This is a genomic window from Paenibacillus sp. P22 (assembly GCF_000469945.2).
GTDB classification, from domain to species: Bacteria; Bacillota; Bacilli; order Paenibacillales; family Paenibacillaceae; genus Paenibacillus_O; species Paenibacillus_O humicus.
On record NZ_CBRA020000009.1, the window covers coordinates 115,344 to 155,959 of the forward strand.

Below are 40,616 nucleotides of genomic sequence, written 5' to 3' on the forward strand. Positions count from 1 at the left end.
CAGTCCCATTACATCCGTCCGCAACTGGTTTTACGGCTCGATCGCGGCGCTCGTGCTGATCGGATTCGTCTCGGCGCTGCTGCTCTACCGCAACGTGCAGATTCCGCTGCAGAAGATGATTCGGGGCGTGCGCCGGATGAGCAGCGGGGACTTCTCCTCGAGGATCGAGTACAAGGCGGGGAGCGAGTTCGACGATCTGATCGGGCATTACAACGAAATGGCGGGCAAAATCCAGGTGCTGGTCGAGGATGTGTATACGGAGCGGCTTCGCTCCCGCGAGGCGACGCTCAAGCAGCTGCAGTCGCAGATCAATCCGCATTTCCTCTACAACTCGCTGTTCTTCATCGCCAACTCGGCCATGATGGAGGACCGGGATGCGGTCATTGCGATGGCGGAAAATCTCGCCGACTACTACCGCTACTCGACCCGCCTGGAAAACCAGCTCGTTCCCGTGCGGGAGGAGCTGGAGCTGGTCCGCAGCTACCTGACCATCCACAACCTGAGAATGGACCGGCTTCAATATGAGATCAACGTGCCGGAAGAGATGCAGGACGTTCTCATCCCGAGGCTGCTGCTGCAGCCGCTCGTGGAGAACTCCATCGTGCACGGCATCGAGCCGCGCCTCGAAGGCGGCTGCATCGTCATCGAAGGCCGGCAGGAAGGCGGCTGGTGCAGCCTGACCGTGAAGGACAACGGCGCCGGCTTGGACGCGGCAGGGCTGGACCGGTTCCGCGCCGGCGGATGCCAGCGCCCGACGTCTGCCGAGGACAGTCCGTCTGAAGCTTCGCCGTCCGGCGGCGAGGAAGCGGTGGATCCGGAGGACGCTTGATGGCATAATGGTGCACGGCTTGCTTGAACCTTTTCTTGATAGGGTAAGCATCTTTACCCGAGGCCGTTGATGGCCGGATACGGGACAATCAACGTTCAAAAGGAGAGTGGCCGGCATGGCGAACCAAATCAATGCAGGAAATCCCGATGAACGGGACAAGCAAAACCCGGAGAACAATTCTCCGGAGCAGACCCGCAAAATCGAGCAGGGGCAGAACATAGATCCTCAAGCGGAAGGCAGCAGCAAGCCTGTTTCGGCTGACAAGCAGTCCTGAGTCCTGAACGTGTCGGGAACATGAATGCCTTCATGAGGCTGAACCCGGGAGTTGACAAACCCGTTCCTGAAGAATACAATGAATCAATATGTATAACGGACTATGATGGAGAAGGTATCTGCGGCAGATCCGATCAGCGAGCCGGGGGCAGTGCAAGCCCGGCCGGACGACGCAGATGACAGGCGCTCCGGAGTGCGTGTTGTTCAGGAAAGAGGGCATTCGGACGGCGGCCTGCCGGAAGAAGCCAAGTAGGGTGGAACCGCGGGAGCAGACTCTCGTTCCTACGTCTGTGCGTCAGACGTAGGGACGAGAGTTTTTTGCGTGCATACAGCCCCTCTCCCTTCCATCTGACGGCATCCCCGGATTCATGGATCCGGGATTCCATCCCACTTGAAGGAGAGTGCATATGATGAATTTTCAAGGCATGATTCTGACGCTGCAGCAATTCTGGGCGGAACAGAACTGCATTCTGGTCCAGCCATACGACGTGGAAAAGGGCGCCGGAACGATGAATCCGATGACATTCATGCGCTCCATCGGCCCAGAGCCGTGGAACGTAGCCTATGTGGAGCCATCCCGGCGTCCTGCCGACGGCCGTTACGGCGAAAATCCGAACCGGCTGTATCAGCATCACCAGTTCCAGGTCATTCTCAAGCCTTCCCCGGACAATATTCAGGAGCTTTACCTGGAAAGCCTCAAGCGTCTGGGCATCGATCCGCTGCATCACGATATCCGCTTTGTCGAGGACAACTGGGAGAACCCGTCACTCGGCTGCGCGGGCCTTGGCTGGGAAGTATGGCTGAACGGCATGGAGATTACGCAGTTCACCTATTTCCAGCAGGTCGGCGGCATCGAGACAAGCCCGGTATCCGGCGAGATCACGTACGGGCTGGAGCGTCTGGCTTCCTACATTCAGGAGAAGGAAAATGTTTTCGACCTCGAATGGGTAGAAGGAGTCTCTTATGGCGATGTCTTCCTGCAGCCTGAGTACGAGCATTCCAAATATACGTTCGAAGTCAGCGACTCGGCGATGCTGTTCCAGCTGTTCTCCATGTACGAAGGCGAAGCCCGCCGAGCCATGGAGCAGAACCTCGTATTCCCGGCTTACGATTATGTGCTGAAATGCTCCCATGCGTTCAATCTGCTGGATGCGAGAGGCGCGATCAGCGTTACGGAACGGACGGGCTATATTACGCGTGTCCGCAACCTCGCCCGCACCTGCGCGGCCACTTACCTGGAGGAGCGGGAACGCCTCGGCTTCCCTTTGCTGAAGAAAGGAGCTGAGCAGAATGGCTAAGGATCTGCTGTTCGAGATCGGTCTTGAGGAAGTGCCTGCCCGCTTCGTGCGCGCAGCCGTGAACCAGCTGAAGGACCGGACGGCCAAATGGCTGGACGATTCCCGAATCGGCCATGGAGACATCCACGCTTACGCGACTCCGCGGCGTCTCGCCGTGCTTGTGGAAGGCGTGGAGGAAAAGCAGGCCGACGTGCATGAGGACGTGAAAGGGCCATCCCGTAAAATCGCCCAGGATGCCGAGGGGAACTGGAGCAAGGCGGCGGTCGGCTTCGCCCGCAGCCAGGGCGTGGAGCCCGAGGCTCTGTTCTTCAAGGAGCTTGCGGGAGTGGAATACGTCTATGCCAGCAAAAGCAGCATCGGCACCGACACGGCATCGGTGCTGCCGGAAGGCCTCGCCGGCATTCTGGCCGCGATGACCTTCCCCAAAAACATGCGCTGGGGCAGCTACGATCTCAAATTCGTTCGTCCGATCAAGTGGCTGATTGCGCTGCTGGGAAGCGAAGTCGTTCCTCTGGAAATTGCCGGCGTCCGCAGCGGCAACGTGACGCGCGGACATCGCTTCCTTGGAGGCGAGACGGCAGTGGAAGAGCCCGCCCGTTATATCGAAGCTCTCCGCTCCCAGCATGTCATCGCCGATATCGCGGAGCGCGAGAAGCTGATCGTGGAACAGATCGAAGCGCTTGCTGCAGAAAAAGGCTGGACGATCTCCATCAAGGACGATCTGCTGGAGGAAGTGCTGTTCCTCGTCGAAACGCCGACCGTGCTGTTCGGGACGTTCGACTCCGCCTTCCTGGAAATTCCGCAGGAGGTGCTGATCACCTCGATGCGGGAGCATCAGCGCTACTTCCCGGTGCTGGACGGCAGCGGCAAGCTGCTGCCCTACTTCGTGACGGTGCGCAACGGGAATTCCGTCTCGCTCGTGAACGTCGCCAAAGGCAACGAGAAGGTGCTCCGAGCCCGCTTGTCCGACGCGAAGTTCTTCTATGACGAAGACCAGAAGCTGCCGATCGCCGAAGCTCTCGGCAAGCTGGAAAATGTCGTCTATCACGAAGAGCTCGGCACGGTAGCGGACAAGGTCCGCCGGATCGTCAAGCTGTCCCGAAGCATCGCAGAAGCTCTGAAGGCGGATCCGCAGGCCGCTGGCGATGCCGTCCGCGCGGCTGAAATCTGCAAATTCGACCTCGTGACTCAGATGGTGTACGAGTTCCCCGAGCTGCAAGGCATCATGGGCGAAGACTATGCCCGCAAAGCCGGCGAGCGCGAAGAAGTGGCCCGGGCTGTCAATGAGCATTACCAGCCCCGCTTCTCCGGCGACCTGGCTCCGGCTTCCCTGGCGGGAGCCATCGTCAGCCTGGCGGACAAGATCGACACGATCGTCGGCTGCTTCTCGATCGGAATCATTCCGACAGGCTCGCAGGATCCTTACGCCCTGCGCCGTCAGGCAGCCGGCATCGTCCAGATCGTCCTGAGCCATCGGATGGCGGTCGGCCTTGGAGAGCTGTTCGGCTTCGCCCTTGATATTCATGCCGAGCGGGGCTTGAAACGAAGCGGGGATGAAATCCGTAAGGAGCTTTACGATTTCTTTGCCTTGCGCCTCAAGAACGTGCTTACGGAACAAGGCAACCGCTACGATGTGATCGATGCGGCGCTGGCGGCCGGATTCGACGATCTCAATATGGCCGTCAGCCGCGCCGGAGCGCTCATCGCGCTGGCGACCGGACCGGACAAGGACGACTTCAAGAGCGTCGTGGACGCCTTGACGCGCACCGCCAATCTTGCCGCCAAAGCGGAGGAGGGCGCAGCCGTCGACGCTTCCTTGCTGGAGGCGGAAGCCGAGCGCAGCCTGTTCGAGCATGCCAATGGCGTTCACGTCCGGTTCGCGGCTTCCATGGAAGCCGGCGACGCCCATGGCGCGCTGGCCCGTCTGTCGGAACTGCGCGGCCCGATTACGGCGTTCTTCGACAGCGTCATGGTCATGGCCGATGATGCAGCGGTACGCCGCAACCGCCTGGCGCTCCTGTCGCAGATCGCCCGCGATGCGGCGGCCTACGCAGATTTCTCCAAGCTGGTCTGGTCCTGATATTCTCTCGGCCCGCCTTAAGGCGCACCCCTTAAGGCGGATTATATTTGGATAGGGGGTATGACCGGCATGAATCAGCCGGCTCAGATTCGCGATGTGATCGTATATGTCGTATCCGATTCCGCCGGGGATACGGGCGAGCTCGTCGTCCGTGCCGCAGCGGCCCAGTTCCATCCCATCGTGCCCCAGATCCGGCGGGCTCCGTTCGTGGCGGACGAGCAGTCGCTGGCCAAGGTGGTCGAGCTTGCCAGGGGCAACGGAGCGATCATTCTGTATACGCTCGTCCTTCCCCATTTGCGGGAAGCGATGACCACTCTGGGAGCTGCAAGCGGAGTCGAGACGATCGATCTGCTCGGCCCGCTGGTCGCCAGCCTCGAGAAGAAGACTGGAATGCCGTCCAGGCAGGAGCCCGGCCTCAACCATGTGCTTGACGAGGATTACTTCCGCAAGGTCGAAGCGGTAGAATTCGCAGTCAAATATGATGACGCTAGGGATACAACCGGCGTCAAAAAAGCCGATATTGTTCTTGTAGGCGTATCACGGACGTCGAAAACCCCGTTGTCCATGTATCTCGCCCACAAGAAATACAAAGTCGCCAACGTCCCGCTCGTGCCGGAACTGAAGCCGCCGGACGAGCTGTTCACGGTTCCAAGGGAGCGGATTGTCGGCCTTACGATCGACGTCCATTATCTCAACGTCATCCGCAAGGAGCGGCTCAAGGCGCTCGGCCTGCCTGACAGCGCCTCCTATGCGACGGCGCAGCGCATCGAGAGGGAGCTCCTCTACGCCAAGGAGATCATGGACCGGATCGGCTGTTTTGTCATCGACGTGTCCCACAGGGCGGTCGAAGAAACGGCAAGCCTTATCATGGAGCATGTCCGGGGCAGCTGAAGCTCCGTCATGGAACACATCCGGAGCATTTGCAGCCTCGTGATGAAGCATGACCGGAGCGGCGGCTGCGCCCGAGGCAGGACGGGTTGACGGGAGGATCCTATTGAGAGAGCCGTTTGTGATCGTTGTTGACGCCGACGCTTGTCCGGTCAAGCGGGAAATCATCGATACGGCAGCCGCCGCATCCGTGCCGGTGGTGCTGGTCTCGTCCTATGACCATCGCTTGGAGAGAGAGCCCGGCACGGAAGTGGTCCATGTGGACCGAAGCAGCCAGTCGGCCGATCTTTATATCCTGAACCGGATCCGCCGCGGAGATATCGTCATTACCGGAGACTTTGGACTTGCCGCCATCGCGCTGGCCAAGGGAGCCGAAGTGATCGGGTTTCGCGGCCAGAGCTACACGGACGGGAACATCGACTTCCTGATGGCCCGCCGGCATGAGCAAAGCGTCATCCGCCGCAGCGGCGGAAGGACCAAAGGACCTAAGGCCATGACGTCGGAAGACCGGGCCTGCTTTCAACAAAAGCTGACAAAAGTTTTGAAGCACAGGCAGGAAAACGATAGGGTCTAGCGAATAGTATTACGTGTTATTAAGACGAAGGTGATGAACGAGTGGCATATGGCAAGATACCGGACAGCGTCATCGATGAAGTGCGCCGGCATCATGAAATTGTGGACACGGTAGGGAAGTACGTTCATCTAACCAAGAACGGCAAATACATGAAGGGGCTGTGCCCGTTCCATTCCGAACGGACTCCCTCCTTCACGGTCACGCCGGAGCTGCAGATTTTTCATTGCTACGGCTGCGGCAAAGGCGGCAACGTCATCCGGTTCATTGAAGAGATCGAGGGCTACACTTTCCCTGAAGCCGTCCGCCATTTGGCGAAAGAGGCGGGGATGCCCATTACATGGGACGCGTCCGACGATAGCTCTTCGCCTCGTGACCCCGAGCTCGAGCGCCATTATGAGGCGCATGAGCTTGCCGCCAAGTTCTACCATTATCTGCTCAACAATTCCGCCCAGGGCCAGGAAGCTCGCGCTTATCTGCTCTCCAGGGGGCTGAACAGCAAGCTGATCGACGAGTTCTCCATCGGTTTTGCGCCTGAAAGTTGGGACACGCTCTCCAGATTTCTGACCTCCAGGGGCTACGAGCCCGAGCTGCTGGAACGAGCGGGACTGCTTTCGGCCAAATCCGACGGCAGCGGCCACGTCGACCGTTTCCGAGGACGGGTCATGTTTCCGATCCGCGATCGGGACGGCAAAGTATGCGGCTTCGGCGGACGCATCATGGACAACTCCCAGCCCAAATACTTGAACTCCCCGGAGACGAGGCTGTTCGGCAAAAGCAAGCTGCTGTACAATCTGCACGCTGCGCGGCCGGTCATGCGCAAAAAGCGTTCCGGGGTGCTGTTCGAGGGGTATATGGATGTCATCAAGGCATGGAGCGCCGGAGTCAAAAACGGCGTGGCCACGATGGGAACCGCTTTGACCGAAGAGCAGGCGAAGCGGCTTTCAAGGGATTTGGAGGAAATCATCCTCTGTTACGACGGAGACGACGCCGGCCAAGCCGCCGTCATGAAGAACATCCCGATCCTGGAGAAGGCCGGGCTTCGCGTGCTCGTCGCCATGCTGCCCAAGGGCATGGATCCGGACGAATGCATTACCCGTTTCGGTGCGGAGACCTTCATGCGGGAGACGATGGACAATCCCGTGTCGGTCACGAAATTTAAACTACTATATTCACGCAGGAGTCATACACTCATAGGAGAAGAGGGCCGCAAAAATTATGTCATGGAAGCCGTTGGCATTGTAGCGGAACTGGATTCCCGAACGGAACAGGAAGTGTATCTGAAGGAATTGTCGCGAGAATTCGAAATTTCCCTGGAATCGCTGAAGCAGGATTGCCACAGGCTGTACAGCGAACGCCAGAAATCCAGGCCGGACAGGGATAAGAACGACAATTCGTGGAATAATGGTAGGAATGAAACGAGGCGTGCGCCTGCCGCGCCTGCACTGCTGCCCGCTTACCAGCGCGCGGAACGCAGGCTGCTCGGCGTGATGATACGGGATGCCGAAGTCGCACGGAGCATTTACGACCGGCTCGGAGATGCATTCAACGTGGAGGATCACGCGGCGCTTGCTGCTTATTTATACGCCTATTACGCGCAAGGGCATGAGCCGGATGCTAGCCGGTTCATCGCTTCGCTGCAGGATGACCGCCTGGAGAGGGCGGCGGCTTCCATTCTGATGCATGAGGATTCATCTCCTTTTGACGAGCATCTGCTTTCGGCCTACATTCATGAGATTCTGAAGGTGCCGCAGCTGAGGGAAATCGAGCTCAGGAGAGAAGAAGCCCTGCGGGCGGAGCGGAGCGGCGACGTGCTGAAGGCGGCCAAGATCCAAAGTGAGATTATCGCCCTAGAAAGACAGCTAATGAAACGGCAGGACGAACATTTCTAGGGAGGAGGGAGTCGGGAATATGGCGAATGACCAACATACTGAGCTGGACAACGAACAAAAAATGGAGCTGGTGAAAGACCAGCTCATTGAACAGGGCAAAAAGCGTTCTTCCCTGTCCTATAAAGAAATCATCGACAAGCTTGCTCCGTTCGACCAGGAGCCGGAGCAGATCGACGAATTTTTTGAGCAGCTGGACGATCTCGGCATCGAAGTGACCAACGAGACCGAGGACGGCCCGACCCCTATGGGCAGCGAAGACCAGGAACGCGAAAGCGACGATTTCAACTTCGACGACGATCTTTCGCTGCCGCCGGGCATCAAGATCAACGATCCTGTCCGCATGTATCTCAAGGAGATCGGACGCGTCCCGCTTCTGCTGGCCGATGACGAGATCGAGCTGGCCAAGCGTATCGAGAAAGGCGATGAAGAAGCGAAGCGCCGTCTTGCGGAAGCCAACCTTCGTCTCGTCGTCAGCATCGCGAAGCGTTATGTCGGACGCGGCATGCTGTTCCTGGATCTGATCCAGGAGGGCAACATGGGTCTCATCAAGGCTGTCGAGAAATTCGATCACCAAAAAGGCTTCAAGTTCAGCACGTACGCGACCTGGTGGATTCGTCAGGCGATTACCCGCGCCATCGCCGACCAAGCCCGGACCATCCGTATTCCTGTCCACATGGTGGAGACGATCAACAAGCTGATCCGCGTCTCGCGCCAGCTGCTGCAGGAGCTCGGACGCGAACCTACGCCGGAGGAAATTGCCGCCGAGATGGATCTCAGCACGGACAAGGTCCGCGAGATCATGAAGATTGCCCAGGAGCCTGTATCGCTGGAAACGCCGATCGGGGAAGAGGATGACTCGCATCTGGGGGATTTCATCGAGGATCAGGAAGCTCTCGCGCCGGCCGATGCCGCCGCTTACGAACTGCTGAAGGAGCAGCTTGAGGATGTGCTGGATACGCTGACGGAGCGGGAGGAGAACGTTCTCCGCCTGCGCTTCGGCCTCGATGACGGCCGGACAAGGACGCTCGAGGAAGTAGGCAAGGTATTCGGCGTCACGCGCGAGAGGATCCGCCAGATTGAAGCCAAGGCGCTTCGCAAGCTTCGCCATCCGAGCCGCAGCAAGCGGCTCAAGGATTTTCTGGAATAGACCTTCAAGGAATGACCTTCTGCCGCCGGCAGAGGGTCTTTTTTTAGTCATGGACAGGCGGGCAAATTGCTGTGGGACCATGGTCATCGGGGACCGAAGTCCCTTCAACATCCGAACCTTGTTGTCGATGACTACGGTATACCGTTCCGGCTGAGGCATATCTGCCTTGCCGGCCTGAACCTTTGCGTGAAAAGGAGCCGAATATGGAAGCTGACCGTCGCCGCATCATCGTGCAGGAAATCCAGCAGTGGAGAAAAGGGAAGCTGCTTCCCGATCATTACTGCGACTTCCTGCTCAACCTGTATGTCACCGAGAAGGAAGCGCAACCCGATGTTTCGAAGGAACCGGCTGCGGGCGGTTCCGGAAGATTTTCGGCCTGGAAATGGATATCTATTTTTGTTATCTTTTCCTTTTTCTGTTTGATTGTTCTTCATTTTAGCTCTTTTCATCCGGCATTGCAAATAGCTCTCTGCCTGTTGGCAACGGGGGGCATGCTTACGGCGGGGACGATCCTGAGGCCTCGCAACGAAACGGTCGGGCTGAGCTGGATCGGACTCGCTATGCTGTCATTGGCCGGCTTGTCGCTCTATCTTCTTCACCTGCACGGCTTGGATGCGTGGGGCTGGAAAGCTCTCGTTCTCGGACTTTGCGCTGCATTCTGGATTGCGTACGGCATTGCCGCGCGCATCCCGCTGCTTCATTTCAGCGGCTGGGCTTGCCTTGCCATCGTCTACTCCTTACTGCTCCGAAACCATTCGTACCCTTATTCGCTGTTTCAAGCCCAGCTGTACTGGCTGCCGCTTGCCGGCCTGTTCTCCTGGTCGGGATGGTTCGCACAGCGGTGGAGCAAGCGCGATTGCGCGGTGCTGCTCGGCTTCTCGGCGCTGCTTGTCCTGATGCCGGAAATCGCTCTCTTTGCAAATTCGGGCTCGGGAGTTTGGCTCCAGGCGCTGTTTGTTGGTAAACTGGTCATAGGCGGAGGGGCTCTTTTCCTTCTGCGAAAAAATTGGATAGCGTGGGTTGCCTGATATGTTGATTTCCAAACGACTTTCCGCCATAGCGGGGTTTGTGTCCAAAGGATCGCGAATCGCGGATATCGGATCGGATCATGCGCTGCTGCCCGTCTATCTCGTGCAGAGCGGCATCAGTCCGTCCGGCATTGCCGGAGAGCTTAACGAAGGACCGCTGGAAGCGGCTCGCCGAGGCATCGCAGCCGCCGGCTTGACGTCATTGATTCAGGCCCGCCGGGGCAACGGCCTGGAGGTGCTCCAGACAGGAGAAGCCGATGCCGTCACTATAGCCGGCATGGGCGGAGGCTTGATCCGGACGATTCTGGACGAGGGGGCTGCGGCCGGCAAGCTGGAGGGCGTCACCGAGCTCGTGCTGCAGCCGAATATAGGCGAGGAGCTTGTTCGGCAATGGCTGCGGGAGCAGGGCTGGTACTTGCAGGACGAGACGATTTTGGAGGAAGACGGCAAGTTCTATGAAGTTCTCCATGCGGTTCGGAACCCCGAGCATGCGACGCTGAATGACCGGCTCTATGGCTCGGGCACGACGCTTGAGGGGCTGTCGATTCAAGAGGAGTCGGATTTGCGGCTGAAAATGGGCCCTTGGCTTCTTCGCGGCCGAAACGAAACCGAAGCCTTCGCCCTCAAATGGCGCTCCGAGCTGAAGAAATTGGAGCGGATCGTCGGAGAACTGCAAAAATCCGGAACGGAAGAAGCGGCAGCCCGTGCCGAAGGTTTCAGGCGCGAGTGCCGGCTGATCGAGGAGGTGCTGTCATGTTCGCAAGCGGACAATTCGTCACAGGATTGATGGAGCAGCTGGCTCCCAAAAAATACGCGGTGGAAAACGACCGGATCGGTCTGCAGCTCGGCACGCTGCAGAAGGAGATCAGAAAAGTGCTTGTCGCGCTGGACGTCACGGAAGCCGTGGTGGAGGAAGCGATCGCCATGGGGGCCGATCTGATCATCGCCCATCATGCGATCATTTTCAGGCCGCTGGCCAAGATCGATACGTCGTCGCCGGCAGGCTCGCTCTATGAGCGTCTGATCAAGCATGATATCGCCGTATTCATTTCCCATACGAACCTCGACACGGCTGACGGCGGCATGAACGACTGGATGGCGGATGCGGTCGGCATCAAGCCGGAAGGAAGGGTCAGCCTGGAGAAGGTGCATGAGGACAAGCTGTTCAAGCTGTCGGTGTACGTCCCGGGTTCCCATCACGAGGCTGTCCGCGAAGCGTTGTGGGCAGCGGGCGCAGGCTCGATCGGCGCTTACGACCAGTGCAGCTTCAGCGTGGAGGGAAGGGGGACGTTCCGTCCCGGGCCGGGTACGGATCCCTATATCGGCTCTACAGGACGCCTTGAGACGGTCGACGAGATCAGGCTGGAGACCATCGTGCCGGAAAGCCTGCTGAAGCGTTCTGTCCAAGCGATGCAGAGCGCCCATCCATACGAAGAAGTCGCCTTCGACATCACGCTGCTCCAGCAGGAGGGCGTTGTCCGCGGGCTTGGCCGTTCCGGCAAGCTGGAAGAGCCCATCACGCTCGCAGGCATGGCCGAAAGGGTCAAAGCCGCCTTCGACGTTCCGTTCGTGCGGGTCACCGGCGATTTCTCCGCGACGATCCGCAAGGCAGCCGTGCTGGGCGGCTCCGGGGCCAAATACTGGCGGGCCGCGCAGTTCGCCGGGGCGCAGGTGCTCATTACCGGAGACATCGACTACCACTCGGCCCATGATGCGCTGGCGGCGGGCATGACGCTGATCGATCCCGGCCATAATGCGGAGAAGATCATGAAGGCCAAAACAGCCGACTGGCTGCGCGAGCGTCTGGCCGGATCCAAGTACAGCACGGAAGTGGCCGCCTCAACCATAAATACCGAGCCTTTCCGGCTTGCTTGATGAGGCTGCAGCAGGTATACTAGCTAAGGGTTTGGAAAGTCTGACAGACAATCGCTGGCGGCTAGTGCCGCGAGAGGAAAGTCCGGGCTCCGCAGGGCAGGATGCTGGATAACGTCCAGTCGGCGCGAGCCGAAGGATAGTGCCACAGAAATGGACCGCCGATGGCCCGCCGCTTGCGGCGCGGATCAGGCAAGGGTGGAACCGTGGTGTAAGAGACCACGAGCGGCGTTGGCGACAACGCGGCTGGTAAACCCCATCCGGAGCAAGACCTAAGAGAACGCGGCAGCTTCGCGCTGCAACCCTTGCCCGGGGAGCGTTCGGGTTGGTCGCTTGAGCCTGCCAGCAATGGCAGGCCTAGATAGATGATTGTCGCTTGCAGTGGGAGGGTCGTTCCCGTCTGGACCACGAAGAGCACAGAACCCGGCTTACGGCAGGCTTTCCGCAACGAATTCCCATCCCAATCACGACTAAACCAGCATAAACGGCCTCTTGCCGGCATACGGCCGGCGCATGAAGGCAAGCACAAAGAAGGAGCTCCCTGCCGGGGGCTCCTTCTTGCGTTTCTATCTGGCGCTGTTTTTGAATTTGTCCGTAATTCGCTGCAGCCGCCCTTTCACCTGTTCGGGAAATGCCTGGAGCGGCTGAGCCGTCTTGCCCGCTTCCCGCAGCGCCTTGTCGATGTCGATCTGCCCGTAGCCGAAATAAGAATCCTTACCTTTGGCGCCGAGATCGATCGCCGTACGGCGCATGATATCCATCACCTGGACGTTGGTCAGGTCGGGATTGCGCGAGCGGATCAGGGCCGCCAGAGCGGCCACATGGGGGCTCGCCATCGATGTTCCCGACAATGCCGCGTACTGGCTGCCGGGGTAAGTGCTTGCGATGCTGTCGCCTGGAGCGGCGACGTCGATGTAATCTCCAAAGTTGGAGAACGACGATTTCTGGCCCTTGGAGTCGGTCGAGGCGACCGCGAATACTTCCGGGTAGGCGGCGGGATAGCCCGGCCGGTCCGTATTGTCGTTGCCGCTGGCCGCAATGAGGACGACGTCCCTGTCGTAGGCATATTTGATCGCGTCATGCAGGAACTCGGCGGATGCATAGTTGCCCAGGCTCATATTGATGACCTTGGCGCCATGGTCCGTCGCCCAGATGAGCCCTTGGGCAACGGAATACGTGGAGCCGGCTCCGCTGCTGTCCAGCACCTTGACCGGCATGATCTTGTTGTACCACGTCAGCCCGGCTACGCCTTCCCCGTTGTTGACGGTGGCGGCGATGATGCCGGTGACATGGGTGCCATGACCGACATCGTCGTCGGGCTTCGATCCGCTCGTCACGATGTTGGTTCCCGGCTCCAGCTTGCCGGTCAAGTCGGGATGGTCGGCCTGGACGCCGGTATCCAGCACGGCGACCTTCACGGCATCGCTGCCCTTGGACAGGTTCCAGCCGAGCTCGGCTTCGATGGACGGCAGATTCCATTGATAGTCGGAATACAGCCTGTCGTTCGGAATGATCGGCTGGGCCGCCGTCTCGTCCACCAAGGCCCTCGCGCCGCTGCCGGCTTGATTTTCGAGGGGACGGTCGTTGGTTATATACAGGTAATGGGGCTCGACATAGACGGGATTCCATTTCTTGCGGAAATAGCCCATCATCTTCATGGCGTCCATGCTGCGGGATCGGAAGATGAACGTGCTGTTCATCTTGTTTTCGGACACGGCGCCGATGTCCCGCCGGATGCGCGCCAGCTCTCCCGGTCCGGGATGGCTGCGGAACCGAACGACGACTTCCTGCACATGATAATGGCTGGACGCGCCATTGTCCTCGCCCGTGCGGACGGTCATTTCACGGCCGGTTCCCGCATGGACCGATTCGACTCTGTAATGGCCTTCGGCTGGATAGGGCACGAGCCGCAGATTGCGCATTTGATGCCTCTGCACCTGGCCGACGATATCCTGCCGGATGATTCCGAGCACCCCTTCTCGGCCGCCGTAAGCCGGAATGCCAAGCACCATGTAGCGCTGGCCATCCGCTTCGACGATAGGGGACTGGTACCGGCTGCCGGCTTCGACTCCTTTTTTCGCCGCCTGAATCGAAGCCTTCAGCCTGGCTTCGGCGGACTTGGGCATGCTGCCCGCGGAGATGGACGCCTTGTCTTTCTGCATCCACTCGAGCCGCAGCATCTGCGGATGCATGGCGATCAGCTTTTTCATGCCGCGCTCCTTGTCGGCGGACGGACGGTCCGCAAGCGAGAACAGCTTGCCGATGTCCTTGGAGCATTGGGAGGCGCACAACTGCGAGGTGGCGTCCATATCGTGCTTGACGTCTGCTTCCTTGAGAAGATGTTCTTCCCGGGCCGAAAGGACTCGTGTTTTGGCCTGCTGCTGCTCATGATGCTTGCCGCCGGGAGATACGAACAACGGGCTGATCGGAATCAGAATGGCAAGGAAAGCGAGCGCCGCGAAGGCGCCGATCCATTTTTTTCGCATAGCTTCAGAAAACCTCCCGAAAGCATAAGTAACTGGACGAGCGTGCTCCTTTAGAGTTGGGAAGGAAGCCCGGAATTATGCGCTTCGGCTTCGGCTGCGGGTGCAGGACGATGCAGGAACATGTCCCAAATACCTACAAATCGCCGCTGTTCTGTGATAGGATAAACGTGACCATCAAAGTCTTGCTGGATCGATGAAAGGGGAACATCACAATGCCATCTGCCAACGTCAAAGCGTTAAGCGAATCCACGCGCGGCAAGCTCAAAGAAGCCGTATCCTTGCTGGAGCCATTCCTGAACCAGCATGCACTCCCGCAGCTGGAGGCGCCGGATGCAGGCGGCGAGGAGCAGACCTTCTACAAAGGGCTGCTGTCGGATCTGCGCCATCTTCTGGTCTATTCCGAAGTGGCTTACGAGAAGCTTGGCGTCACGCTGCGCCGCCCGACCTTTGACAATGACTATGCGGAGAGATTGCTGTATGAGGTTTACCATCATAGCGTGAACGCGTTCTTCTATCCGAAGAACGAAGGGTATTCCGAGGATGGAAGATATGCCTATACGGGCCAGGATGCGATCCGCTTCCGCCACAAGCCCGTGCGCGCGGCGCGCGACATCGTGCTCGGCGTATCCAAGATTTACGAAGAGCTGCGCGACGACCTTGCCTATTATGAAAATGACTACATGACCCAGCGCAGGATGCAAGGTCAGAAATAGGAAAGCATACGTCGGGCCCGCCGCGGGAATTCTTTGTAGCGGAGGTGATCGACTATGCCAAAAGGCGTAGCTTGCAGCGTATCGAACTGTGCGTTTTGGGGACAAGGCAACCAATGTGGCGCCGATGCCATCAACATCGAGATCGACCAGCATGCCCATGCGGATTTGACGGCCGAATTCGCCGATGAGGATCTTGGCGTCAACCACCAGGATTCAGCCAAGGAATCCTCCGCCACCTGCTGCCATACGTTCAAGCCGAAGGAAGGCTGAGGGCTTATGTCCGATCCATCGAGGCGCCGTCACGGAATTCGGAAGAAGCGGCATGAGGATTGGATCGCCCGCTCGCGCGAGCAATTCGGCGATGTGGAAACGGCTGCCGAAATCGCGCCGGCCCCGCATTCCGAATCCAGCGGCAGCCAAAGGCGCATCGAATCGCTGAAGCGCGAAGTCGTCTCGGCCGGCCGCTCGCTCGGCTGGACCGCACTCGTATTCGCCGTGCTATCCTGGCTGATCTGGCCGGCATTTATGGGAATTACGGCGGCCGTATTCGGTTATTTCGCCTTTTTCCAAGGCAGCCGGATGCTCGGCGGCATCGCGATGGCGATGGGCGGGCTGGCCGCCGCCGTTTATTTGATCTTACTGCCCTTATATTTGATGCTCGGCTGATTGCAGCCCGTCCTTTTTCCGAGGACGGGTTTTTTCGATCCGGCAGCGACCGAGACGCGACCGGTTGCGGCTAGCAGCTTAATCTTTGACCAGGCATTCATTTTGACTGGCGATAAACCGATATACATTTCATGACAATGGCTAGAGAGGAATGACATGATGTCCATCGACCCCCGCATCCTCACGACTTTGCTTAAACTGCAGCTGTCGCCGAGCCTGAGCCAGCTCACCGGCTCTTCCGCCTCCGGCACTTCGGCTGCCGGACAAACCTCGTTCGACCAGCTGCTGTCCCAGCTTTCGGCATCGGACCAGAGCGCATGGGCTGGCGAGGAAAACGACGATTCCTACGGCTATGGCATTCCGGCCCCGCTGCAGCTGCTGCAGACGGGCTTGCCCGGAGGCTTGGACTCGATGAGCGCGGCTGTCTCGGGATCAGCGGCGGACGGCTCCGCAGCGCCTTACGAAAGCATGATCCAATCTGCCGCAGCCCGCTACGGAGTATCCGAGTCGTTGATCAAGGCGGTGATCGGAGCGGAATCCTCCTTCAACCCGAGCGCCGAATCGTCCGCCGGGGCCAAAGGGCTCATGCAGCTGATGGACGGGACGGCAAGCGGGCTTGGCGTGACCGATCCGTTCGATCCGGCTCAAAATATCGACGGCGGCTCGAAATACTTGTCGTATCTGCTGCGCAAGTACGACGGCAGCGCGGCAACCGCGCTCGCAGCCTACAATGCAGGACCCGGAAAGCTTGACCGCCTCGGCATTTCCGATGAATCGTCCTTGAGCGCCCTTTTCTCCACCTTGCCGGCCGAAACCCAGCGTTATGTGGCCAAAGTGCTGGAGAAGGAAAGCTCGCTCCGCTTGTAACGCTACCTGTTTTGCGATACGATAGTGGGTGCCTGTTCAACATTCGGACATGTACCATGACCGCTGCTCCGAAGCTGTCCCGATCCGATCGGGGACAGCCGGCCAGGCGGTTTTTTTATTTTTTTGCCAAAAGGAGTCTTGGACTAAATGAACCCGGAAAAGGCTTGGCTTTACTTTGACCATTGCGCTTCGACGCCTCCTCATCCGGATGTCGTGCGGACGCTGGCAGAGGTCATGCAGCGGCATTACGGCAATCCGTCCTCTCTGCATCGCGCAGGCTTGGATGCGGACCGTCTCATCCGCCAGGCGAGAGAGCTGCTCGGCAAGCTGTTCGAGGTGGAAGCGGACGAGTGGATCTTCACTTCCGGAGGCACGGAGAGCAACCAGCTGGCCATCAAGGGCGCGGCGAGAGCGAATCGTTCCAAAGGCAGCCATTTGATCACCTCCGTCACGGAGCACGCCTCGGTGCTGGAGGCGTTCCGCCAGCTGGAGAGGGAAGGCTTCGAGGTCACCTATCTGCCCGTGGATTCCATAGGCCGGATCAGCGTGGAGCAGCTCCGCGATGCCATGAAGCCGGGCACGATTCTGGTCAGCCTGATGCAGGTCAACAACGAGACGGGAGCCGTGCAGCCGATTGCGGAAGCGGGGAGCCTGCTGCGGGGCTGTCCCGACACCCTGTTCCATGTCGACGGCGTCCAGAGCATCGGCAAGCTGCCCGTACGGCTGAGGGAGTGGGGGATCGATCTGTTCAGCGGTTCGGCCCATAAGCTTCGCGGTCCGAAGGGCAGCGGATTCCTGTACGTCCGTGGAGGCGTAAGGCTGGAGCCGCTGCTTGGAGGGGGCGAGCAGGAGAGCGGCTTCCGGCCCGGTACGCAGAACGTGCCGGGCATCGTTGCTTCCGCCAAGGCGGTCCGCCTGTCCATGGAATCCAGGGAAGAGCGCGCGCGCAAGCTGGGCGGACTGAGAAGCCGCCTATTGGACCGCATTGCCCTGCTGCCGGAGCTTGAAGTGAACGGGGATTCCGCACCGGATTCGCCTTATCAGGCGCCGCATGTGCTCAACTTCTCCTATGCCGGCATGAAGCCTGAAGTGCTCGTCCATGCACTGGAGGAGGCGGGCATGCTCGTCTCGACCAAGTCTGCCTGCTCCTCCAAGGACGACAAGCCGAGCGGCGTGCTGCTGGCGATGGGCTATCCAAGGCACAGGGCGGCAGCGGGAATCCGTGTGAGCTTCGGGGACGAGCACGGGCCGGAGGATATCGACCGGCTGGCGGACGCCCTGGCCGAAGCGGTCCGCCGGCTGAAGCCCCTTGAAAGGAATGGGAGATAAATGATTTATGACTTCATAACCGTCCGGTTCGGCGAGATTACGCTGAAGGGCCGCAATCGGGGAAGGTTCGAGCAGCAGCTGCTGCGGCATGTTCAAGATGCGCTCGGGCATATGCCCGAACTTGAGTTCAACAAAACGTACGGACGAATCTATATCAAGCTGAACGGGGCTTCGTACGAAGAAGCTGCCGCCGGACTGGGCAAGGTGTTCGGCATCCATTCCTTCAGCCCGGTGAAGAGGACCGAGTCGGATGCCGACTCGATCCGGGAGACGGCGCTGGAAGTATGGAAATCGCTGCCGAAGGAGCCTGCGACCTTCAAGGTGTCCACCAAAAGAGGATGGAAAGGCTTTCCGCATCCGTCCTATGACATGAACCATATCGTCGGCTCAGCCATACTGCGGGCTTACCCCGGCCTCGCCGTGGACGTGCATCGTCCCGAGACGGAGCTGCGGGTCGACATCCAGCCGGAAGGAACGTACCTTTATTGCGCGAGCGAGCCTGGCGCAGGAGGATTTCCGTACGGAACGAACGGGAAAGCGATGCTGCTGCTGTCGGGCGGAATCGACAGTCCCGTCGCCGCTTGGTCCGCCATGCGCAAAGGGCTGGAGCTGGAGGCGGTGCACTTCCACAGCTATCCGTTCACGAGCGAGCAGTCGACGGACAAGGTCATCGAGCTTGCGCGCCGGCTGTCGGTGTATGCCGGCAAGCCGCTGAAGCTCCATCTCGTTTCGTTCACGGATATCCAGACCCGCTTTACGCAGACGGGCCAGGAGCACTTGACCATTACGCTCATGAGACGCTCGATGCTCGCCATCGCGGAGCTGCTGGCGGAGAAGCATGGAGCGGGAGCCGTCGTGACAGGCGACAGCCTCGGACAAGTGGCGAGCCAGACGCTCGGAAGCATGAACGTCATCGGCCGCACGCTGTCGCTGCCGCTGCTGAGGCCGCTCGTCATGATGGACAAGCAGGAAATCATCGACAAGGCCGTACAGATCGGCACGTACGAGACTTCCATTCTTCCGTTCGAGGACTGCTGCACGCTGTTCGTGCCGAAATCCCCGAGCACGAATCCCAATCTGCGCGTGGTGGAGCGCACCGAGCAGTCGATCGAGGGGCTGGGGGACATGGTGAGGCTCGCTGCGGAGAATACGGAGACGATCGTCCTGAGCCGAGGCGAAATCATCAAGCGCAAATCTGCGGTCTTGCAGGAATCCGAGGACCGGGATTGGTTCTAGGACCGGCCTCAACTAAAAAAAGCCCGCCGGCATATTTCCGGCAGGCTCCGGGAGACTCTAATGGGTCTCCCTTTCTTTTTGCTGCGAATTCATTTTGTTCTTCCGCATCCAGTTGGTCAGCAAGCCTGCTCCAAGGATGAGGGCGATGACGATGAGGATGAACACCCATTCCGGCATCGGACGGCCGTCGAACAGGTGGGCGACCTTCGGCTCTCCGGCAATCATATGTCCGGCCGTATAGCCAAGAACGGCTGCGCCGACGTACAGAATCCAAGGGAGCTTCTCGATCAGCTTGATGAACACCGTGCTGCCCCATACGACGATCGGGATGCTGATAAGAAGGCCGACGATGACGAGCCAGATGTTGCCATGCGAAGCGCCTGCAACGGCGAGCACGTTGTCGATGCCCATGGCTGCGTCCGCGACGACGATTGTTCCGATCGCGGCGCCGAGCGTGCCCCCCGCCTTGATATTGTCATGGCTGCTGTCCTCTTGCACCAGCAGCTTATAAGCAATCCAGATCAGCAGGAGACCGCCGGCAAGATGGAGCCACGGAACATCAAGGAGATAAACGACGAGCACCGTCGCGACCATGCGGATGGCGATCGCGCCGAACGTTCCCCAGATGACCGCTTTTTTCTGCTGTTCCTTGGGCAGGTTGCGGGCCGCGAGGGCGATGACGATCGCGTTGTCTCCGGCAAGCATAAGATCGATGAAAATGATGGTCAGCAGAGGCCCTAACCAGTCCATACAAGCTCCTCCTTCAAGTTCTCTTCGTTAAACCTCATAAGTACCTACCCTTATACGGGGGCGTTCGGACAATGGATTCATTTTTTTTAGCAGTCAGAATTTATTTCGTGCCGATGGAATTCCGCATCTTCGCTTGCACCCCGGAATTCCGGCACCGCCGTTAGGAGCCAAAGAAGCAGGAATCGGAGCGGCGGGCGCGCGCAGCGGGAGGAAGGAAGGCCGCCTGCATATTTCCGCAAGCTTGGACATACCTCTGAAATAGAAAGGGGATGTACGGGTGGACAATCTCTGGATTTTTCTGCAAATCATCATGATCAACATTCTGCTCAGCGGGGACAATGCCGTCGTCATTGCGATGGCCAGCCGCCAGCTGCCCTCGCAGCAGCGCGAGCGCGCCGTATGGTGGGGATCCTTCGCCGCTGTCGGGCTGAGATGCCTGCTGACGCTCGCCGCCATCTCTCTGCTGCAGCTCCCTTACCTGCAGGCCGCAGGCTCCGTGCTGCTGGTATGGATCGCCGTCAAGCTGCTGCATGACGCCGAAGCGGGAAGGCGTCCCGGCACTTCCGGAGCGAGGCCGGCTGTCGCCGCAACCTTGGCCGGCGCCGTATGGACGATCGTCACGGCGGATTTCATCATGAGCCTCGACAATGTGCTTGCCGTTGCCGCCGTGGCGGACGGCGAACCCGTACTTATGATGCTCGGAATCGTCCTCAGCATACCGATGATCATCTGGGGCAGCCATGTGCTGGGCAAGCTTCTGGCCCGCTACCCGTCGCTCGTCTACGCAGGCTCCGGCCTGCTCGGATACGCAGCCGGCGAAATGCTCGTCTCCGATCCCGGCCTGCATGCCGTCTTCGCACGGATTCCGCTCGCCCATGCCGCTATCCCGGTGCTGTTCATTCCGCTCGTCATCGTGCTCGGCATCGCGACGATGAAGAAAAACCGGCCATGACTTTCCGCCGCTTGCGGCGACCCGAAGCCCGCTTCGGGTTTATTTCATTTCCCTGCTTGTTCCTGCTGGTATTTTTATTGCACTTCCTATAGAATAAGAAAGATATGAGCTGTCGTCTTCTGCCGTTGCTTCGGCAGGCGTTATGGGAAACGGGGGGATAGAAATTGATTCGCAATCAATATTCCGCCGGAATTGTTATCCTGCTGGCAGGGATTTTCATTCTTCTGGGCAGATTGGGAGTTTTCAGCTTTATCGGTTCGGTTTTTTGGCCGCTCTTCGTGCTGATTCCGGGCGTTCTGCTGCATGTGCTCTACTTTGGCCGGCTGATTCCTGCGGCAGCGCTGGTTCCGGGCGGTATGTTGTCCGTATATGCACTGGTGTTCCTGTTTAGCAACTGGTTCGGATGGGGGTACATGAAATTTCTGTGGCCTTTCTTCATTCTTGGACTGGCCGTCGGGCTGTATGAATACTACATGTTCGACTCTTCCCACCCAAAAAGCGCCTATTCGATCGCCTTGATCCTGGGCATCGTATGGGCGGCCTGCATGGCTTTCGTACTGCTTTGGAGCTGGGGTATTTACCTCATCGCCATCGTGCTTGTCGCTGTCGGCGGCTGGATGATGATGAGCAAGCGTGTCCGCTGGTAAGCTGGATGTCGGTCTATTTTTGAACACAAAGAGATGGAGTGGATTAGAAGTTATGCAAGCAAGAGAGAACATTCGCAATATCGCCATTATCGCGCACGTCGACCACGGCAAAACGACGCTTGTCGACAAGCTGCTGCAACAGTCCGGAACGTTCCGCGACCACGAAGTCGTCCATGAAAGGGCGATGGACTCCAACGATCTGGAGCGGGAGCGCGGCATTACGATTCTGGCGAAAAACACCGCGATCAACTATAAGAACTACCTCATCAACATCGTCGATACTCCCGGGCACGCCGACTTCGGCGGCGAAGTGGAGCGCATCATGAAGATGGTCGACGGCGTTCTGCTCGTCGTGGACGCTTTCGAAGGCTGCATGCCGCAGACGAAGTTCGTTCTGCGCAAAGCTCTCGAGCACAACCTGACCCCGATCGTCGTCCTGAACAAGATCGACCGTCCGAACGCGACTCCCGAGGCTGTCGTGGACGAGGTTCTCGACCTCTTCATCGAGCTTGGCGCCAATGACCAGCAGCTTGAATTTCCGGTCGTGTACGCTTCCGCTCTCATGGGCACATCCAGCATGACCCTGGATAAGCAGGACGAGAACATGGAAGCCATGTACGAAACGATCGTCCAGCATATCCCGCATCCGACCGAGAGCGTCACGGATCCGCTGCAATTCCTCGTCACGCTGCTTGACTATAACGAATACATGGGCCGCATCGCGATCGGCCGCGTCAACCGCGGCGTCATCCGCCAAGGCCAGACGGTCGCCGTCATGACCCGCGAAGGCGGAATCAAGCAAGCCCGGATCGAGAAGCTGTTCGGCTTCCAGGGACTGAAGCGCGTCGAGGTCGAGGAAGCGGCCGGCGGCGACATCGTCGCCATCGCAGGCATCAAGGACATCAACATCGGCGAGACGATCGCGGATCCCGCGAAGCCTGAAGCCCTGCCGGTGCTGGAGATCGACGAGCCGACGCTGCAGATGACGTTCCTCGTCAACAACAGCCCGTTCGCCGGACGCGAAGGCAAGTGGGTCACTTCCCGCAAGCTTCGCGAGCGCCTCTACAAAGAGCTCGAGACCGACGTCGCGCTGCGCGTCGAAGATACGGACAGCCCGGACGTCTTCATCGTATCGGGCCGGGGCGAGCTTCACCTCGGCATCCTGATCGAGAACATGCGCCGCGAAGGATACGAGCTGCAGGTTTCCAAGCCTGAGGTCATCGTCAAGGAAATCGACGGCGTGAAATCCGAGCCGTACGAGCGCCTGCTCATCGACGTTCCGGAAGAAAGCATGGGAGCCGTCATGGAGAGCCTTGGAACGCGCAAAGCGGAAATGGTCAACATGGTCAACAACGGCAACGGCCAGGTCCGCCTGGAATTCATCATTCCGGCACGCGGCCTGATCGGCTACCGGACCCATTTCCTGACGCTGACGCGCGGCTACGGCATCATGAACCATGCCTTCGACAGCTACGGTCCGATCGCCGGCTCCGGAGTCGGCGGACGCCACCAAGGCGTTCTGGTCGCAACCGAGAACGGCGTATCGACCTTCTACGGCATGATGGGCGTAGAAGACCGCGGCATTCTGTTCCTGGAGCCGGGCACGGAGATTTACGAAGGCATGATCGTCGGCGAGCATAACCGCGACCAGGACATCGTCGTCAACATCTGCAAGGAAAAGCAGCTGACGAACATCCGCTCCGCGACGAAGGACGATACGGTCCGGCTCAAAACGCCGCGCACGTACAGCCTCGAAGCTGCGCTGGAGTACCTCAACGACGACGAATACTGCGAAATCACGCCTAAATCCATCCGGATGCGCAAGAAGCTCCTGAACAAGAGCGAACGCGAGCGTGCCGAGAAGCAGCGCAAAACTTCAGCAAACGTATAATCGGTTCAAGCGGCTTGCCTGAATCATGAACGTAACAGCGGCGATTGGGGCCGGCCAGCCGGCCGGCATCCAAATTCGCCGCTTGTTCGTCTTTATGATATCGGGCCTGCCGGCATTGATATCCACTCAAGGAGGAGAACTGGGATGCAGCATTGGCTCAGCGAGCATGCGCTCGTATCGTATATCCTGATTCTGGCAGGGGTTATCTATATCTTCAACAAGGTATTCCGTCCGCAGCAGCGCTTGCCGATTCTCAAGGAAATTCTGGTCTACGTCATCATGGCTATCGGTTCGGCCATTCTGGTCGTCTTCCAGATCGACAAGCTTCCGATCATTCAATGCATGGCGGTTGCCGTCCTGCTGATGTTCATGCTGAGGATCCGGCAGTTCAACGACCGCCGGCAAGCCAAACGCCAAAATGCGCCTGGAGCCGGAGAAAGCTAGGCAGGCCCGAAATACGATGGAAGCAAGTGGCCTCCGCCCTTGACGGCGGGGGACATAGCGCTGTGAAGAAAGGAAATCCGAGGCAGGATGACGGTTCCTTTCGGACAGATGAAGGAGAATTTATGACTACTGGCAACGGATCTCCCCCGCGCCGGCCGGGCAGCAGCCCGCCGGCAGGACGAGGCGCCCGCAATGGCGCCGTCAAGAAACGCAAGCCCCGGTTTTGGATGCGAAGGTTCATGCTGTTCGCCGCTCTGCTTGTTTTCATTGCGGTCGGTTACGGCGTCTATCTGTTCATGGACGCGAACAAGGCCATCAAGGAGATGAGCTACGGCACGAGCTCCGAAGTCGGCTCGATCGGCAGCAGCCCGTTCGGCATGCTGGTCATGGGAGTCGATACGCGGGGAGAAGGGGGCTTGCTGAATACCGATGTCCTTATGGCGGCTGCGTTCAATCCCAAGACCAAAAGCGCGGTCGTCGTCTCCATTCCGCGCGATTCCCGAATAGAGGTCAAAGGCTACAAAACCCGCAAGGTCAACAGCTATTATTCCGCTTTTCTGCGCAATGCCAAGAGCGAAGGGAAGGGCATCTCCCAAGAGAGCGCGGAGCATGCCGCAGCCAAGGGGATGAAGGAGGCCATTGGCCGTTTTCTCGGCATTCCGATCGCCTATTCGGCGAACGTCAACTTCCAGGGCTTCGCCGACGTGGTGGATGCGCTCGGAGGCGTGAACGTCAACGTGGACATGGATATGGACTACGACGACCATGCCGGCCAGCCCGGCGGCACAAGCATCCATCTGCGCAAGGGCGAGCAGAAGCTCGGCGGCGAGGATGCGCTTGGATTTGTGCGCTACCGCAAATCCAACGACGGCAAGAACATGTCGAGCGACTTCGAGCGCAACGAGCGCCAGGAGCAGGTCGTCGGGGCGATTACGGACCGGATGATGTCGGTGCCGGGCCTGCTGCGCCTGGGCAATGTATTTGGAGCCGTCGGAGGCAATGTGAAGACGGATATGCCCGCATCGGATATTCGGGAAATGATGAGGGTATACTTCGGCATCTCCAAGGAGGATATTACGTTCATTCCTTTGACCGGAGAGTGGAGAAGCCCCTATGTGTATCTGGACGAGGCCGTCGTTGCGAAGGCGAGCAAGGCGCTCCAGTCCAAACTGGATGAATGACCGTCGTGGACGGCGCATACGTATGTTATACTACAACTACGAAGCCGACATCAGGATCCGATTCTAATTCCGGGAGGCAGGGCGAATGGCGGAGCTCCTTGCGCATGGCGGCATCATGATTTCCGTAGGCCGTGCATCGGCATCCGGCACGCGCCTTCATGGCAGAGGCCCGTCCTCTGCGGCTTGGCCATGGGAACTCGCCGTTCCTCCAAAGCCAAAAAAGCCTAGTGACCTGTCACTAGGCTTTTTGCGCTTTGGCGCCGCTCAGCGATGTGCAGCCGGCGCGGCGGCTTTGTGCATGCCGTCCATCGGAGCTGGCGATGCGGCATTCCGGTTTTCCGGAGCCGTATTGCGAGGCAGCTGCGGCACGATGCGGCCGACGATGTCGGCCATTTCCTCCGCGAAGCCTTGAATCGGGCGTCCGCGGCGGATGTCGGCGCCCAGCTCCGACAGCCGCTGGTTGACGTCCATGTCCGCCGTCACGATGGCTCGGACGCCGACCGGGTCATTGCGAAGCGCTTGGGCGACGGCATACTTGATCGTTCCGACACGGGAGCGGTCGACGCTGCCGTCGACATCGATGCCGACGACGGCTGTGTTGCCGGCCACGACCGCATGGGCTTTGCGCACGCCCTCCACCCGGGAGGCGAGTTCCTCCAGGTGCTTGGCCGCCTGGGCCGAGCCGACCGTTTTTTCCGGCTCTGGATCGGTTTGCTTCGTACGAATACGCTGGTCTTCAGCAGGGGAAGGAGAATCGCCCTTATGGGCGACCGTGCCGCAGCCGGTCGCCGTCAGGCATAGAATCAAAGCTGCCGACAGCCATTTTTTCATGTTAGGGACACCTGACCTTTCCGTCGATGCTTGATCGTAGAACCGAACCTAGTTTGTCCCTGTTCCGGTAGGGCTATGTAACCATCGCATGTGGACCGGAATTATAAGGCGCCAGGAGGGGTTGCTTCGTGACCAAAATCTTCGTACTGGATACAAATGTGCTGCTTCATGATCCGCAGGCTCTCTACGCTTTCGACGACAACGAAGTCATCATTCCGGCTGTCGTGCTGGAGGAGATCGATTCCAAAAAACGGCTGGCCGACGAGCTGGGGCGCAATGCGCGCCATGTGTCGCGGCTGCTTGACGGAATGAGGGAAGAGGGCAGGCTGCATGAAGGCATTCCGCTCCCGAGGGGCGGACTGCTCAAGGTGGAGCTGAACCACCGCAGCTATGTACGGGTGCAGGAAATGTTCGGGGAGATGTCCAATGACAACCGCATTCTGGCTGTCGCCCTGAATTACCATATGGAGGAAGAAGAGGATGGAGCGGGCCGCGACGTCGTGCTCGTCAGCAAGGATGTGCTGGTGCGGATCAAGGCCGATGTGCTCGGCCTGCAAGCCGAAGATTATTTGTCCGATCGGGCTGTGGAGCCGTCGGATGTGTACACGGGGACGGCGACCTTGTTCGTCCATCCGTCCATCATCGATGAGTTTTATTCCTACCGGTTCCTGAGCATCAAGAGCCTGCAGCTGTCCTCCAGGCTCCATCCCAACGAATTCATCATTCTGAGGGATGAGCTCGGCACTTCCAAGAGCGCCCTGCTGAAGGTAAGCCAGGATGGGGCGAGGCTGGAGCCGCTGTACCTGAGCAATGATCCCGTCTGGGGCATCACCGCCCGCAACGCCCAGCAGCGGATGGCGCTGGAGCTGCTCCTGAACGACGATATACCGCTCGTGACGCTGACCGGCAAGGCGGGTACAGGCAAGACGCTGCTTGCTCTCGCGGCCGGTCTGCTCAAGATCGAGGATGAGCATAAATACAAGAAGCTGCTGATCGCGCGTCCCGTCGTCCCGATGGGCAAGGATATCGGCTACCTCCCGGGAGAGAAGGACGAGAAGCTGCGCCCATGGATGCAGCCGATCTACGACAACCTGGAATTCCTCTTCGATACCAAGAAGTCCGGCGATATCGACAAGATTCTGATGGGACTCGGCAGCATTCAGGTCGAGGCGCTGACCTATATCCGCGGTCGCTCCATCCCGGGCCAGTTCATCATCATCGACGAGGCGCAGAATCTCAGCCGGCATGAGGTGAAGACCATTGTCTCCCGCGTCGGCGAGGGGAGCAAGATCGTGCTGATGGGCGATCCCGAGCAGATCGACCATCCGTATCTGGATTCCATGAGCAACGGTCTGACCCATATCGTCGAAAGCTTCAAGCAGGAAGGGCTGAGCGGGCATATCAACCTGGAAAAGGGAGAGCGCTCCAAGCTGGCTCAGCTTGCGGCCGACCTGCTTTAGAGATGAGGGAATACGCCTCCTGCATTGCGGGAGGCCTTTTTTGTCGTCTGACCGATGCCGGGCATTCGGCCAAAGCGGGAAATGAGGGAGCGGCCATGCCGCTGTCTGTCGTCGGCCTCCGCTGTCTTGCGCGGTGCTCGGCTGCCTGCATGCTGTTCCCGCCTGCACGCTGTTCCTCCTTTCAAGAGGCTTTTGAAGTCCTAGTCTCTCGGCCCCAACCTATGCGGAAGGGAATTGCTGCAAGGAGCATCCGGCCTATTTTTTTACCCGGCCGGGCAGACAGATACCGGAAACTTTGATAGGATGAAGGAAGACAGGTCCGAAAGGAGGGCGGCGTCGATGGCGCGAAAAAAATACCTGCTGCTGCCGGGAGCCGCTCTCGCCGCCGCTCTGCTGCTCGTTCAGCAGGAGCATCCCGCCGAGGATCCTCCGGGCGGCGCTCAGCCTTCCGCTGTCTGGGACGAGCCTCCTGCCGGCGGCGGTGAAAAAGCCGAGCAGCGCGAACGGCTGACTGTAAGCGTTTCCCTGGATGAACAGGAATACGCCGCTCTGTCGGAACGAAGCCGCCTGTGGTCGCAGAAGCATCCCGGCTGGGATATCCAGCTGGTGAATTCTCCCCCGGCAGAGACGGGAACAGGCGAGTGGAGGCGCCGGGCGCTGCTTGGAGAGGCGGGAGACATCGTGCTCCTGCCGAGCTCGGAGATCATCCCTCTAGCTGCAGCCGGCGTCCTTCTGCCGCTGGACAAGCTGATGGGGGGCAGCGCCGGCTTCGGAGGAAGCGGGGCATTCTGGGAGCCGCTTTACTGGAACGGCTACTTATGGGGAGTGCCCCGGGATGCGGACCCGGATGTGCTGGTATGGAAGGACAGCAAGCTGATGGAGGCAGCTCTGACGCGGCCTCCGTCGGCATGGGAAGAGTTGCAGCTGGCTGCCGGCGGCCATCCCGGCGTCGCCACCGTCCTGATCGGAAGAGACGATGCGGGAGCAGCCGCAGCATGGGTTGCCGGATGGAAGCCGGAAGCCGGGGCCGAGCAGCTGCCGGAGCGCCTCAAGCAGGCGCTGTCGGGCAGAGGGGATGGCGGCAGGATGCAGGCTTACTCCTCCTATGAGGAAGCGGAGGCGGCTCTGGCAGCGGGAAAAGCATTTTCCGCCATCCTTCCGTGGTCCGAATACAGGCGATGGAATCCTGGAGAAGGTTTTACGCCCGATTACCGCCTGGCACTCGATACCGCCTCGCTGCGAATGCGGAGTTATGGAATCATGGCCACGAGCGCAAATCCCGACGCCGCTGCGGCCTGGATCGCGGGAGTGACGGAGACGGCTGCCGGGAAGGAGTCTGCAGATGAGGCGTACAGGCTGCTGCCGAAGCAGAGCCTGTACGCCGGAGACTCATCCGGAGATGGCGGCTTTCCGGCAGACTGGCAGCCGCAGCTGTTCCAGGGCAAGGAGGGGCGGCTTCGGCTACACGGGGCCGACTTGCTGGCACCGCTCTGGAAATCTTATTGGAACGCCGGGGGCGGAATGTCGCCGGAGCAGCTGGCGTCTTCCTGGCTTCAAGCCATCGAAAAGCGGCCCTCCGTAAAATGAGGGCCGCCATTCGGCGATGCTTTATATTCACAATGAGAAGCCGAACCGGATGACAAGCTCATGCTCCTCGACCTGGACGGAGGTCACTTTGAGGAAGGAAATGAACTTGCCGGGATAAAAGCCGACGTCGAAAGTCCGCAATAACTCATCCATCGTCTCCCGGGGCAGCTTGTAGCCGTTGAAGACGAGCTCATCCATCCGGAACTTGATGCCGTTTTTGGGTGTATCCACGACTTCATAAATGCCGGAAGCCTCCACGCTCATGGACCCGTCGCTTCCTCCCGCCTGGACCTTGCCGTCCCCGAACCGGAACTGGAAGCCCTTGAGGCTGTCATCCTGCTCGGCGAGGAAGGAATTCAGCGCATCATCCGGCAGCCGGAGCGTGTAGCCGCCGCTTTCCAGCTTGACATAATCGGGATGGTTCTCGAGCCAGGCGGGCAGCTTGTTCATCGCCTTGGACATCAAGCGGAAGTAGGCCTGGACTTCGGCCCGTCCGCTGTTCTGCCATATTTCGCCCAGCTGGGCGATCTGCCGTTTCGCGGCTTCCGGATCGCTGCTGCCTCCGATGCCTTCCTGGAGCTGGCGATCCAGCTCCTCGGCGCGGGCTTTTTGCTGCAGCAGATTCTGCTCGGCTGCGTCAAGCTCTGCTTTTTGCCGCTGAAGCTCCGCTTGGCTTGACCTCAGCTCCTCGGATTCGGCCCGGTATTCCGCGATCGCCTTCCTGTCCCCGTCCATCAGCAAATCCATCATGTCCACGATACGGAACAAATCCCCGAGATTGCGGATTTGAAACAAAGCGTTCCATAGCATGTCCTTGCGGCCGGTGTAATAGCGGCTCAGCGCTTCTCCCGCTCTTTGCTTGCGTTCGCGAAGCTGCTCCTCCTGCTGCTTCAGCTGGAGGGTGGAAGCGTCGAGCCGCTTTTGCAGCGCGTCCTTGCGGCTGGCGATCCGCTCCAAATCCCGGTCCAGCTCCAGGACGGCGAGGCTTTTCTCCATCAGCTGGCGGTCATCGTCCGAGGAAGGGACGGGTACGGCTTGCGCATAGGCCTGGTCCGCGCCGATCGGTCCGGAGAAGGGGAACGCCCCAGGCAGCGGGCTGAGAAGGAGGACTGCCAGCAGGGAGAGAAGGATCCGGCCAGGGAGTCTTGTTTTCATGGCGTCTTCGGAAGATCCCCTCCTTCTTGTCCGAGGCCATTGAAAAAGTTGTCGCTGCGTTCACGGATCATTCTTCCGATCGCTGTTGTCCCCGTATTTCTCTGATTCCTGCCGTTTTTGCGGTCGAAATCCGGTGACAAACGTTTCTCCAGAACGATTCCGCGACTTTCGCTTGTTTTTCATCGGCCTTCTTGTCCATCGGGTTCCTTCTTACCTTATGCCGTCTTGAGCCCTCAGATGCAAAGAACCGCCCGGACAGAAGTCCGGGCGGTTCTTGTGCGTGAAGGCCTTGGGGCTGAATCAGAACGGCAATCCCATCTTGAAGACGGTCCAATAGCTGAAGCCCAGGAAGGTGAGAATCATATAGGCCCAGAACATCAGTATGTAGGTGCGCTCCGTAAAGTTCAGGTAGCCCAAGAAGAAGAAGGCGATGGCTTGGAAGAAGAACAGAAGCGAAAACTCCGTCATATCTCCAGCGAAGGCCATGAGGGCGATCACAAGACACCAAAAGCCAAGTACGCGAAACATGCGCGCCATGAGGTAATCCCCCTCTCCATCTCGTGTTGCATGCTAAAGAACATTATAGCGTTTCAGGCAATCACTGTAAACCGCTTTCGCAGGTTCCTCGAAGCCTTTTTTGCTTGTCCGCCGCCTGCCGCTTCTAGGATTGCCCCCATAAAGGACGAATATGTATGAGCCTCTGCAAAATTGGAAATACAATTTAGTAACGATAGATTCTATGAACTCTACCAAGGGCATAGGGATAAAGAAAGTGCGTTTACGTTAGGAGGTTGTAGCGAGCATGACAGCAGTCAGGCAAGATGCATGGAGCCCGGACGACGATCTGATTCTCGCCGAGGTGACACTAAGACATATCCGCGATGGCGGTACCCAGCTCGGAGCATTCGAAGAGGTGGGGGAGAAGATTGCCAGAACGCCCGCGGCCTGCGGGTTCAGATGGAACAGCTGCGTACGCAAGCGGTATGAGGAAGCGATTCAGCTCGCCAAGCAGCAGCGGCAGAAACGGAATTATTTGAAGAAACAGGCGCCGGCTGCCTCCCATGTTTCCGCCTTGGCGGAACCGGCTGCCGAGCCTGCAGCCTTGCTCGATTCGGCATACGGCGACGATGCGATCGCGGTCGAAGCCGTCATCCGGTATTTGAAGCAATGGAAAACAACCTTCTCCGACCTGCAGCGGCATGTCAAGCGCCTGGAGAGAGAGCTGTCCAGCCGCAACGAGGAGCTGAGCAGCCTCAGGGAGATCAACGACCGTCTGTCCCGGGAAGCGAACCATGTCCAGCTGGACTATCAGTCCGTCAACGACGACTACAAGACCTTGCTTCAGATCATGGACCGCGCGAGGCGCCTCACGGTGCTGAACGAGGACGACGAGCTGAAGCCGCGATTCAAGATGGATGCCAACGGCAACCTGGAGCGCATTGAGTGATGCCATGCGAACGGTTCTTCCGATCAACCGGAAGGGCCGTTTTTTTTGCTGCCGCGGATGCTTGCGCCATCCGGGTCTGGTACAATCGCCGAAGGAGGAATGAAGCCATGAAAATAACGGTCATAGGAGCAGGCTCGATCGGACTTCTCTACGCGGCGCGCTTGTCGCTGGCGGGAGAGGATGTGCGCGCGCTCGTCCGCACGAGGCGGCATGCCGAGGCGCTGCGGGAGGACGGAATCACGCTCAAGACGCATGAAGGGGAATTCGCCGTCCCCATCGAAGCGGCAGCGCTGGAGGATGCCGGCAACGGCAGCGGCCGCGGAAATGCTATGGAGCCCCGCTGGTTCATCCTCAGCGTCAAGCAGACGGCGCTTGACGCGCCGCTGCTTGGCCGGTTGGCCCTGCTGGCCGGCCCGCAGGACGCCATGCTGTGCCTTCAGAACGGAATCGGACATATGGAGCGCCTGAATCAGTCTCTTCCCGATGTCGCTCTCTATGCGGGCGTGACGAGCGAAGGAGCGATGAGGGAAGACGCCCGGACGGTGATCCATACCGGTCTCGGGGAGCTCCATTACGGCGCGGCGAACGAAGCGGCGTCCGCCAGCCGCGCGGCGAAGCTGCGAGGGATGTGGCAGAAGGCCGCGGACAAGGCAGGAATCGCCGCTTTTTTGTCGAACGATATGGAAAACCGCATTTACCGCAAGCTGCTGCTCAATGCCGTGATCAATCCGCTTACCGCGCTGTACGGAATCCGCAACGGAGAGCTTCCGTCCCATCCGCAGGCCGGCAAGCTGATGGAAGCGCTGCATGAGGAGACGGCGGCCATTCTCGCCCGTGCCGGATTGGCGCTCGACGGCAGCGAGCGGGCACGCCTGCTGGAAGTATGCCGGCTGACCGCCGGCAACGTCTCTTCCATGCTGGCGGATATAAGGGCAGGCCGCAGAAGCGAGATCGACAGCATCAACGGGGCGGTTGCTTCTCTGGCCGGAACGCTCGGTGTGGACGCTCCGCTCAACCAAGCCGCCGCAGCGATGGTAAAGGCGCTGGAACCGTAGGAAAGGGCGATGTCCGTGTTCGTTTGGGAAAGCTTGAAAACAGCTTACGCACTGCTCGCGATGATACCTTTTATACCCTTTGCGCTTCATTTTTTTCACTGCCCGGGCTGTTACCGGGGACCGCAAGCGATCGCTGCGGCTGGCGATGGATATTACGACCGCTCTGCTGATCGGATGCGTCGCGGTGCTGTTCAACCGGATTTTCTCCAATTCGTTCGGCCTGTACGGCATTCTGCTCGTCATGCTCATCGGCGGCGGCCTGCTCGGCAACCTTCAATTCCGCAAGCGCGGGCAGGTCGATGTCCGCAAAATATTCCGCGCGATTTGGCGGCTCGGTTTTTTCGCCATGGGAATCATGTACATCGTTCTCATGGCGGCCGGCATCGCCCAGCATATGTTCCGGGTGTAGCAGAATCTGTACTAATTTCGGTTACGGTTTTGACGGGTACCCGCTCAAGGTGTACAATCGTAGCGAAAGCTTCGCATTTACAGCTGGGGGGTTGCAGGTTACCCGATGAATATGGAGACGATTTGCCTGCCTTTTGGCCAGCCGCTTGCCGATGATTACATCGGCCGCAAGCGCGAGGCGCTTGAGCCGCTGCTCGGCTATCATGCCGCAGATGAGGAACATTGGAAGACGCGGCTGCGCCGGCTCAGAAATCATGAAGGCTTGCGTGCCGACAGCCGAAGCGTGGCTGCCGCAGTGAAGAAGTACCAAGAGCCGTTCGGACTATCCGAACAGGTCCGCTCCAATCTGGAATTGCTGGAGCAAGGGTCGCCCGTCGTCGTCGGCGGCCAGCAGGCCGTACTGTGGACCGGTCCCTTGATGATCATACATAAGGCGGTGACGATCCTGCAGACCGCCGAATGGGCATCACGCCTGCTTGGCGAGACCGTCGTGCCGGTGTTTTGGATCGCCGGCGAGGATCACGACTGGGACGAGGCCAGCCAGACTTTCGTGCCCGATGCCGGAGGGACGGGTACCCGCAAGCTGTCCACGCCAAGACCGGGCAGCGGCCGCTCTTCCGTCAGCCGGACGCAGCTCGATCCCGGGATGCTTGGGGAGGCGCTCGCCCAGCTCGAAGCGGCTCTGCCCGACAGCCCGCATAAGCTTGCGCTGTGCGCCGAGCTGCGGCACGGCTCGGAGAGCTGCAGGACGCTGACGGAACTGTTCGCCTTGATGCTGAACGCCTTGTTCGGAGAGAAGGGACTGCTCCTCGTCGATGCCGACGATCCGGGACTGCGCAGCCTGGAGGGGCCGATGTTCTCCGAGCTCGTATCGCGCAACGCCCAGCTCGAGCAGGCATTCCTTGCGGGCACCGCCAGTGTGGAAGAGCTTGGATACAAGCCGCAGGCCGACCTTGCGGAAGGAGGCGCCAACCTGTTCCTCTTCCACCAAGATGGGGAAGCCGGCGCCGAAGAGAGGGTGCTTCTCCACCGCAGAGGCGACCGTTTCGAGGATCGCAAGGGACTCGTCTCGCTCAGTTCCCGAGAACTGGCGTCCATCGCCGAGCGGCAGCCTGAGCGGCTGAGCAACAATGTGTTCACGAGACCTCTCATGCAGGAGTTTCTGTTCCCTGTCCTCTCGACGGTGCTTGGTCCCGGAGAGATCGCCTATTGGGCTCAGACCGGGGCCGCATTCCGCGAACTGGGGATGGAGATGCCGATCCTGACGCCGCGGCTCTCCTTCACGCTGCTGGAACCGGCAGCGGCCAAAACGATGGAGGCGTACGGAATCTCCTTTGAAGACGCTCTCGGCGGAATCGAAGCCAAGAAGAAGCAGTGGCTCGCCGGCAGCGGACATTACGGCATCAGCGAGCGCTTCCAGGAAGCGCTGCTGCGCATGCGGGACGCCTACAGCCCTGCGCTGGCGATGGCCGCATCCGTGGAGAAGGGGTTGGCGGATCTTGGCGAGAACAACTGGAGCCGCATTGCCCGTGAAATCCAGTACATGGAAGACAAGACCAAAAAAGCGCTGGAGAGCAGGGAGCAGACCGCACTGGACCGGATGGATGCGCTCGGAACGGCAGTATGTCCGGAAGGCCGTCCGCAGGAGCGGGTTCTGGCATCCGTGTACTATTTGAACGTATATGGCCGCAGATGGCTGGACGTTTTGCTCGCGGCTCCTTTCGAGCCTTGCGCGGGACATAGGCTGGTACGCTTGTAAGCAGCGGCGGCCCGGCGCCGTCCGACATCAGAATGGAATCATGGAAGGTGTGAAAGCAGCTATGACAATCGACGCAAAAGAAGTCAGCATCGTGGCCGACAGGTCGCTGGCGGCGGAGGGCCGTCTCAAGATCGACTGGGTTCAGGCCCATATGCCCGTATTGAACGAGATCCGCGCCCAGTTCGAGAAGGAGCAGCCGTTCAAAGGGCTGAAGGTATCGATCTGCCTCCATCTGGAAGCCAAGACCGCCTATCTGGCGGAAGTGGTCCAGGCCGGCGGAGCCGAGGTGACCATAACGGGCAGCAATCCGCTGTCCACCCAGGATGATGTCTGCGCGGCGCTCGTGGAAGCGGGCATCACCGTGTTCGCCAAATACAATCCGGATCCTCGTGAGTTCAAGGACCTGATGGTCCGGGCGCTTGAGAGCAAGCCCGACCTCATCATCGACGACGGCGGCGACTTCGCTACGATTCTCCACTCCGAGCGTCCCGATCTGATGGTGAACATCCGCGGCGGGGCGGAAGAGACGACGACGGGCATCATCAAGCTGAAGGCGCTCCAGAAGGAAGGCGCGCTGAAGTTCCCGATGGTCGCGGTCAACGACGCCTACTGCAAGCATCTGTTCGACAACCGCTACGGAACGGGCCAATCCGCCTGGGACGGCCTGATCCGCACGACCAATCTGGTCGTGTCGGGCAAGACGGTCGTCGTCGTCGGCTACGGCTGGTGCGGCAAGGGCGTGGCGATGCGGGCCAAGGGACTAGGCGCCAATGTCATCGTGACGGAAGTCGACGCGATCAAGGCAGTCGAGGCCTACATGGACGGCTTCCAGGTCATGCCGATGATCGAGGCCGCCAAGCTGGGCGACATGTTCATCACCGTTACCGGCAACAAGGCCGTCATCAACGGCGAGCATTATCCCGTCATGAAAAACGGCGCCATTCTTGCGAACGCAGGCCACTTCGACGTCGAGTTCAGCAAGCCGGATCTGGCTGCGCTGGCTTCGGAGATCCGCACCGTACGCAAAAACATCGAGGAGTACAAGCTGGAGGACGGACGCAGCATTTATGTCCTTGCCGAAGGCCGCCTCGTCAATCTTGCCGCGGGCGACGGCCATCCGGCCGAAATCATGGATATGACCTTCGCGCTGCAGGCGGTCTCTCTCAAATACGTCAACGATTCCTACAAGGAGCTTGGGGCCAAGGTCATCAACGTTCCTTACGAACTGGATGAAAGAGTCGCGAGAACGAAGCTGAGCGCGCTCGGCATCGGAATCGACTCGCTCTCCGAAGAGCAGATCAACTATTTGGACAGCTGGTCTTCCTGACCGCTGCCTAAGCCGTCCCCGCGAGGGGCGGCTTTTTTTTAATGGGCGGTTTTCGATCTGTACTTTTACCTGCAAACAGGATGCTGATAGTCGCGTAACGAGAACAAGATACACGAGCATTATAGGCGAAAAGTTTCAAAGATGAGAAAATTTTTAGGTGAAAAAGTTTGGCCAAATCTTCGTTTTGAAGGAGGAAATAGAGTTCAGGCGGCGAATACCAATTTCCTAGTGGGGAGAAGTGGGGCAAAGTGGTGGAATAGGGGGAGGGAGTGGGGCGCCGATGTTTCTGGGAGAACACCAGCACAGCTTGGACGACAAAGGCCGGCTCACGATTCCATCCAAATTCCGCGAAGCTCTCGGCTCTACGTTTATCGCCACCCGTGGCCTGGACAACTGCCTCTTCGTGTATCCCCAGGCCGAATGGAGCGAGCTCGAGCAGAAGATCCGCCGCTTGCCGCTGATGAAGGCGGATGCGCGGGCGTTCAGCCGGTTCTTCTTTTCCGGGGCCGTCGAATTGGAGCTCGACAAACAGGGAAGGGTAAATTTGCCCAGCCATCTGACGGAGTATGCCAAGCTGCAGAAGGATTGCATGGTGCTCGGCGTATCCAGCCGGGTGGAAATATGGAGCAAGCCGGTGTGGGAAGGCTACTATCAGCAATCCGAGGATACGTTCAACGAAATTGCGGAAAAATTGACCGATTTCGACATTAATTTCTGATTCACGACATTAGTTTTGGATTAAGTATCGTTGTGCATCCTAGTCAGTCATCAAGAACCATCAGGAGGACACCCCTTTGTTTCATCACATTACCGTACTCAAGGAAGAGGCCGTAGAGGGCCTGAATATCCGTCCTGACGGCATATATGTCGACTGTACGCTCGGCGGCGCGGGGCATAGCGAGTTGATCGCTTCCCGGCTCTCCGGCAAAGGCCGGCTGATCGCCTTCGACCAGGACGACTGGGCTCACGACAACGCCAAGGTCAGGCTGGCTCCTTACATGGACCGGGTGACGCTTGTCCGGAGCAATTTCCGTTACTTGCAGGAACAGCTGACCATGCTTGCGGATATCCCGAAGAACGAGAATGGCGTGCCGCAAGTCGACGGGATCCTGTTCGATCTTGGCGTATCCAGCCCGCAGCTCGACGAGGCCGAACGAGGCTTCAGCTACAATCATGACGCTCCTCTGGACATGAGAATGGACCGCGAGGCGGAGCTCACGGCGCATGAAATTCTGAACCACTGGGAAGAAAGCGAGCTGGCGCGGATTTTTTACCGCTATGGGGAAGAGAAGTTCTCCAGGCAGATCGCGCGCGCAATCGTCAAGCAGCGGCAGTCCGAGGAGATCAAGACGACGGGGGAGCTGGTGGAGCTCATCAAGTCGGGCATACCGGCAGCGGCCCGGCGCACGGGAGGCCATCCGGCCAAACGAACGTTCCAGGCGCTTCGGATCGCCGTCAACGACGAGCTCGGAGCGGAGGAGGAAGCGCTCGAGCAGGCCGTGGCCTGCCTCGCTCCGAAGGGGCGGGTATCCGTCATCACGTTCCACTCGCTCGAGGACCGGATCTGCAAGCAGCTGTTCGCCGGATACCTGGAGAAATGCACTTGTCCGCCGGATTTTCCGAAATGCGTATGCGGCGGCACCGGCACGCTGAAGCTCGTCACCCGCAAGCCGGTTCTGCCCGGCGAGGAAGAGCTTGAGGCGAACCCGCGATCCCGGTCGGCGAAGCTCAGAGTCGCCGAGAAGCTGTAAGCCGGATGGCGGCAAAGCGCTTCCGGATCTGTGTCATTTCGCACATAAACTTCCAGGTGGTCTCTTATTCACCATGACGCAATGAAATTGAATCAACATGCAGGAGGGGAATCAGCTTTGGCTTACACGAGCGGCAACCTGGCGCTGCAGCCCAAACGAAAGCCGGAACAGCAGCCGGTAAAAGAGACAAAAACAGTCGTGAAGGTCAGGAGGATGATTCCTCCGGCTGAAATGCTTCGCTACCTGTTCTCGGTAGCTGTTATCGTCGGCCTTGTCGTCCTTATCATTTTCCGTTATGCGCAGGACTACCGCATGCAGCTTCAAATCAAAACGATGGACGCCACTTATGCCGAGTCGGTCGTAGATATGAAAGTGCTGCAAGCGGAGCTGGCCAAGCTGAACGATCCGGACCGGATCCGCGCCATGGCGATCGCGCAGGGCATGATCGAGCCGGAGCAGGCCGGCACTGAGGAAGCAGCCTCCGCCACGACGGGAAGGTAGCAGCCATGGATACCGTCAAGCGAATCAAACTGCGCACGCTGTTCGTCGGAGGGCTCATCACCCTCCTTTTTCTTGTTTTATTTACCCGCATCTTCTGGGTTCAGGTCGTCAAGGCCGACTTCTGGCTCGGCGAAGCGAAGAAGATCTGGGCGGCATCCGATACGATACCGGCGGAACGCGGGTCGATCACGGACCGCAACGGCAACCTGCTGGCGATGAACATTCCCGCTTATACCGTCGTCGTCAATCCCAAGGTCATCCAGGAGCTGGGCATCGAGGATCAGGTGGCGGACGGGCTCTCGAAAATACTGGGCAAGCCCAAAGCCGACATTGTCAAGCAAGTGAGCTTCCGCAATGCCAAGGGGGAATATTCCCAGTACCGCGAGCTGAGGCCGGAAGGGCTCAACATCGAGAAGAAGAAATCCGACGAGGTGGCCAAGCTCAGCGCGCAGATCAAGAAGGATCTGGAGGAAAAGCGCGGCAAGAAGATCAGCGGCAGCGACATGGGCATTACGCTGATCAAAGGCTCCAAGCGGTTCTACCCGAACAATACGCTTGCGGCGCATCTGCTCGGCTTCGTCAACAAGCAGGGCGATCCGGTCATCGGCCTCGAGGCGGACTTCAACGACGTCCTCAAGGGAACCGACGGCAAGATCGTATACGAGAAGGACGGCAACCGGGTTCAGGTGGACAACGGGACGGCCAAGCTCGTACCTGCCGTGAACGGCAAAAACATCAAGCTGACGATCGACAACGAGATCCAGCATTATGTCCAGGACGCGATCCAGGAAGCCTACGACCTTTACAAGCCGCAGAGCATTACGGCGATCGTGGCCGATCCGAATTCGATGGAGGTTCTGGGGATGGCGAATCTGCCGACCTTCAATCCCAATTCGTATTCGTCGTCGAACCCGATCAACTTCAACAATCTCGCCGTCGGCGGAACCTACGAGCCGGGCTCGACGTTCAAGATCGTGACGCTGGCCGGCGCCGTACAGGAGAAGATGTTCAATCCCAACGAGGAGTACATGTCCGGACGGATATCGGTGCCGGGTCAGGATGTCTACGACATCAAGCGCTCGGGATGGGGGCCGATCACCTATCTGGAAGGGCTGAAGCGCTCGAGCAACGTCGCGTTTGTCCATCTCGGAATGGAACGGCTCGGCAAGGAGAAGCTGACGGATTATATCCGCAACTTCGGCTTCGGCACCAAGACCGGCATTGAGATCAAGCAGGAGGTGCGCGGCAGCCTCAACATCCAGGGCAAGTCCGACGTCGCCCGCGCTTCCTTCGGACAAGGTCCGGTGTCGGTGACGCCGATCCAGCAGGTGGCGGCCGTCGCCGCCGTCGCCAACGGCGGCAAGCTGCTGAAGCCGCATATCGTGAAGGAAATCGACGATCCGGCCACGGACAAGAAGACGGAAACGCGGACGGAGCAGGTCCGCCAGGTCGTCACGGCGGAAACCTCGAAGCTTACGAGCGGCTTCCTGGAGCAGGTCGTGTCCGACAGCAAGATCGGCACCGGCCGCAACGCCGCCATTCCCGGCTACAGGGTAGCCGGCAAGACCGGCACCGCCCAGAAAATCGTCAACGGCACCTATTCCAAGGACAAATACGTCGTTTCATTCATCGGATATGCTCCGGTGAGCAACCCGCGCTTCGTCGTATACGTCATCGTGGATTCGCCCAGCGTCCCGGATCCCGGCGGCGGCAAGATCGCGGCTCCGGTATTCAAGAAGATCGTAACCCAGAGCCTGCGTTATATGGGCGTCAAGCCTGATGCGAGCGTGCCGCCGTCCCAGGACAAGAAGCAGCCGCTGACGGTGCCGGATCTGACCGGACTGACGCTTGCAAAAGCGCAGCAGGAGCTGAAGGCGAGAGGGCTGGCTTCAAAGGCCGTCGGCAAAGGCGCCAGCGTGCTGAAGCAGATGCCCGCCGCCGGGACGATCGTCTCGGACAGCCAGAGCGTCTATCTGGTGACGGAGGAGGAGAACAAGCTGCAGCTTCCTTCCCTTGCAGGCTCGTCGCTGCGCGAAGCGCTGCAGCTGTGCAGCTCCGTCGGCCGCAAATGCGTGACGGAAGGCGAAGGCTACGTCATCTCCCAGATGGAGGCCAAGCTGAATGGAGAGCCGGTCGTCAAGCTGATCCTGAAGCCTCCGGCGGGCGAAGAGGCTTCCGACGCCTCCGCTGCGGATGCAGCCGCGGCTGGCGGAAGCGCCTCCGGCTCGAAGCAGGACGGCGGAACGGATGCAGCGGGCGGCCAGCCGGATGACTCCAGCGGCGGCGGGGGAAGCG

39 protein-coding genes and 1 other RNA gene (1 of these 40 only partly in view) are annotated in these 40,616 nt (G+C 59.3%); 34 read left to right on the plus strand and 6 right to left on the minus strand.

The window, feature by feature from the left end; genetic code table 11:
• From BN871_RS03065 to rpoD, 8 genes are all read left to right on the plus strand, one after another.
• Positions 1–829, plus strand: partial view of a sensor histidine kinase gene (locus BN871_RS03065; protein ID WP_053086928.1) — the 3' portion only. 884 nt of this gene lie to the left of the window's left edge; only the last 829 of its 1,713 coding nucleotides appear in the window; the start codon falls outside the window, past its left edge; its stop codon occupies positions 827–829.
• 115 nt (positions 830–944) lie between these two features.
• A complete protein-coding gene (locus tag BN871_RS27385; RefSeq protein WP_021877521.1) occupies positions 945–1,103 on the plus strand; it encodes a hypothetical protein in 159 nt (52 codons plus the stop codon).
• A 409-nt stretch (positions 1,104–1,512) separates the two neighbouring features.
• Entirely contained in the window at positions 1,513–2,400 is an 888-nt protein-coding gene (gene glyQ, locus BN871_RS03070; protein ID WP_048744480.1) for a glycine--tRNA ligase subunit alpha, read from the plus strand.
• Positions 2,393–4,480: a glycine--tRNA ligase subunit beta gene (gene glyS / locus BN871_RS03075; RefSeq protein ID WP_048744407.1), complete on the plus strand. Its 2,088-nt coding sequence runs from the start codon at positions 2,393–2,395 to the stop codon at positions 4,478–4,480. The genes glyQ and glyS overlap by 8 nt, the downstream gene beginning before the upstream one ends.
• Positions 4,481–4,540: 60 nt before the next feature.
• Positions 4,541–5,371: a pyruvate, water dikinase regulatory protein gene (locus BN871_RS03080; RefSeq protein ID WP_048744409.1), complete on the plus strand. Its 831-nt coding sequence runs from the start codon at positions 4,541–4,543 to the stop codon at positions 5,369–5,371.
• A 97-nt stretch (positions 5,372–5,468) separates the two neighbouring features.
• The gene (locus tag BN871_RS03085; RefSeq protein WP_048744483.1) at positions 5,469–5,942 is read left to right on the plus strand and encodes a YaiI/YqxD family protein; all 474 of its coding nucleotides are present in this window, start codon (positions 5,469–5,471) and stop codon (positions 5,940–5,942) included.
• A gap of 41 nt (positions 5,943–5,983) precedes the next feature.
• Positions 5,984–7,831: a DNA primase gene (gene dnaG, locus BN871_RS03090; protein WP_021877515.1), complete on the plus strand. Its 1,848-nt coding sequence runs from the start codon at positions 5,984–5,986 to the stop codon at positions 7,829–7,831.
• Positions 7,832–7,850: 19 nt separating this feature from the next.
• Positions 7,851–8,978, plus strand: coding sequence for an RNA polymerase sigma factor RpoD (rpoD, locus tag BN871_RS03095; protein WP_048744411.1), 1,128 nt, complete (start codon positions 7,851–7,853; stop codon positions 8,976–8,978).
• A 131-nt stretch (positions 8,979–9,109) separates the two neighbouring features.
• Here rpoD and BN871_RS27390 read toward each other — a convergent pair whose 3' ends face one another.
• On the minus strand, positions 9,110–9,412 hold the full coding sequence (locus BN871_RS27390) for a hypothetical protein (RefSeq protein WP_157060183.1): 303 nt from the start codon (positions 9,410–9,412) through the stop codon (positions 9,110–9,112).
• Positions 9,413–9,469: 57 nt separating this feature from the next.
• On the opposite strand from BN871_RS27390, the gene BN871_RS03100 reads away from it, so the two are divergent.
• The 4 genes from BN871_RS03100 (at position 9,470) to rnpB (ending at position 12,324) form a co-directional block, all read left to right on the plus strand.
• Positions 9,470–10,006 carry a hypothetical protein gene (locus tag BN871_RS03100; RefSeq protein ID WP_127508191.1) on the plus strand — a complete coding sequence of 179 codons (537 nt, stop codon included), beginning with the start codon at positions 9,470–9,472 and terminating at the stop codon, positions 10,004–10,006.
• Between the two features lies 1 nt (position 10,007).
• A complete protein-coding gene (locus BN871_RS03105) occupies positions 10,008–10,793 on the plus strand; it encodes a class I SAM-dependent methyltransferase (RefSeq protein WP_048744415.1) in 786 nt (261 codons plus the stop codon).
• A complete protein-coding gene (locus BN871_RS03110; protein ID WP_048744417.1) occupies positions 10,760–11,881 on the plus strand; it encodes a Nif3-like dinuclear metal center hexameric protein in 1,122 nt (373 codons plus the stop codon). The genes BN871_RS03105 and BN871_RS03110 overlap by 34 nt, the downstream gene beginning before the upstream one ends.
• Positions 11,882–11,916: 35 nt before the next feature.
• Positions 11,917–12,324: RNase P RNA component class A (gene rnpB / locus BN871_RS26080), an RNA gene on the plus strand.
• Between the two features lie 120 nt (positions 12,325–12,444).
• Here rnpB and BN871_RS03115 read toward each other — a convergent pair.
• Positions 12,445–14,364 carry a S8 family peptidase gene (locus tag BN871_RS03115; RefSeq protein ID WP_021877510.1) on the minus strand — a complete coding sequence of 640 codons (1,920 nt, stop codon included), beginning with the start codon at positions 14,362–14,364 and terminating at the stop codon, positions 12,445–12,447.
• 212 nt (positions 14,365–14,576) lie between these two features.
• On the opposite strand from BN871_RS03115, the gene BN871_RS03120 reads away from it, so the two are divergent.
• The 6 genes from BN871_RS03120 (at position 14,577) to thiI (ending at position 19,175) form a co-directional block, all read left to right on the plus strand.
• Positions 14,577–15,077, plus strand: coding sequence for a YpuI family protein (locus BN871_RS03120; RefSeq protein WP_021877509.1), 501 nt, complete (start codon positions 14,577–14,579; stop codon positions 15,075–15,077).
• Between the two features lie 54 nt (positions 15,078–15,131).
• Positions 15,132–15,347 carry a DUF1540 domain-containing protein gene (locus tag BN871_RS03125; protein ID WP_021877508.1) on the plus strand — a complete coding sequence of 72 codons (216 nt, stop codon included), beginning with the start codon at positions 15,132–15,134 and terminating at the stop codon, positions 15,345–15,347.
• Positions 15,348–15,353: 6 nt separating this feature from the next.
• On the plus strand, positions 15,354–15,743 hold the full coding sequence (locus BN871_RS03130) for a hypothetical protein (RefSeq protein ID WP_048744420.1): 390 nt from the start codon (positions 15,354–15,356) through the stop codon (positions 15,741–15,743).
• Positions 15,744–15,899: 156 nt separating this feature from the next.
• Positions 15,900–16,610: a lytic transglycosylase domain-containing protein gene (locus BN871_RS03135; protein WP_332310197.1), complete on the plus strand. Its 711-nt coding sequence runs from the start codon at positions 15,900–15,902 to the stop codon at positions 16,608–16,610.
• A gap of 147 nt (positions 16,611–16,757) precedes the next feature.
• A complete protein-coding gene (locus BN871_RS03140) occupies positions 16,758–17,939 on the plus strand; it encodes a cysteine desulfurase family protein (protein WP_021877505.1) in 1,182 nt (393 codons plus the stop codon).
• A complete protein-coding gene (thiI, locus tag BN871_RS03145; protein ID WP_048744422.1) occupies positions 17,940–19,175 on the plus strand; it encodes a tRNA uracil 4-sulfurtransferase ThiI in 1,236 nt (411 codons plus the stop codon).
• Positions 19,176–19,232: 57 nt separating this feature from the next.
• On the opposite strand, the gene BN871_RS03150 is transcribed toward thiI, so the two are convergent.
• Positions 19,233–19,925, minus strand: a complete 693-nt coding sequence (locus tag BN871_RS03150; RefSeq protein ID WP_021877503.1) for a TerC family protein — start codon at positions 19,923–19,925, stop codon at positions 19,233–19,235.
• 277 nt (positions 19,926–20,202) lie between these two features.
• Here BN871_RS03150 and BN871_RS03155 point away from each other — a divergent pair, with 277 nt between their 5' ends.
• From BN871_RS03155 to BN871_RS03175, 5 genes are all read left to right on the plus strand, one after another.
• Positions 20,203–20,877: a TerC family protein gene (locus BN871_RS03155; RefSeq protein ID WP_232312782.1), complete on the plus strand. Its 675-nt coding sequence runs from the start codon at positions 20,203–20,205 to the stop codon at positions 20,875–20,877.
• Between the two features lie 164 nt (positions 20,878–21,041).
• On the plus strand, positions 21,042–21,524 hold the full coding sequence (locus tag BN871_RS03160) for a hypothetical protein (RefSeq protein WP_021877501.1): 483 nt from the start codon (positions 21,042–21,044) through the stop codon (positions 21,522–21,524).
• A 52-nt stretch (positions 21,525–21,576) separates the two neighbouring features.
• Positions 21,577–23,415: a translational GTPase TypA gene (typA, locus tag BN871_RS03165; RefSeq protein ID WP_048744425.1), complete on the plus strand. Its 1,839-nt coding sequence runs from the start codon at positions 21,577–21,579 to the stop codon at positions 23,413–23,415.
• A gap of 144 nt (positions 23,416–23,559) precedes the next feature.
• On the plus strand, positions 23,560–23,859 hold the full coding sequence (locus BN871_RS03170; protein ID WP_048744427.1) for a YlaH-like family protein: 300 nt from the start codon (positions 23,560–23,562) through the stop codon (positions 23,857–23,859).
• A gap of 122 nt (positions 23,860–23,981) precedes the next feature.
• The gene (locus BN871_RS03175) at positions 23,982–25,040 is read left to right on the plus strand and encodes an LCP family protein (protein WP_069202438.1); all 1,059 of its coding nucleotides are present in this window, start codon (positions 23,982–23,984) and stop codon (positions 25,038–25,040) included.
• Between the two features lie 264 nt (positions 25,041–25,304).
• Here the strand turns inward: BN871_RS03175 and BN871_RS03180 are convergent, their stop codons facing one another.
• Positions 25,305–25,871: a YhcN/YlaJ family sporulation lipoprotein gene (locus BN871_RS03180; protein WP_021877498.1), complete on the minus strand. Its 567-nt coding sequence runs from the start codon at positions 25,869–25,871 to the stop codon at positions 25,305–25,307.
• A gap of 128 nt (positions 25,872–25,999) precedes the next feature.
• On the opposite strand from BN871_RS03180, the gene BN871_RS03185 reads away from it, so the two are divergent.
• Both BN871_RS03185 and BN871_RS03190 read left to right on the plus strand, forming a co-directional pair.
• Positions 26,000–27,331 carry a PhoH family protein gene (locus BN871_RS03185; protein ID WP_021877497.1) on the plus strand — a complete coding sequence of 444 codons (1,332 nt, stop codon included), beginning with the start codon at positions 26,000–26,002 and terminating at the stop codon, positions 27,329–27,331.
• A gap of 339 nt (positions 27,332–27,670) precedes the next feature.
• On the plus strand, positions 27,671–28,918 hold the full coding sequence (locus tag BN871_RS03190; RefSeq protein WP_021877496.1) for an extracellular solute-binding protein: 1,248 nt from the start codon (positions 27,671–27,673) through the stop codon (positions 28,916–28,918).
• 27 nt (positions 28,919–28,945) lie between these two features.
• Here the strand turns inward: BN871_RS03190 and BN871_RS03195 are convergent, their stop codons facing one another.
• Both BN871_RS03195 and BN871_RS03200 read right to left on the minus strand, forming a co-directional pair.
• A complete protein-coding gene (locus tag BN871_RS03195) occupies positions 28,946–30,073 on the minus strand; it encodes a hypothetical protein (protein WP_021877495.1) in 1,128 nt (375 codons plus the stop codon).
• Positions 30,074–30,373: 300 nt separating this feature from the next.
• Positions 30,374–30,610, minus strand: a complete 237-nt coding sequence (locus BN871_RS03200) for a DUF2626 family protein (RefSeq protein WP_048744429.1) — start codon at positions 30,608–30,610, stop codon at positions 30,374–30,376.
• Between the two features lie 265 nt (positions 30,611–30,875).
• On the opposite strand from BN871_RS03200, the gene BN871_RS03205 reads away from it, so the two are divergent.
• The 9 genes from BN871_RS03205 to BN871_RS03245 form a co-directional block, all read left to right on the plus strand.
• Positions 30,876–31,520, plus strand: coding sequence for an RsfA family transcriptional regulator (locus BN871_RS03205; protein WP_021877493.1), 645 nt, complete (start codon positions 30,876–30,878; stop codon positions 31,518–31,520).
• Positions 31,521–31,627: 107 nt separating this feature from the next.
• Positions 31,628–32,575 carry a ketopantoate reductase family protein gene (locus BN871_RS03210; RefSeq protein ID WP_048744431.1) on the plus strand — a complete coding sequence of 316 codons (948 nt, stop codon included), beginning with the start codon at positions 31,628–31,630 and terminating at the stop codon, positions 32,573–32,575.
• A gap of 79 nt (positions 32,576–32,654) precedes the next feature.
• Complete coding sequence (locus BN871_RS03215) at positions 32,655–32,984, plus strand: DUF3397 domain-containing protein (RefSeq protein ID WP_232312783.1); 330 nt, start codon at positions 32,655–32,657, stop codon at positions 32,982–32,984.
• 105 nt (positions 32,985–33,089) lie between these two features.
• Positions 33,090–34,742, plus strand: coding sequence for a bacillithiol biosynthesis cysteine-adding enzyme BshC (gene bshC / locus BN871_RS03220; RefSeq protein WP_048744433.1), 1,653 nt, complete (start codon positions 33,090–33,092; stop codon positions 34,740–34,742).
• Between the two features lie 61 nt (positions 34,743–34,803).
• Positions 34,804–36,069 (plus strand): adenosylhomocysteinase, encoded by a 1,266-nt coding sequence (locus tag BN871_RS03225; protein WP_048744435.1) that lies wholly within the window; start codon positions 34,804–34,806, stop codon positions 36,067–36,069.
• A 280-nt stretch (positions 36,070–36,349) separates the two neighbouring features.
• Positions 36,350–36,787, plus strand: a complete 438-nt coding sequence (mraZ, locus tag BN871_RS03230) for a division/cell wall cluster transcriptional repressor MraZ (protein WP_048744436.1) — start codon at positions 36,350–36,352, stop codon at positions 36,785–36,787.
• 76 nt (positions 36,788–36,863) lie between these two features.
• Positions 36,864–37,820, plus strand: coding sequence for a 16S rRNA (cytosine(1402)-N(4))-methyltransferase RsmH (gene rsmH, locus BN871_RS03235; RefSeq protein ID WP_048744438.1), 957 nt, complete (start codon positions 36,864–36,866; stop codon positions 37,818–37,820).
• 117 nt (positions 37,821–37,937) lie between these two features.
• Positions 37,938–38,321 carry a cell division protein FtsL gene (locus BN871_RS03240; protein ID WP_021877487.1) on the plus strand — a complete coding sequence of 128 codons (384 nt, stop codon included), beginning with the start codon at positions 37,938–37,940 and terminating at the stop codon, positions 38,319–38,321.
• Positions 38,322–38,326: 5 nt separating this feature from the next.
• Positions 38,327–40,616, plus strand: a 2,290-nt coding sequence (locus BN871_RS03245; protein WP_048744440.1) for a penicillin-binding transpeptidase domain-containing protein, incomplete at its 3' end; no start/stop codon positions are given.

What these genes read in the sequence shown, in the direction of transcription:
- thiI (WP_048744422.1), top strand. Translation starts at nt 17,940, where the DNA reads ATGATTTATGACTTCATAACCGTCCGGTTCGGCGAGATTACGCTGAAG.
- bshC (WP_048744433.1), top strand. Translation starts at nt 33,090, where the DNA reads ATGAATATGGAGACGATTTGCCTGCCTTTTGGCCAGCCGCTTGCCGAT.
- BN871_RS03100 (WP_127508191.1), top strand. Translation starts at nt 9,470, where the DNA reads ATGCTTACGGCGGGGACGATCCTGAGGCCTCGCAACGAAACGGTCGGG.
- BN871_RS03130 (WP_048744420.1), top strand. Translation starts at nt 15,354, where the DNA reads ATGTCCGATCCATCGAGGCGCCGTCACGGAATTCGGAAGAAGCGGCAT.
- glyQ (WP_048744480.1), top strand. Translation starts at nt 1,513, where the DNA reads ATGAATTTTCAAGGCATGATTCTGACGCTGCAGCAATTCTGGGCGGAA.
- BN871_RS03210 (WP_048744431.1), top strand. Translation starts at nt 31,628, where the DNA reads ATGAAAATAACGGTCATAGGAGCAGGCTCGATCGGACTTCTCTACGCG.
- BN871_RS03135 (WP_332310197.1), top strand. Translation starts at nt 15,900, where the DNA reads ATGATGTCCATCGACCCCCGCATCCTCACGACTTTGCTTAAACTGCAG.
- BN871_RS03125 (WP_021877508.1), top strand. Translation starts at nt 15,132, where the DNA reads ATGCCAAAAGGCGTAGCTTGCAGCGTATCGAACTGTGCGTTTTGGGGA.
- BN871_RS03120 (WP_021877509.1), top strand. Translation starts at nt 14,577, where the DNA reads ATGCCATCTGCCAACGTCAAAGCGTTAAGCGAATCCACGCGCGGCAAG.
- BN871_RS03175 (WP_069202438.1), top strand. Translation starts at nt 23,982, where the DNA reads ATGACTACTGGCAACGGATCTCCCCCGCGCCGGCCGGGCAGCAGCCCG.
- BN871_RS03170 (WP_048744427.1), top strand. Translation starts at nt 23,560, where the DNA reads ATGCAGCATTGGCTCAGCGAGCATGCGCTCGTATCGTATATCCTGATT.
- mraZ (WP_048744436.1), top strand. Translation starts at nt 36,350, where the DNA reads ATGTTTCTGGGAGAACACCAGCACAGCTTGGACGACAAAGGCCGGCTC.
- BN871_RS03195 (WP_021877495.1), bottom strand. Translation starts at nt 30,073, where the DNA reads ATGAAAACAAGACTCCCTGGCCGGATCCTTCTCTCCCTGCTGGCAGTC.
- BN871_RS03115 (WP_021877510.1), bottom strand. Translation starts at nt 14,364, where the DNA reads ATGCGAAAAAAATGGATCGGCGCCTTCGCGGCGCTCGCTTTCCTTGCC.
- typA (WP_048744425.1), top strand. Translation starts at nt 21,577, where the DNA reads ATGCAAGCAAGAGAGAACATTCGCAATATCGCCATTATCGCGCACGTC.
- BN871_RS03190 (WP_021877496.1), top strand. Translation starts at nt 27,671, where the DNA reads ATGGCGCGAAAAAAATACCTGCTGCTGCCGGGAGCCGCTCTCGCCGCC.
- BN871_RS03105 (WP_048744415.1), top strand. Translation starts at nt 10,008, where the DNA reads ATGTTGATTTCCAAACGACTTTCCGCCATAGCGGGGTTTGTGTCCAAA.
- BN871_RS03150 (WP_021877503.1), bottom strand. Translation starts at nt 19,925, where the DNA reads ATGGACTGGTTAGGGCCTCTGCTGACCATCATTTTCATCGATCTTATG.
- BN871_RS03180 (WP_021877498.1), bottom strand. Translation starts at nt 25,871, where the DNA reads ATGAAAAAATGGCTGTCGGCAGCTTTGATTCTATGCCTGACGGCGACC.
- BN871_RS27390 (WP_157060183.1), bottom strand. Translation starts at nt 9,412, where the DNA reads ATGAAGAACAATCAAACAGAAAAAGGAAAAGATAACAAAAATAGATAT.
- BN871_RS03080 (WP_048744409.1), top strand. Translation starts at nt 4,541, where the DNA reads ATGACCGGCATGAATCAGCCGGCTCAGATTCGCGATGTGATCGTATAT.
- BN871_RS03110 (WP_048744417.1), top strand. Translation starts at nt 10,760, where the DNA reads ATGTTCGCAAGCGGACAATTCGTCACAGGATTGATGGAGCAGCTGGCT.
- BN871_RS03200 (WP_048744429.1), bottom strand. Translation starts at nt 30,610, where the DNA reads ATGGCGCGCATGTTTCGCGTACTTGGCTTTTGGTGTCTTGTGATCGCC.
- glyS (WP_048744407.1), top strand. Translation starts at nt 2,393, where the DNA reads ATGGCTAAGGATCTGCTGTTCGAGATCGGTCTTGAGGAAGTGCCTGCC.
- BN871_RS03205 (WP_021877493.1), top strand. Translation starts at nt 30,876, where the DNA reads ATGACAGCAGTCAGGCAAGATGCATGGAGCCCGGACGACGATCTGATT.
- BN871_RS03225 (WP_048744435.1), top strand. Translation starts at nt 34,804, where the DNA reads ATGACAATCGACGCAAAAGAAGTCAGCATCGTGGCCGACAGGTCGCTG.
- BN871_RS03140 (WP_021877505.1), top strand. Translation starts at nt 16,758, where the DNA reads ATGAACCCGGAAAAGGCTTGGCTTTACTTTGACCATTGCGCTTCGACG.
- BN871_RS27385 (WP_021877521.1), top strand. Translation starts at nt 945, where the DNA reads ATGGCGAACCAAATCAATGCAGGAAATCCCGATGAACGGGACAAGCAA.
- rpoD (WP_048744411.1), top strand. Translation starts at nt 7,851, where the DNA reads ATGGCGAATGACCAACATACTGAGCTGGACAACGAACAAAAAATGGAG.